Annotated in this window: 49 protein-coding genes (2 of these 49 running past the window's edge); 35 read left to right on the forward strand and 14 right to left on the reverse strand. The window is 43.2% G+C overall.

Annotated elements, in window-relative coordinates; translation table 11 throughout:
- The 4 genes from G5B43_RS06605 to G5B43_RS06620 form a co-directional block, all read right to left on the reverse strand.
- A protein-coding gene (locus tag G5B43_RS06605) for a nucleoside permease (RefSeq protein ID WP_165294088.1) crosses the window boundary here: on the reverse strand, nucleotides 1-1,099 show its 5' portion. Its footprint begins 284 nt before the window's first position; only the first 1,099 of its 1,383 coding nucleotides appear in the window; the start codon lies at nucleotides 1,097-1,099; its stop codon lies off the left edge, out of view.
- The gene (locus G5B43_RS06610; protein ID WP_165293910.1) at nucleotides 1,071-1,703 is read right to left on the reverse strand and encodes a bifunctional nuclease family protein; all 633 of its coding nucleotides are present in this window, start codon (nucleotides 1,701-1,703) and stop codon (nucleotides 1,071-1,073) included. Before G5B43_RS06610 ends, G5B43_RS06605 begins: the two co-directional genes overlap by 29 nt.
- 123 nt (nucleotides 1,704-1,826) lie before the next feature.
- On the reverse strand, nucleotides 1,827-2,801 hold the full coding sequence (locus G5B43_RS06615; RefSeq protein ID WP_165293911.1) for an electron transfer flavoprotein subunit alpha/FixB family protein: 975 nt from the start codon (nucleotides 2,799-2,801) through the stop codon (nucleotides 1,827-1,829).
- Nucleotides 2,802-2,822: 21 nt separating this feature from the next.
- Nucleotides 2,823-3,560 carry an electron transfer flavoprotein subunit beta/FixA family protein gene (locus G5B43_RS06620; protein ID WP_165293912.1) on the reverse strand — a complete coding sequence of 246 codons (738 nt, stop codon included), beginning with the start codon at nucleotides 3,558-3,560 and terminating at the stop codon, nucleotides 2,823-2,825.
- A 238-nt stretch (nucleotides 3,561-3,798) separates the two neighbouring features.
- Here G5B43_RS06620 and G5B43_RS06625 point away from each other — a divergent pair, with 238 nt between their 5' ends.
- Both G5B43_RS06625 and G5B43_RS06630 read left to right on the forward strand, forming a co-directional pair.
- Complete coding sequence (locus tag G5B43_RS06625) at nucleotides 3,799-4,059, forward strand: tetratricopeptide repeat protein (RefSeq protein ID WP_165293913.1); 261 nt, start codon at nucleotides 3,799-3,801, stop codon at nucleotides 4,057-4,059.
- 67 nt (nucleotides 4,060-4,126) lie between these two features.
- On the forward strand, nucleotides 4,127-4,543 hold the full coding sequence (locus tag G5B43_RS06630) for a copper resistance protein NlpE (protein ID WP_165293914.1): 417 nt from the start codon (nucleotides 4,127-4,129) through the stop codon (nucleotides 4,541-4,543).
- A 16-nt stretch (nucleotides 4,544-4,559) separates the two neighbouring features.
- Here the strand turns inward: G5B43_RS06630 and G5B43_RS06635 are convergent, their stop codons facing one another.
- The 4 genes from G5B43_RS06635 to rsmI form a co-directional block, all read right to left on the reverse strand.
- Nucleotides 4,560-5,690, reverse strand: coding sequence for a cysteine desulfurase family protein (locus G5B43_RS06635; RefSeq protein ID WP_165293915.1), 1,131 nt, complete (start codon nucleotides 5,688-5,690; stop codon nucleotides 4,560-4,562).
- A 434-nt stretch (nucleotides 5,691-6,124) separates the two neighbouring features.
- Complete coding sequence (gene lnt / locus G5B43_RS06640) at nucleotides 6,125-7,747, reverse strand: apolipoprotein N-acyltransferase (RefSeq protein ID WP_165293916.1); 1,623 nt, start codon at nucleotides 7,745-7,747, stop codon at nucleotides 6,125-6,127.
- Nucleotides 7,748-7,750: 3 nt separating this feature from the next.
- Nucleotides 7,751-8,413, reverse strand: coding sequence for a PH domain-containing protein (locus G5B43_RS06645; RefSeq protein WP_165293917.1), 663 nt, complete (start codon nucleotides 8,411-8,413; stop codon nucleotides 7,751-7,753).
- 32 nt (nucleotides 8,414-8,445) lie between these two features.
- A complete protein-coding gene (rsmI, locus tag G5B43_RS06650; RefSeq protein ID WP_165293918.1) occupies nucleotides 8,446-9,111 on the reverse strand; it encodes a 16S rRNA (cytidine(1402)-2'-O)-methyltransferase in 666 nt (221 codons plus the stop codon).
- A 551-nt stretch (nucleotides 9,112-9,662) separates the two neighbouring features.
- On the opposite strand from rsmI, the gene serS reads away from it, so the two are divergent.
- A complete protein-coding gene (gene serS, locus G5B43_RS06655; protein ID WP_165293919.1) occupies nucleotides 9,663-10,934 on the forward strand; it encodes a serine--tRNA ligase in 1,272 nt (423 codons plus the stop codon).
- A 225-nt stretch (nucleotides 10,935-11,159) separates the two neighbouring features.
- On the opposite strand, the gene G5B43_RS06660 is transcribed toward serS, so the two are convergent.
- The 3 genes from G5B43_RS06660 to G5B43_RS06670 all read right to left on the reverse strand — a co-directional run bounded on the left by G5B43_RS06660 (nucleotide 11,160) and on the right by G5B43_RS06670 (nucleotide 14,549).
- Nucleotides 11,160-11,864: a class I SAM-dependent methyltransferase gene (locus tag G5B43_RS06660; RefSeq protein WP_165293920.1), complete on the reverse strand. Its 705-nt coding sequence runs from the start codon at nucleotides 11,862-11,864 to the stop codon at nucleotides 11,160-11,162.
- Nucleotides 11,864-13,036 (reverse strand): nicotinate phosphoribosyltransferase, encoded by a 1,173-nt coding sequence (gene pncB, locus G5B43_RS06665; RefSeq protein WP_165293921.1) that lies wholly within the window; start codon nucleotides 13,034-13,036, stop codon nucleotides 11,864-11,866. The genes G5B43_RS06660 and pncB overlap by 1 nt, the downstream gene beginning before the upstream one ends.
- A 118-nt stretch (nucleotides 13,037-13,154) precedes the next feature.
- Nucleotides 13,155-14,549: a DUF6600 domain-containing protein gene (locus G5B43_RS06670; RefSeq protein WP_206367257.1), complete on the reverse strand. Its 1,395-nt coding sequence runs from the start codon at nucleotides 14,547-14,549 to the stop codon at nucleotides 13,155-13,157.
- Between the two features lie 146 nt (nucleotides 14,550-14,695).
- Here G5B43_RS06670 and G5B43_RS06675 point away from each other — a divergent pair, with 146 nt between their 5' ends.
- Genes G5B43_RS06675 through G5B43_RS06690 form a run of 4 tightly spaced genes read left to right on the forward strand, consistent with a single transcriptional unit; the run spans nucleotide 14,696 to nucleotide 17,976 of the window.
- Nucleotides 14,696-15,454: an MlaE family ABC transporter permease gene (locus G5B43_RS06675; protein WP_165293922.1), complete on the forward strand. Its 759-nt coding sequence runs from the start codon at nucleotides 14,696-14,698 to the stop codon at nucleotides 15,452-15,454.
- Between the two features lie 6 nt (nucleotides 15,455-15,460).
- Nucleotides 15,461-16,234, forward strand: a complete 774-nt coding sequence (locus G5B43_RS06680; protein WP_165293923.1) for an ABC transporter ATP-binding protein — start codon at nucleotides 15,461-15,463, stop codon at nucleotides 16,232-16,234.
- 6 nt (nucleotides 16,235-16,240) lie between these two features.
- Complete coding sequence (locus G5B43_RS06685) at nucleotides 16,241-17,236, forward strand: MlaD family protein (RefSeq protein WP_165293924.1); 996 nt, start codon at nucleotides 16,241-16,243, stop codon at nucleotides 17,234-17,236.
- Nucleotides 17,237-17,283: 47 nt separating this feature from the next.
- On the forward strand, nucleotides 17,284-17,976 hold the full coding sequence (locus tag G5B43_RS06690) for an RluA family pseudouridine synthase (RefSeq protein ID WP_165293925.1): 693 nt from the start codon (nucleotides 17,284-17,286) through the stop codon (nucleotides 17,974-17,976).
- Nucleotides 17,977-18,000: 24 nt separating this feature from the next.
- On the opposite strand, the gene G5B43_RS06695 is transcribed toward G5B43_RS06690, so the two are convergent.
- On the reverse strand, nucleotides 18,001-19,218 hold the full coding sequence (locus tag G5B43_RS06695; RefSeq protein WP_206367258.1) for an ATP-binding protein: 1,218 nt from the start codon (nucleotides 19,216-19,218) through the stop codon (nucleotides 18,001-18,003).
- A gap of 115 nt (nucleotides 19,219-19,333) precedes the next feature.
- On the opposite strand from G5B43_RS06695, the gene G5B43_RS06700 reads away from it, so the two are divergent.
- From G5B43_RS06700 to G5B43_RS06825, 26 genes are all read left to right on the forward strand, one after another.
- On the forward strand, nucleotides 19,334-19,738 hold the full coding sequence (locus tag G5B43_RS06700) for a RidA family protein (protein ID WP_165293926.1): 405 nt from the start codon (nucleotides 19,334-19,336) through the stop codon (nucleotides 19,736-19,738).
- Nucleotides 19,725-20,726: a 3-hydroxyacyl-CoA dehydrogenase family protein gene (locus tag G5B43_RS06705; RefSeq protein ID WP_206367259.1), complete on the forward strand. Its 1,002-nt coding sequence runs from the start codon at nucleotides 19,725-19,727 to the stop codon at nucleotides 20,724-20,726. The genes G5B43_RS06700 and G5B43_RS06705 overlap by 14 nt, the downstream gene beginning before the upstream one ends.
- On the forward strand, nucleotides 20,701-22,008 hold the full coding sequence (locus tag G5B43_RS06710; protein WP_165293927.1) for an aspartate aminotransferase family protein: 1,308 nt from the start codon (nucleotides 20,701-20,703) through the stop codon (nucleotides 22,006-22,008). Before G5B43_RS06705 ends, G5B43_RS06710 begins: the two co-directional genes overlap by 26 nt.
- A 1-nt stretch (nucleotide 22,009) precedes the next feature.
- The gene (locus tag G5B43_RS06715; protein ID WP_165293928.1) at nucleotides 22,010-22,924 is read left to right on the forward strand and encodes a 3-hydroxyacyl-CoA dehydrogenase family protein; all 915 of its coding nucleotides are present in this window, start codon (nucleotides 22,010-22,012) and stop codon (nucleotides 22,922-22,924) included.
- Entirely contained in the window at nucleotides 22,905-23,984 is a 1,080-nt protein-coding gene (locus tag G5B43_RS06720; RefSeq protein WP_165293929.1) for a dipeptidase, read from the forward strand. Before G5B43_RS06715 ends, G5B43_RS06720 begins: the two co-directional genes overlap by 20 nt.
- 36 nt (nucleotides 23,985-24,020) lie before the next feature.
- Nucleotides 24,021-25,400, forward strand: coding sequence for a neutral/alkaline non-lysosomal ceramidase N-terminal domain-containing protein (locus tag G5B43_RS06725; protein ID WP_165293930.1), 1,380 nt, complete (start codon nucleotides 24,021-24,023; stop codon nucleotides 25,398-25,400).
- Nucleotides 25,387-26,478: a D-TA family PLP-dependent enzyme gene (locus tag G5B43_RS06730; RefSeq protein WP_165293931.1), complete on the forward strand. Its 1,092-nt coding sequence runs from the start codon at nucleotides 25,387-25,389 to the stop codon at nucleotides 26,476-26,478. Before G5B43_RS06725 ends, G5B43_RS06730 begins: the two co-directional genes overlap by 14 nt.
- Nucleotides 26,479-26,597: 119 nt before the next feature.
- The gene (locus G5B43_RS06735; RefSeq protein WP_165293932.1) at nucleotides 26,598-28,040 is read left to right on the forward strand and encodes an NAD-dependent succinate-semialdehyde dehydrogenase; all 1,443 of its coding nucleotides are present in this window, start codon (nucleotides 26,598-26,600) and stop codon (nucleotides 28,038-28,040) included.
- Nucleotides 28,041-28,392: 352 nt separating this feature from the next.
- Nucleotides 28,393-31,530 (forward strand): SusC/RagA family TonB-linked outer membrane protein, encoded by a 3,138-nt coding sequence (locus G5B43_RS06740; RefSeq protein ID WP_165293933.1) that lies wholly within the window; start codon nucleotides 28,393-28,395, stop codon nucleotides 31,528-31,530.
- Between the two features lie 13 nt (nucleotides 31,531-31,543).
- Nucleotides 31,544-33,472 carry a RagB/SusD family nutrient uptake outer membrane protein gene (locus G5B43_RS06745; protein WP_165293934.1) on the forward strand — a complete coding sequence of 643 codons (1,929 nt, stop codon included), beginning with the start codon at nucleotides 31,544-31,546 and terminating at the stop codon, nucleotides 33,470-33,472.
- 35 nt (nucleotides 33,473-33,507) lie between these two features.
- On the forward strand, nucleotides 33,508-34,683 hold the full coding sequence (locus G5B43_RS06750) for a DUF5000 domain-containing lipoprotein (RefSeq protein WP_165293935.1): 1,176 nt from the start codon (nucleotides 33,508-33,510) through the stop codon (nucleotides 34,681-34,683).
- A 115-nt stretch (nucleotides 34,684-34,798) separates the two neighbouring features.
- A complete protein-coding gene (locus G5B43_RS06755; RefSeq protein WP_165293936.1) occupies nucleotides 34,799-36,172 on the forward strand; it encodes a DUF4998 domain-containing protein in 1,374 nt (457 codons plus the stop codon).
- 26 nt (nucleotides 36,173-36,198) lie between these two features.
- The gene (locus G5B43_RS06760) at nucleotides 36,199-37,854 is read left to right on the forward strand and encodes an IPT/TIG domain-containing protein (RefSeq protein WP_165293937.1); all 1,656 of its coding nucleotides are present in this window, start codon (nucleotides 36,199-36,201) and stop codon (nucleotides 37,852-37,854) included.
- A 23-nt stretch (nucleotides 37,855-37,877) separates the two neighbouring features.
- Nucleotides 37,878-39,215 carry a sialidase family protein gene (locus G5B43_RS06765; RefSeq protein ID WP_165293938.1) on the forward strand — a complete coding sequence of 446 codons (1,338 nt, stop codon included), beginning with the start codon at nucleotides 37,878-37,880 and terminating at the stop codon, nucleotides 39,213-39,215.
- Nucleotides 39,216-39,237: 22 nt separating this feature from the next.
- The gene (locus G5B43_RS06770; protein WP_165293939.1) at nucleotides 39,238-40,947 is read left to right on the forward strand and encodes a hypothetical protein; all 1,710 of its coding nucleotides are present in this window, start codon (nucleotides 39,238-39,240) and stop codon (nucleotides 40,945-40,947) included.
- Between the two features lie 129 nt (nucleotides 40,948-41,076).
- Nucleotides 41,077-44,331 carry a SusC/RagA family TonB-linked outer membrane protein gene (locus G5B43_RS06775; RefSeq protein WP_206367260.1) on the forward strand — a complete coding sequence of 1,085 codons (3,255 nt, stop codon included), beginning with the start codon at nucleotides 41,077-41,079 and terminating at the stop codon, nucleotides 44,329-44,331.
- A 26-nt stretch (nucleotides 44,332-44,357) separates the two neighbouring features.
- Complete coding sequence (locus tag G5B43_RS06780) at nucleotides 44,358-45,815, forward strand: RagB/SusD family nutrient uptake outer membrane protein (RefSeq protein WP_165293940.1); 1,458 nt, start codon at nucleotides 44,358-44,360, stop codon at nucleotides 45,813-45,815.
- A gap of 28 nt (nucleotides 45,816-45,843) precedes the next feature.
- Nucleotides 45,844-47,013: a sialidase family protein gene (locus G5B43_RS06785; protein ID WP_206367261.1), complete on the forward strand. Its 1,170-nt coding sequence runs from the start codon at nucleotides 45,844-45,846 to the stop codon at nucleotides 47,011-47,013.
- 40 nt (nucleotides 47,014-47,053) lie between these two features.
- Entirely contained in the window at nucleotides 47,054-48,175 is a 1,122-nt protein-coding gene (locus G5B43_RS06790) for a family 43 glycosylhydrolase (protein WP_240904775.1), read from the forward strand.
- 46 nt (nucleotides 48,176-48,221) lie between these two features.
- The gene (locus tag G5B43_RS06795; RefSeq protein WP_165293941.1) at nucleotides 48,222-50,048 is read left to right on the forward strand and encodes a beta-N-acetylhexosaminidase; all 1,827 of its coding nucleotides are present in this window, start codon (nucleotides 48,222-48,224) and stop codon (nucleotides 50,046-50,048) included.
- Between the two features lie 22 nt (nucleotides 50,049-50,070).
- Nucleotides 50,071-50,979: a hypothetical protein gene (locus tag G5B43_RS06800; protein ID WP_165293942.1), complete on the forward strand. Its 909-nt coding sequence runs from the start codon at nucleotides 50,071-50,073 to the stop codon at nucleotides 50,977-50,979.
- Nucleotides 50,969-52,195, forward strand: a complete 1,227-nt coding sequence (locus tag G5B43_RS06805; protein WP_165293943.1) for an MFS transporter — start codon at nucleotides 50,969-50,971, stop codon at nucleotides 52,193-52,195. Before G5B43_RS06800 ends, G5B43_RS06805 begins: the two co-directional genes overlap by 11 nt.
- A gap of 17 nt (nucleotides 52,196-52,212) precedes the next feature.
- Nucleotides 52,213-53,010 carry an HpcH/HpaI aldolase family protein gene (locus tag G5B43_RS06810; RefSeq protein ID WP_165293944.1) on the forward strand — a complete coding sequence of 266 codons (798 nt, stop codon included), beginning with the start codon at nucleotides 52,213-52,215 and terminating at the stop codon, nucleotides 53,008-53,010.
- Nucleotides 53,010-53,954: an aldo/keto reductase gene (locus tag G5B43_RS06815; protein WP_165293945.1), complete on the forward strand. Its 945-nt coding sequence runs from the start codon at nucleotides 53,010-53,012 to the stop codon at nucleotides 53,952-53,954. The genes G5B43_RS06810 and G5B43_RS06815 overlap by 1 nt, the downstream gene beginning before the upstream one ends.
- On the forward strand, nucleotides 53,951-54,868 hold the full coding sequence (locus tag G5B43_RS06820) for a Gfo/Idh/MocA family oxidoreductase (RefSeq protein ID WP_165293946.1): 918 nt from the start codon (nucleotides 53,951-53,953) through the stop codon (nucleotides 54,866-54,868). Before G5B43_RS06815 ends, G5B43_RS06820 begins: the two co-directional genes overlap by 4 nt.
- Nucleotides 54,869-54,924: 56 nt before the next feature.
- Nucleotides 54,925-55,704: an SDR family oxidoreductase gene (locus G5B43_RS06825; protein WP_165293947.1), complete on the forward strand. Its 780-nt coding sequence runs from the start codon at nucleotides 54,925-54,927 to the stop codon at nucleotides 55,702-55,704.
- Here the strand turns inward: G5B43_RS06825 and G5B43_RS06830 are convergent.
- Nucleotides 55,701-56,582 (reverse strand): AraC family transcriptional regulator, encoded by an 882-nt coding sequence (locus G5B43_RS06830; protein WP_165293948.1) that lies wholly within the window; start codon nucleotides 56,580-56,582, stop codon nucleotides 55,701-55,703. The genes G5B43_RS06825 and G5B43_RS06830 overlap by 4 nt on opposite strands.
- Before the next feature lie 183 nt (nucleotides 56,583-56,765).
- Here G5B43_RS06830 and G5B43_RS06835 point away from each other — a divergent pair, with 183 nt between their 5' ends.
- Nucleotides 56,766-57,041, forward strand: coding sequence for a hypothetical protein (locus tag G5B43_RS06835; RefSeq protein ID WP_240904776.1), 276 nt, complete (start codon nucleotides 56,766-56,768; stop codon nucleotides 57,039-57,041).
- 4 nt (nucleotides 57,042-57,045) lie between these two features.
- On the forward strand, nucleotides 57,046-57,447 hold the full coding sequence (locus G5B43_RS06840) for a DUF983 domain-containing protein (protein ID WP_165293949.1): 402 nt from the start codon (nucleotides 57,046-57,048) through the stop codon (nucleotides 57,445-57,447).
- A 14-nt stretch (nucleotides 57,448-57,461) separates the two neighbouring features.
- Here the strand turns inward: G5B43_RS06840 and G5B43_RS06845 are convergent, their stop codons facing one another.
- On the reverse strand, nucleotides 57,462-57,671 hold the 3' portion of the coding sequence (locus G5B43_RS06845) for a DUF4286 family protein (protein WP_165293950.1). The gene runs 81 nt beyond the window's last position; only the last 210 of its 291 coding nucleotides appear in the window; the start codon falls outside the window, past its right edge; it ends in the stop codon at nucleotides 57,462-57,464.

The raw sequence follows: 57,671 nt of genomic DNA on the forward strand, positions 1-57,671 counted from the left end.
ATATGGCGCCAAAGCCGTTGGTCATCATCATAAAGAGACCTTGCGCAGCACTGCGGATGTGCGCTGCGGTAGATTTTTCGACAAATAAAGATCCTGATATATTGAAGAAATCAAATGCCATCCCATATACAACGCACGAAAGGATGATCATCCATAAACCCGTTTGCGGGTCGCCGAATGCGAATAACCCAAATCGAGCTACCCAGGCCCACATCGCGATGAGCATCACCTTTTTAATACCAAACCTTTTCAAGAAAAACGGGATAGCCAAAATAAAGAGTGTTTCCGAAATCTGTGAAATGGACATAATGAGCGTAGAGTACTTAATAGCGAAAGAGTCGGTGTACTTTGGATAAAACTTGAATTCATCCAGAAATACGTCGCCGTAAGCATTAGTTAGTTGTAATGCCCCTCCCAGAAACATGCAGAAGATAAAAAAAACAGCCATCTTGTAGTTTGCAAACAACTTAAATGAATCTAGTCCGAATGTTTTTGTCCACGATTGCTTTTCTTGATGCTTTCTGTTTTTTGGTGGGCATATAGGGAGCGTAAGCGCGTAGAGTCCTAAACCCATTGCGGCAGCTCCCGCGATATAAAACTGATATGCTGTCGCCTTATTGCCTGTCAGATTAACTACCCACATGGCTGTAATAAAACCGATCGTGCCCCATACCCGTATAGGCGGAAAAACCTTGACCACATCATATCCCTTCGCGACCAGTGTCGTGTAAGAAATGGAGTTTGATAATGCCAACGTAGGCATATAGAAACCCATCGCCAACAACATAATATAAAAAAATGTCTGTGGATTATCTACTTGTGGCAGGTAAAATAGGGTTAGGGAATATAACAAATGTAGAATACTATATAATTTTTCTGCATTTATCCATCGGTCGGCAATGATACCCATGATGGTTGGCATAAAGATTGCCGCAATGCCCATGGTGGAAAAAATCGCACCAAATTGAGTGCCATCCCATTGTTTTGTGCCAAACCAATAGTTGGCGATTGTAATGAGCCAAGCTCCCCAAACAAAAAATTGAAAGAAGCTTACAATGGTTAGTCGTAATTTAACCCTTTTTTCTCCTGTCGATTTCATCACGTATTTTAGCCGCAGTCTCGTATTGCTCCGCTTCGATTGCTTTTTTGAGATTAATCTCCAGTTGATCGTCGCTCATATTAAAATAAGGTGATTTGGGCGCGTGCTCTTTTTCCGCGGGTGTGGGAGTTGCAGTCGTCATCGTGTTTTCTTTTGGAAGACCTTCCAGGTTTTCCAAAAAAGCAAAATCGTTGCTTTCAATAACGATACCCGCCGCATCCATAATGAAGTCGTATACATATATAGGTGCTCCGAAACGTACCGCTAACGCAACTGCGTCAGAAGTTCGAGAGTCGATGTCGAAAGTTTTATCGCCATTAGAGCAGACCAATTTCGCGAAGAAGATGCCATCTATCAAATTGTAGATCAGCACTTCCTGAATGTTGATTTGGAAGTTGTCGGCAAAAGTCTTGAAAAGATCGTGTGTTAATGGGCGGCTTGGTTGCATTTTTTCGATTTCTACCGCAATGGCCTGTGCCTCAAAACCTCCAATGATAATGGGTAACCGACGATTACCTCCCATCTCCCCCAAAACCAGTGCATAAGCACCAGATTGTGTTTGACTGTACGATAACCCCACTATATCTAATTTGATTTTCTTCATCCTTAATGCCTAAACTATAATACAAATATGTAAATATTCGGGACAAAATAAAAACCTTCAAAAAAAATGATCGGGTGTAACCGATTACAACCCGACCATTTTTACTTTGTTTCAATTGTTTGTTTAGTGATTCTTATATACTTTGAACGCATCAATTAGTCTAGGGACGATATCAAAAGCATCCCCCACGATGCCGTAATCAGCTACTTTAAAGAATGGCGCTTCGGGATCATTGTTGATCACGACTATGGTTTTCGAAGAGTTTACGCCCGCAAGATGCTGGATTGCGCCCGAAATGCCGATAGCAATATACAGATTTGGACTTACCGCTAATCCCGTTTGTCCGACGTGTTCCTCGTGCGGACGCCAGCCCGCATCCGATACCGGTTTGGAACAAGCCGTAGCAGCACCCAATACATCAGCCAATTCCTCTATCATACTCCAGTTTTCGGGGCCTTTTAACCCGCGTCCGGCAGACACAACAATATTCGCTTCGGGTAATGGTATTTTGTCTGTTGCCTGTACGATATCCTTAACAACCGCAGATAAATCTGTTGCGGCAACTTGCGGTTGGAAACTTTCGATTTCGACCATTGTGGGCGCTTCTACCGCTTCGAAGGTGTTCGGCGTCAAGGCGATTACCTTGACAGGAGCAGCGATCTCCTGAGTTGCGATGGCCTTGCCCGAGAAAGCAGATTTTTTTATTTCCCAGACCTCTCCCTTGATGATGGGTAATGTAATTGCCCCGTCAGCAAGTGCAGCGTCCAATTTGGCTGCAATACGTGGAGCCAGCCCTTTTCCGCTAAAGGAATTAGATAGTACGACAGTCGTGGCTTGTATGCTCTTCGCCACCTCTGCGATAACAGCCGCATATGCTTGATTGACGAAGTGGTGCAGCTGTTCAGTATTCACTTCTATTACTTTCTTTACGCCGTAGCGACCAATACTCTCTAGAGATGCAGCCCCTACTTTTCCGATACTGAGTGCAGAGACAGGCTGACCGATAGCGTCTCCGATAGCTTTCGCGTAGGATACCGCCTCGTATCCGGATTTTTTAAATGCTCCCGCGATATTTTCGATATATACTAAAATTGCCATAATAAGCGCTTTGATGAAGATTTATATAACTTTTGCTTCGCTATGTAACAACTCAACCAGTTGAGCGACGTTGTCTTTGTCGATAAGCTTAACGTTGCCTCGAGGAGGTGGCGTGTCAAAACGCGTGATATGGGATAATGCAGGTACATCAAGGGCCTCTTTAACTTCGAGCGGTTTTGAGCGCGCACCCATAATCCCGCGCATGTTCGGTATTTTAGGTTCTGCCACTCCCTCTGCTGTTCCGATAACCGCCGGCAGTGGAATTTGTACCACTTCTTTACCGCCCTCAATTTCCCGTTCTACTGTAGCGCTTGTGCCGTCGATATCCAGCTTTTTAGCAATCGAGACAGATGGTATACCCAAAAGTTCTGCAATATACCCCTGTACCAAGCTACCATTATAATCAATCGATTCGCGCCCGGTCAAGATAAGGGCGAAGCCCTGTGTCTTGGCATAAGAAGCGATTTGATTCGCCACAAACCAAGCGTCACGTGGACGGGCATCTATGCGGACAGCGTTATCTGCACCGATGGCCAGAGCTTTCCTAATCGTGGGATCCGAAGCAGCTTCGCCCACATGGATAACCGTTATCGTACCTTGACCATTGCCCGCAAGTTCAACAGCCTTGGCTAGTGCAATTTCATCGTACGGATTAATGATGTATTGGATGCCGGCCGTATTGAACGCCGTATTATTATCCGTAAAAGTGATTTTGGATGTCGTGTCGGGCACATTGCTTATACATACAAGTATCTTCATGGGAGTATATTTTTTTTAGCCTTCACACAAACCTATTAATTTCAAAAACCAAAAACAAGAAACGATGTTTTGTAAGCCGTCAGCAAATTGTCATTTTTCTATGCATGCATAGTATTTTGTAATCGTGAACCATAAACAATTTTATTAATTTTGCTTTACCATGGGTAACAGACTAAAAGAATTACAGCAGTTTTTAAAAGAAAGCCCGAATGACCCTTTTTTAAAATACGCTATAACGATGGAGTATAAAAAAAAGGGCGATAATGAAAACGCGCTTGCCGGTTTTCAAGATTTGCGGACAAACCATTCGGACTACATTGGAACGTATTACCATTTTGCTAAATTTTTAGAAGAGCAGGGGAGGAGGGAAGAAGCGTTGGAAATTTATAAAGTGGGGATGGAGATTGCCCAGCGACTACGAAATCGCCATGCCTATGGAGAACTGTTGAGTGCCTATAATATGGCCATGGGAATGGATGAAGATGAATGGGACGATTAAAAACGTTAAATAAGACATAACGGAGGCGTTGTGGTACTTTTTTTGTTATCAATAACAAAAATCTGGTATGATGCGTCTCGTGATATATATAAATGGATTGTTGTTAGGACTCTTAGTCGCCGTTGGTTGTGTGAATACCCGAACGAATGCCAATATTGAAAATAACAAGTTTGGAAAAGTAAGCGAGGGTCGGTTGGTCGGAACATACAGAGGTAATCTCCCCTGTACGGATTGCGATGCTATCGCCACCTCGTTAACGTTGGCAAACGACAAGGCTTACACTTTAGAGTATATATATGTCGGCAAAAGTGTAGAACCCTTTTCTAAAACAGGCACGTGGGAACTACGGGACGGAGAACTTAATTTGGAGGGGTTAGATTACAAATATAAAGTGGAACCCGACCAATTAAGACAATTAGATCTGTCTGGAAAAGAGATTCGCGGTGAACTGGCGGAGCGCTACGTACTCCATTATGCTAATTAAAAGCCTTTATCTTTCTTCAAGCTGAACAGATATCTTTCAGTTTTTCCACCACAAAATCAATTTCCTCCATTGTATTGTATTTGCTAAAGGAAAAACGGACAGCAGGTTTATCTTGGTCGCCACCCAATGCTTGAAGTACATGGCTACCCAACTGAGAACCGGAACTGCATGCACTTCCTCCCGAGGCAGAGATGCCGGCAATATCCAAACTAAACAGTAACATGTCTGCAATTTCTGTGCAAGGAAGTGATACATTTAAGACGGTGTAAAGTGAATCCTCGGCATTTATATTTCCGTTAAATGTAACCTGAGGAATGTTATTTTGCAGTTCAGCACGCATATAATCTTTCAGCCCTTGAATATAATTCCGGTGAGTCTCCATGTTTTGATAACACAATTCCAGTGCTTTGGCTAGACCCACGATGCCGTAGACGTTCTCTGTTCCCCCACGCATGTTACGTTCCTGCGCACCTCCATAAATGAGCGGTCGGATTTTGTTTTTACCGTTGATATAGATAAAACCTACTCCTTTTGGCCCGTGGAATTTATGAGCAGCACCTGTCAGGAAATCGATATGCAACGTGGAGAGATCGTGCCCGTAATGGCCCATGGTCTGCACGGTATCTGAATGGAAAACCGCATTAAATTCCTGGCATATTTCAGAAATTTTATAGATGTCGGTTAATGTACCAATTTCATTGTTAGCATGCATCAGCGATACGAAGGTGCGCGGGTTGTGAGATAACAGGTCTCGTAAATGATCCAAATCAACGTTGCCACGTTCATCAACTGCGACAAAATCCAATTGTATAATGTCCCTTTTTGCTAAATCTTCCAATGTATGCAAAACGGCGTGATGTTCCAAGGGAGAAGTAATAGCATGTGTAATTCCTAGATCGATCATCGACCTGACAATAGCCATATTATCTGCTTCGGTACCGCCGGAGGTAAAGAATATTTCGGACGGGGAAGCTTTTAATAAATTTGCTACGGTTTTTCTAGCCTTTTCAATGATAGTTCTTGCCTGACGACCGTGTGCATGGATAGATGAGGGGTTTCCAAAATGCTCCTGCATGGTGTCTGTCATGACTTTTATCACTTCGAGATCTAATGGAGTAGTAGCGGCATTATCGAAATATACTTGCATGGGGCAAAATTAAGGAATTTTTATGTTCTTTTTTTCCTCAAAAAAGAACCAAAAAAATCGTCGCTTCAGATATTTGAGACAGTGGATAATGCTAAGAATGGATTTGTACAGACCTCAAATATCTGGATGCGACAGTCAAAGTTAAGGGAGGAGTAGTGCAATGCGTAGTAGAACGCAACCCATTATGAATAGCAATTATGCAGAGTAAAATGGCCTTATATCGTTCTGCGTCCATTTTTCTGCATGCTATTCCGTTAAGAACAAAATTTGTTTGAAGCGGAGCGAGTTTATTTTGTTTAGGAATAGAAAAAGAAAAATAGCAGAACTATATTCAGTCTTGACTTTTTGTTTCTTTTTCGTCAAGGAAAAAGAAATGCAAGAAAGATTTTTATCAAGAAAAGAGAGGTAGAGAATTTGTCGAAAGAAATGGTTCTTTATTTCGATATTTCTCTTCGTTTCTTGAAAAGAAAAAAGATAGAAAATACCCCCCCTAATAAAGCCAAGTATAAAATCAAATCACCATTTTTGGTGTAAAAAGTCAATTCCTCATTCAGGTTAATTTCTTGTGTTAAGGCGTCGGGTGTCCACCAGGATGTCTTTTGGACAATATCGCCGCGTTGGTTGATGAAACCGGAAATACCTGTATTGGCGGATCGTGCTACCCAACGACGGTTTTCTATTGCCCGTAGTTTGGCGTAGAGTAGGTGCTGGTCTTTTCCGGAAGTATTGCCCCACCATCCGTCGTTGGTTACGATGGCAATAAACTGTGCGCCTTTCCGAATATAGTCGCCTACATAATCGCCCCAAATGGATTCATAACAAATAACCGGGGCGGCTCCAATACCACTTTGGGAGTAAAATACCGATGGTTCTGCCTGGCTGCCATACCCTCCTGTGGAGCCACCGAAATGCGCAAAAAGAGGCTTCATAAAGCTCAGTATCTCCCCAAAAGGAAGCTGTTCTACCCCGGGAACTAACTTGGATTTATGATAGAATTGAAGTTTGCTCGATTGATCGATCAACACAGCTGCGTTAAAAGGATCACGGAAAGTGCCATTTCCGAAATCTCTGGCAGTTGCGGTTTTTGGATAGTTGTAAATCTGATAACTTTCTATACCCGACAGTACATTGCCATTTTTGTATTTATCAAGGAACTCGATAACCCGTTCATAAGCCGGATAGCTTCTAAATTGTTCCTCATCAATACCCCATCCCTCTGCCGAGATTGCTGTTTCCGGCCATAAGAAAAACTCGGTGTTCGGTTTGGCAACGCGTTCCGATAGCTCCAATAGTGTCGATAATTGCTCTGAAGGAGGAATAAAGCCAAATTTACCGTAAGGGTCGATATTCGGCTGAACCACGACCACTTCCGACGGGTTGATATGCTCGGTGTACGTATTATACTGGATAAGGGAAATAGTGATGGGCGAGATCAAAACGGCCGTAATAGCAATAGATAGCTTTTTGGTGCTATAGGCCTCTATCTTTTCACGTTTTTGCCAGATCAAAAGAAACGCTAAAAAGTTGACAATCCAAATCCATACGGTACCGCCAAAGACACCTGTAAAGCTATACCATTGGATCAGTTGATGGAAATTAGCAAAACCATTTCCCAATGTCATCCAAGGAAAAGATAAATCCCACCATTGGTGAAGAAACTCGTAGCCCACCCAAAACGAAACCAACCCAATAAAACTATAGATTATAGCTGTTTTTTTACGCAACTCGTAGTAAAGCCGAAAAACGACAGCCATTAGTAGCGGAGCCAATCCAAAAGGAATAAGAGAAATCAGGAGTGATACGTATGATGGCAAATATGCATTCATCGCATTATATACCCAATAGATAGACGCAGTATTCCACACGAAGCCTGTGAGAAAACTTAACCAGAAAATCTTTTTTCCTTTGTTAGTATAATTTCCTCTGATGACCCTTTCGATAGCAACCAGTAATGGTACGAAGCCAACAAACAACAAAGGGCTACTATAAGGAACGGGAGGCCAACCCAACCATAAAATTATGGCGCTTAGAAGTGCTAAAAGGTAATTTTTTTTCACGAATTAGAGTTGTGATAAGAGTTCTGATTTTTTGTTCTCATATTCAGACTGTGTGATCAACTGCCGGTCATAAAGTGTTTTTAGCTTCTTTAGTTTTTGTGTCAGCTCATCATCCTCCGAAACGGATATGCCAGTCTGTTCTATTATTTCATCCTCTTTGTTTTCCGCTGTTACCGGTCGCGTAGCTGGTTCGTCAACGACAGGTTGTACCGGTAATGTGAACTGCTCAGGTGGTTTTTGCTCGAGAACAGTCGGCGTAGGCTCTTCACTTTTGTGGCCTGACGGATTTTCCAATGCTGTTTTGATCAGTTGGTACAATTTGCGTGCCTGCACCTTTGGAATATAATCGATAGTCAGGTTCTCACCTGTAAAAGGTATGACCGTAACCTTCGATCCGAAGATTTCCTCTTTAAAAGCGATGTCCTTGATGTCGTTCCACGAAAAAATTTCAAAGTTGGTTGCTAGTCCCAGCTTGGTAAACTCGCAAAGGAAAATACGCCTGTTGCTGATCGTGATGCTATCCGGTAATAACGTCACCGCAGGTTTCTTTTGCAGCGAGATATATTGTATATACTCACCCGCCGTTAGCATATCTACTATCTTCGTATGGATTCTTTCCACCACTTTGGCGTCCTGTCCATCCTGAATAAATTTATCTACACTCATTTTTCAAATTTAAAGCTTTCACTCTTCATATTTCACGTTTTCCCGCCTACACAAAATACAAATTCCCCCTTAATAGGATGTTGTTCAAAATGTAATTTTAGCGTTGCAAGCGTTCCTCTAACCGTTTCCTCGTACAATTTACTAAGTTCCCTTGAAATAGAAGCTTCCCGATCTTCGCCAAAATATGCTATAAACTCTTCTATCGTTTTGAGGATGCGGTGGGGAGATTCATAAAAAATCATCGTACGCTTCTCCTCGGTAAGTTGTTTTAAACGTGTTTGGCGTCCTTTTTTAACCGGGAGAAATCCTTCAAAACAGAATCTATCATTAGGTAATCCGGAGTTGACCAATGCGGGTACAAAAGCGGTGGCGCCTGGAAGGCATTGTACTTCCAAACCCTCCTTGATTGCCTCTCTAACTAATAAAAAACCCGGGTCGGAGATGGCTGGTGTTCCGGCATCGGAGATTAATGCTATATGTTGTCCCTCTTTCAGAAACCGGATAATTTCGGTTACGGCCTTATGTTCGTTATGTTGGTGATGTGCAAATACTTTCTTCTCAATACCAAAATGTTTGAGAAGCGGAGCACTGGTACGGGTATCCTCAGCCAAGATGATATCAACCTCTTTCAAAATACGTATAGCCCGAAAGGTCATATCTTCCAGATTACCAATAGGCGTAGGCACTAGATATAGCATGATCAAAGGTAAGAAATAGTTATGAGTGATAGGTTATTAAAAAAATATCCCCCTCGGGGTGAGGGGGATTAGTCTTCAAAATCTGTGAAGTCATCGCCATCGTACGCGAACTCCTGTAAGTCCGGGTAGATGTCCTGTTCGAAAATTTCTAAATCTTTTAACATCTTTATTATTTTTTAAATTACACTACAAACTTAATATTGTTGTATAAACTAATAATAACGCGTATATCAAATAATTGTTAATATGATTGTTATTGGTTCTAAATTATACAATATTTTTAATAATTTAAAATATTATATGTTATAATTTCAGTATTATGATTGTTTTATTGGTATTCTCTTTAAAAATGGAGGTCCGGATTGTATTATCCCCTTTTTAACAAGGGACGTCACATCCGGATGTTTGAGGTCTGTATAAATTCATCCTTAGTACTATCCATTATCTCAAATATCCGAAGTGACGAGCTTTTTTGTTTCTTTTTTTGCGGAAAAAAAAGAAAGACCAGTCTACACTTCTTATCTTTGTGCTTCTAAACTACTTATTCATTTATGTTACAGTTAAATTATATCCGTGAAAACAGGGATGCAGTAATCGAACGGCTAGCGGTAAAGAATTTTAAAGATGTGCAATTGGTTGATGAAGTCATCCAACTGGACGAATCGCGTCGCAAAATTCAGAACGAATCGGATGCAATTGCTGCAGAGGCCAACGCTGCTGCCAAGCAGATTGGTGACTTGATGCGCCAAGGAAAGAAAGAAGAAGCCGAAGCGGTGAAGTCAAAGTCGTCCGGATATAAAGAACAAGTAAAAGAGTTAACAGAAAAGCTGTCGGAGGTCGAGCAAACATTGCACGATAAAATTGTGCAGTTACCTAATTTGCCGCATACGTCTGTCCCAATAGGCGTTGCTGCCGAAGACAACGAGGTCGTTTTGGAACACGGTGTGGTCCCCACATTAGCGGACGGAGCGCTATCGCACTGGGAATTGTTGAGCAAATACGACATCGTGGATTTGGAATTGGGCGTGAAAGTAACAGGGGCTGGTTTTCCGGTATATAAAGGAAAAGGTGCACGTTTGCAACGCGCACTGATTAATTTCTTTTTAGACCAAGCGGTCGCGGCTGGCTATACTGAGGTGCAAGTACCGATTCTTGTGAATGAAGATTCTGCTTTTGCAACGGGGCAGCTGCCGGATAAAGAAGGGCAGATGTATCATGTTGGTGGTGACGATTTTTATCTAATTCCGACAGCGGAAGTGCCTGTAACGAACTTATATCGCGATACGATTGTGAAGGAAGAGCAGTTTCCCATTAAACATTGTGCATATACCCCTTGTTTTCGTCGTGAAGCAGGTTCCTATGGCGCGCATGTGCGTGGTTTGAATAGATTGCACCAGTTCGATAAAGTAGAAACCGTGCAGCTAGTTCACCCGGATAAATCCTACGAAGTATTGGAAGAGATGAATGCGTATATCCAGGGGTTGTTGCAGCAATTGGAATTGCCGTATCGTGTATTGCGCTTGTGTGGAGGGGATATGAGTTTCACATCCGCGCTCACTTATGATATGGAGGTGTTTAGTGCCGCTCAGCAACGTTGGTTGGAAGTCTCATCCGTATCCAACTTTGAAACCTTTCAAGCTAATCGCCTGAAAGTGCGTTTCAAAAATGAAAATGGCAAAATGCAATTCGCTCATACCTTAAATGGTTCGGCATTGGCATTGCCGAGGATCGTAGCGTCTATCCTAGAAAACAACCAAACCGAAAAAGGTATACGTATTCCTAACGTTTTGGTTCCGTATACGGGTTTTGAATGGATTGATTGATTATTAACAATAACAAGCTGTTATGATATAATGCCCCGTAAAGTTAGCAGCTTTATGGGGCATTTGTTATGTGTCACTTAACTAAAATTTTCTAATAACAAGGATCTAATAGGGACTTCATACGGACCTTGTTCGGACCTCATTCGGATAGAAGCGTATCAAATCCGTTTGATTACCCTGCAATTTCTGTTTAATGTGAATAGCAGGAATTAATTTGTTATAAAGTTATCCTTTTCTTGGTTCCATGCGCACCAGATATTGATCATTATCATCTTCAAAAAGAATCTGAACAACCCAACCCTCTTCGTGTGCGATTTTAATCAACTTCTGCTGGTCAATATACAACCATTGAAAAGGCTTTCCAAGATTTCCTTTGTACTCGTATTGGAAACGAATTTCACCAAAGTAATGTTCCGGTTTGGGGATGCGGTATTCCTCGTACAGATAGGAGATGTTCGACGAGTCAAAGAGCAGTTGTCCTTTTTCCGAGAGCAATTTTTTGCTATGACGGAGTAGTTCCCGTAGACCCGCGATCGTACCCGCAAGTCCGACTCCGTTCATCAAGAAAAGAAGCGTGTCATAACTCCCTGTTTTCAACGAAAAAAAATCCTCTCGGATGATGTGCTGCACGCCGCGTTGCTTCATGATACTACATGCGGCTTCCGATATTTCCAGTGCATCCACTTTAAAGCCTTTATCTTGTAGGTACAATGCGTGGCTACCGACGCCCGCTCCGACATCCAATACGTGGCCATCACACAGCGCAAGAGCAATATGTTCCAGTTCGGGAAAATCGGTCTCGTCCCGAAAAAAAACTTCAATGGGCATTTCTTCTATATCGCCATAGCTACTATGCAGCAACAAAGGATTCTTTAAGTCGCCGAGCACGTGAAAATCATACAAGGCTTCTCCATATACGTCGCGCTCCATCAGTCTTCTATTTTCAATATTTGTTTGGCAATAGCAATTTCGTCTGGACTTCCTGTATGTTTGCCCGGCTCATCAGAAAGTTTAATGACTGCTGTCCAGTCGCCGTCTTCGGGTTTTGCCTCCACCATTTTCAACACGATATTCATGCGCGGTAGGCCGACATCGTTCGTGAAGTCTGTCCCTATTCCGAAGGAGTGCCCGATTTTCCCCTCGCAAAAACCGACGATATTTTCGACTTTGTTGTAATCCAGTCCGTCGGAGAAAATGATGGTCTTCGACTGGGGATCTATTCCCTGTTTTTTATAATGTTCGATGGTCATTTCGGCAAAGGTAATGGGATCACCGCTATCGTGGCGCACACCATCGAACAGTTTGGATAATTTTTTATCAAATTGCTTGAAAAATACCGCTGTCGTATAGGTGTCCGAAAGCGCGATACCTAAGTCTCCTCGATACACATCCGACCAGTGTTCAAGCCCGAGCAGATTCGCCATCTTGTACCCATATTTAGCAGCATGAAACATAAACCACTCATGGGCATGGGTGCCAATGGGCGTTGTCTCATATTTCATGGCGAAGTGTACGTTGGATGTGCCAATAAAGGTTTGGGATGGGTGGTTTTTAAGCGTACGCATGACCAGGTCATGTACTCCATATGAATGGCGACGTCTGGTCCCGAAATCGGCAATGGTAATGTTTAATCTGTCGTATTTCTCCATCTTATCTTCTACCACCTGACAAACCTTATCGTTGGGGATACGCGATTCGCCGCTTACTTCATAATATAATTCGCAGATTAACGACATGATCGGTACTTCCCATAGAATAGTTCGGTACCAATAGCCGTTTATCGTGACCGATAGATCACCTCCTGTTTGTGTAATATGGACCTCATCGGGATCGTAACGATAGCCTTCCAGAAAATCCAAATAGGTCGGCTCGATGTAAGGGCATTTGGTGCGTAGAAACTCTTTTTCCGTCTTCGTCAGCTTTAACTGAGCCATCTCGCCTATAGCTTCTTTTAGCAGCTTATCAAAACCCGTAGGAAAGCTGTGCTGTCCCCGGTTAATGAACTGGTATCTGGCCTGTGCTTTTGGAAACAATTTACTTGCGGCAAATTGCATCGTGAACTTGTAGAAGTCGTTATCGAGAATGGAAGTGAGTGTCGCCATGTTAGCCTTTAATGTAAAAATAGGTAAAGGTAAGGAATTAATTAATTACATAAAAAGAAGCCTCCCATCTGCATTGGCAAAATAGGAGGCTATCGCATCAATATAAAATAGAAAACTTTTATCTGCTTCCACGGGCTGACGAAGAGCGGCTGTTGTTGCTGCTTCTGCTACTTGACGTTGCTGATCCTCGCGAAGAAGAACTCCGGCGTTGTACGCTGGATCTATTCGAAGAGCTGCTGCGGGAACGGTTCACTTGCGCTGGTGAGCTACTGCGTTGGCTCGCCTGATACACACTGCTGGTGGAAGAGCTGCGTTGTTGGCGCTGCTGTTGCTTAGGTGCTGTGCGTCCCTGCTGGTTCCGATTAGGTGCAGCGCGGCGCCCGACGTTGCTTCGGCTGTTATTTTGTCGCGACTGTGTTGCCGTCGGACGGTTTCCTTCACTACGCTGTTGTGTAGCACGGGAATTGCTTGACCTAGGGCTTCGTTGTTGCGTCACGTTTTGATTCCGTTGTGTTGAACTGCGGTTAACACTTGACCGTTGCTCATTCGAACCTGCGCGGCGCTGTGTTGTCGTACCTTCGCGGCTTTTCCCATTCGGCGTACGGCCCACGTTGCGACCTTGCGTACGTCCGGAAGTGGCATTGTCGCGCGTTACACGTTGATTGCTATTATTGAGATTCGGGTTGTTACCGATATAACGTTCCTGCCTGCCGCTGTTCGATTGCGTTGCGCGGGTGTTACGATTTGATCCCGTTGCACGCACCGTATTCCGGTTACTCCGCGTGTTGGCAGCTCTATCCGGACGGTAAATGGATACCGAACGATTATCTACCCGTGCGCGACCCGGACGGTCTGTTGTGCGTACGTTTCGAACAGCTACGCGGCGACCGATATGACGTTCAATATCACGACGTGCTGGACCGCCATAATAACGGTTATTGTTCACGATATAGGTGTTGTTGATAATCGTTGTGCGGTTGTAAATGTTACGACGTCCATAAGCCCAGTGACGATGTATATGCCGGTCGTAAATACGTCTTGTGGGAAGAAACACCCATAAATTGATCGGTAAACCAACAGAAACGGTAACGCCCACAGACGGAGCCATAGGAGCCCAGCCATAGTAACCCCCGCCGCTTCGCCAGTCTACCCAAGCAGGTCCCCACTCATAACCCGGAATCCAGCCCCAACCACGGTAGTTGGTATGAACCCAACGGCCATAATGGAATGGAGCCCATCCCCAGTCGTAGTCGGATACCCAAGTGTTACCATATTCGGTCATCGTCCAGTAACCGTTTGTACCGTACGGACGAAAATTAGCCTCTGCTCTTGGAAACCAAATATCACCATAGGCAGGATCGCGATCCCAATGTCCATATGGAGATAATTCATTGTAAAATAAATCAAATGAAACTGAACCGTGAGGTTGAGCAGACACTTGTTTATGGGAGAAGACACTAAATGCAAATGCAATTAATGCAATCAGTAAGGTGGGTGTTTTTATGCTTCTCATGATCTTCGTCTTTAAATAGTAAAACTTTCGTCAATCTTATTACTATGACTGCATAGCAATAGCGAAGGTTTAATTAGCCGATCGTGTTGATGTTCACAAAAGTTTTTATCTTTGCCGAGTACTTCTTTGGAAAACCTCATACATAAATGGGACGTAAAATAGAAAAACTACTTATTGAGTTCGCCAGAATCCATCGTTTTATGATGAGTTTCCTACGGGAAGCGGTATCTCCTCCTTACGAATTTAAAGAGATTGTCCGTCAGTGTTACGAGATCGGATGGAAATCGTTTCCATTGATCAGTTTGACGGGATTTATCGTAGGCTTTGTCTTTACTAAACAATCGCGACCTTCTCTCGAAGATTTTGGCGCCACGTCCTGGCTTCCGAATCTAATATCCATTGCAATTGTTCGGGCATTAGCTCCTTTGGTTACGGCATTGATTGCTTCGGGCAAAGTCGGTTCCCAGATTGGAGCAGAGCTGAGTTCGATGAATGTGACCGAGCAGATTGATGCTATGGAAGTTTCAGGTACCAACCCGACAAAATTCTTAATATCTACGCGCATCATTGCAACGACAACGATGATTCCGGTGCTGTGTTTTTATGTAGCAGGTATTGGTTTATTGGGCGGATATTTGAGTATAGCTACCAAAGATGATTTAAGTATTTTAGCCTTTTTTACCCAAGTTTTCGAATCGATTGCAGCCAAAGATGTTTTCGCGATGGTATTACGGGCGGTAGTCTTTGGATTCACCATTGGATTTGCAAGCACTTATGTTGGTTATTATTCATCCAAAGGAACAGAAGGTGTTGGTAAGGCGGCCAATGCTGCGGTAGTATCGTCCATGTTCCTCGTGTTTATCGAAGAATTGCTTATCGTTCAATTACTTTCCTTGATTGGCTAATAAAGTATGGAGAAGAAGAAAGTAAATATCAATCAGGACGACGTGGTAATCCACGTCGATAACGTCAGTAAATCGTTTGGTGACCTGCATGTATTACGTCATGTTGATCTCCAATTATTTAATGGCGAGAATTTAGTTGTTTTAGGACGCTCTGGCACAGGTAAATCTGTACTGATCAAGCTTATATCGGGATTGCTAAAACCAGACGAAGGTGACATCCATGTGTTGGGGGAAATAGTTAACCGATTAGATGAAAGGGAATTGCGTGCCTTGCGCCAACGTATTGGTTTTTCTTTTCAGAATAGCGCGTTATATGATAGTATGACCGTGCGGGAGAACCTGGAATTTCCGTTGGTCAGAAATAAGCGTAATTTGACGAGAGCAGAAATTGATAAAGAGGTAGAGGAAGTGCTGGAAGGTGTAGGACTTTCACAAGCGATCAATCAAATGCCTTCAGAATTGTCCGGTGGACAACGTAAGCGTATCGGGATTGCCCGTACATTGATATTGCGCCCGGATATTATGTTGTATGATGAGCCTACTGCCGGCCTTGATCCATTGACTTGTCTGGATATAAACTCATTAATAAACCAGGTGCAGGAACAATATAGAACTTCATCCATTATTATTACCCATGATTTGTCCTGCGCAAAAATGGTGGGGGATAGAATGGTGATGCTGTTGGATGGTAAATTTGAAAGACAGGGGACGTTCGAGGAGATTTTTGATACGGATGATGAACGTGTGAAACCCTTTTATGATTATAATTTTATTGATTAAAGATATATGAGTACAAACGAAAGGAAGCGTTCGCTTACAGTTGGATTATTCGTCCTGATTGGTTTAATTATTTTGGTAGCGGGTATTCTGGTATTGGGAACGCAACAAAACAAATTCAGCAAGAATTTGGTTGTGACGACCTATTTCCATGACGTAAAAGGATTGAAGGTGGGAAACAATGTCTGGTTTTCGGGCGTGAAAGTGGGGATTGTCAAAGAAATAAAGTTCCAAAGTATCGACGATGTGAAAGTCGTTATGCACATTGAAGAGAAATCCAGTCAGTTTATTCGGGAAGATGTCGTCGCCAAGCTAGGTTCCGATGGATTGATCGGAAATGCTATCGTTAACCTGGTGGGAGGATCGGATGAGGTTCCACCGATAAGAGACGGCGATGTTATTAAATCGGTGGGTGGTACGGACACGGACGCCATGTTTGCAACATTACAAACCAATAATGAAAATTTAGTGGAGATAACCAAGAATTTTGCCATACTTTCCAAACAAATGGTGGAAGGAAAAGGTACGGTGGGAGCTTTAATGACAGATTCCACCATTGCACTGTCATTAAAGAGTACGGTACAAGGGCTAGACAAAACGATGGCTGATGTCAATAAAGCTTCTGCTAACCTGGTTGTTTTGATGAACAAATTAAACAGTAATCAAGGACTAATCCATGATTTGACAACGGATACGGCGGTTTTCGCAAGCTTAAGGGAATCAGCAGCGCAACTTCAAGGCGTAACAGAAACAGCATCAACGTTAATGGAAAATCTGAATGCTACTTCTGCGCGTCTCAACGATAAGAATAACGCCATCGGTGTATTGACAAATGATCCAGAAGCTGCGGAAGAGATTAGGCAGATACTTCGCAACCTGAACGGTAGTACCGATAAGCTCGACGAAAATATGAAAGCGTTGCAGAGCAACTTTCTGTTTAGGGGGTATTTCCGGAAACAACAAAAAGAACAGGAAAAGGCTACTAAAGATTCTTTAAAGATGTAAGGACATAAATGTAAAGGTGTAATGAACAACTTTGCAGAAGTCATCTCATGAAAATAACGGATAAAGATGTTATCTATGAGGACAATCACTACATAGCGATCAATAAGCGAGCTGGTGATATTGTGCAAGTAGATGATACGGGAGATAAATCATTGGAAGATATGGTCAATGCCTATCTTACCGCCAAATACCAAAAGCCAAACGGCGCTTTTGTAGGTGTTATCCATCGATTGGATAGACCTGTCAGTGGTATGATTCTTTTTGCAAAAACGAGTAAAGGTCTGGATCGCATGAACCGTTTGTTTCACGACCGGAAAGTATCAAAAACCTATTTAGCCGTCGTACGTAATCGTCCACCCAAAGATACGGATACATTAAAAAACTGGCTACTGCGGGATCGTAAAAAAATGATCACTAAAGCCTACGACCGAGAAGTAAAGGGAGGGAGCTTTGCGCAATTGGATTACGAGGTTTTAGGTGTTCTTGATGGTTATTATCTATTGAAAGTAGAACCTGTGACCGGACGTACACACCAGATTCGTGCCCAATTGGCATATATGGGTTGCCCTATCGTAGGGGACAACAAATATGGATACCCACGTGGAAGCCTTCGTCGTACAATTTGTCTACATTCCTGTTCTTTGGAATTTATTCACCCTATAAAAAATGAGAAGCTAACGCTTACCGCAAAGTTACCTGTAGACGGTTTTTGGGAACGGTTTAATATTTTGTTGAAGTAGAAATTTGACAGCTGTAAAAATAAATTACGACATAAAATTTTCCAAGGTCAAGTCACGCCAGCTGCTCACCTGTATTCCACTGCTTCGGGATTGATTTTGGTCGCCTCCGTATAGGATAAAGCCGTTTTTTGTATCACTAAGTTTCATCCAGTAGAGAAGGTTCTTGAAGAAATCAGTATGGACGGTCTTCCCGGATTTAATTTCTACAGGAGTTAGGTGGTCGACATTATCAATCACGAGATCTACTTCACGGCCTGTTTTGTCACGCCAGTAATAGAGGTTGATTTCCCTCCCGTTATTTGTCCTCTTTTTGATTAAATCTGAAACTACGCAAGTTTCGAATATATTTCCTCTAAGCGGGTGTGTTTCCAACTGTTTTTCTTGTGTTATTCCCAGCAGCGAACATACCAAGCCCGTGTCATAGAAATAGATTTTCGGTCTTTTGACAATGGTCTTGTTGAAATTTTTAAAATGTGGGCGGAGTAGGAATATGATGAAACTACTTTCAAGGATACCTATCCACGATTGTATTGTTTTGATATCTACCCCAACTTCTACCGCTAATGGCGTGATGTTTAGCTCCTGTCCGGATCGGCCAGCGAGTAAACGGACGAATCGCTCGAAAACAATCAGGTCCGTAACATTTTTGATTTGCCGTACGTCCCGTTCGATATAGGTGCGTAAGTAGTTAGGGAACCAGTCCATTGGTGGAATACCGTGGTCGTATAGCGGCGGATAACCTCCCTGTAGCAACACCGTATCCTGCTTCATTAATTCGGGAGCATCCCGGTTATATAATTCCTGTAATGAAAAAGGCAATAACTGTAGATAAGCCACCCTGCCGGCTAGGCTTTGCGTAATATTCTGTTGTAGTAAAAAGTTGTTTGAACCCGTTAATATAAATTCGCCCATTCTGTTGCGCTGATCGAGGATGCCCTGTAAATAGGAGAATAAATCGGGTGTACGTTGTACCTCATCCAAAATAGCTCCATCGGGATAGTTCCCTAAAAAACCGCGAGGATCCGCCAATGCGTATTGCCGGGTATCGGGATCTTCTAATGAAACATAAGGCTTGTCCTTAAACAAGGAGCGCACTAAAGTGGTTTTGCCCGATTGCCTTGGACCGATTACGGCAACCGCTCTGAATAGAGATGCTAATTGTAACAGTTTTTCTGTTGCTGCGCGAGGAATCATATTGCTAATATAAGTATATTGATGGAAAAATATGGAATCTAATTCCATATTTTTCCGATTGAAAAATAGTACTACAATTAGGCACAAATGTAATAGACCTGAGCATGCCGTAAATGTACTTTTGCTATACAGTATACACATAAATTAAACCAAAACATTGTATATGAGTAAGCAGAAAATTGTACACCCCGATAGAGACGCGGCTTTCGTTACCGGAGCATATTCTGATGGTGTTATTGCGGGCGGGTTTCTTTTTATCAGCGGCCAGGCCTCGGTGGATTTCAAAACCTCTACTTTTATCCTAGGGAGCATAGAAGAAGAAACAAACCGCACGATGGAAAATATAAAATCCATTGTTCAAGCTGCGGGTGCCACGATGGATGATGTGATCAAAAGTACCGTTCATTTATCTAATATCGACGATTTTAGTCGATTTAATAATGTATACGCACGCTTTTTTGGAGACGTAAAACCTGCGAGAACAACGGTACAGTCCGTGCTGGGAGAGGGAATTTGTGTAGAGATAGATTGTATTGTAAAGCTTCCCGATACCCATGAAAATGAATGATCGTTTAAATAGGCAAATTGCGGTTGTAGGGCTTGGGTTAATGGGAAGTAGTATCGTGGTTTCTTTGCTAGCATCTGGTTACCGTGTCGTGGCTTTAGCTCCCATACCGGGAGAAAAAAATCCTGCTATCCAACATATCGTGACGTTGCTGCGGCATGCAGACAAAGCTAATCTACTACCTAAAGGTTTGGATTACTGCGTACATAACCTAACGGTGACCGAAGATTACCGAGAGATAAGGGATTGCACCTTTGTGCAGGAATGTGTAATTGAAGATATGGAAATCAAAAATAAGGTTTATCACCAGATTACGAACCATGTATCTCAAGAAACTGTTATAGCCTCCAATACTTCAGCAATACCCATCAGCGATCTGCAACAGTTCGTGTCCAATCCCAGTCGATTTATCGGTGTGCATTGGGCAGAACCTGCTTATATGACGCGCTTTTTGGAAGTGACATGTGGAATGAAGACAGATTTAGATATAGCCAAGCGGGTGATGGATTTAGGAAAAAGTTGGGGTAAAGAGCCTACACTTTTGAGAAAGGATATACGGGGTTTTATTACCAACAGGCTGATGTATGCTGTTTATCGTGAAGCATTGACGTTAATTGAAAATGGTGATGCCACGATGGAAGATGCCGATAAGGTTTTTCGCTATGATGTGGGCTCATGGATAACCTTAATGGGGATTTTCAGACGAATGGACTTTATGGGATTTGCCGATTATATCGATTCTTTTGAGAGCATCCTTCCAAAATTAAGCAATCGTACAGATGTGCCAGATCTTATGCGGCCTTTGGTGGTAGAACGTGCGAGAGGTATACACAGTGGTAAAGGCTTTTATGATTATAATGAGAAACAAGCTAAAGCTTGGGAAGAAGCGTTCGCGCAATTCAATAAGGAAATTTATCATTTAGCGACACGATATACAGAGAAATATATAAGGGAAAAGACATATAATGAACAGAAGCTATCAAAAATCTAAGGATCTATTGGATAGAGCCAGTCAGGTCTTAGCAGGGGGAGTGTCTTCCGAATTCAGAAAATACAACCATCCTCATGCGATCTTTTATACACATGGTGAAGGGACACATATATATGATGTAGATGGTAACGACTACTTGGACTTCACATTAAGCCAAGGGCCGTTAATTGTTGGGCATTCCCATCCGAAAGTGTTGGAGGCGATAGAGAAATATTCCCGAGAAGGGCAATTGTTTGCTGGCCAACATATCAAAGAAATTGAATTAGCGGAGAAATTAAACCAATTGATTCCTTCGGCAGAGCTGATGCGTTTTTGCTTAGATGGTTCCGAAGCGGTTCAAACGGCATTCCGTGTTGCCAGGTCGAAGATGGGGAAGAATAAGTTCTTGCGTTTCGAAGGGCATTATCATGGTTGGTTGGATAATGTCGCCTGGGGTATCAGTACCGGATCTATTGAGGCGTTGGGCGATGAAGATAATCCAAATGTGTTTCCGTGGTCGGCGGGGCTATCGCCAAACAGTAAAAATGATTTTATTGTGCTTCCGTGGAATGATTTGGCTTTAGTAGAACGTGTCGTAGCAGAAAAGCATAACGAATTGGCTGCAATTATTACAGAGCCGATCATGTGTAATAACGGATGCATTGTGCCTAATGAAGGGTTTTTGCAAGGGTTACGGACAATCTGTGATCGCTATGGAATAGCGTTGATTTTTGATGAAGTCATTACCGGCTTTCGATTGGGGCTGGGAGGGGCACAGCAATATTACGGTGTTACACCGGATCTGTCCATTTTTGCTAAAGCCATTGCCAGCGGGTATCCGATTAGTGCTATTGTTGGCAAAAAAGAGTGGATGGATGAAATTGTGTCAGCAAGGGTCATCCATGCCGGTACGATGAATACCAGTAATCCAACGGTGGCAGCGGCTTTGGCGACCATCGCTGTGCTGGAGCAGGATCCGGATACCCATAACCGTATGTTCCGTTTGGGAAATAGTTTGATGGCAGGTTTGCGAGAAGCTGCAAAACAAGCAGGGCAGGACTTGCAAGTACAAGGCGTGGGGCCGATGTTCAATACGGCTTTTACGTCATTACCTGAAGTGAAGAATTATAGAGATACACTTCAAGCGGATAAAGCAAAACTGGGACGTTTCGTCGCTCGATTGCATGATCGTGGTATCCGTGTTATCGGTCGTGGACTTTGGTATATCTCGGCGGTACATACCGAGGATGATATCGATCAGGCTATTGAAATAAGTGAGACGGTTTTAAAAGAGTTGAAATGATATGGCTGTGAAGAATGGAATGACGTTTCCGATCATGGTCATCGGTCAAGATAAACTCGTTTATAGCATTGTAACTGATCTGTTGCTTTTAGGATATCCGGCGCTCCTACTAACCAATGATCAGCAAACTGCGGCAGCTGCCATGGAGGAGTATGTGTCAAATAAGAAAAACCTACAAATTATAACCGACTGGCCGGAGACTATATATAGTAGATTGGTGATATTAATTACGGATGACCAATTAACGGAGAAACAGAAGGTTATTAGAAAAGTAGAGGAAAGATGCGACGACGATACCATTATAACGGTAAACTTGGAGGCACTTTGTTTGGATGAGATACAAACGCAGATGCGTAATAGGACGAGACTATTGGGGTTGAATTGGACATATCCTGTACACCGGACGTTCTTTGCAGAAATCGTCGTTAATCAATACACGCGTCCTGCTGACCTCGAAGATCTAAAAAAATGGCTGAAAGCATATTGGAAAAAAGACCCGTACGTTGTACAGCATGGGTTTAGTATACGCGCGCGAATGATGGCCGCTATGCTGCGTGAAGGAATCTATTTGGTGGAGAATGATTTTGCATCCGTCGAAAGTGTGGATAGAGCCTGTCGGAATGATGCCGGATTTTATCTGCCATTTGTTGGAAATTTCAGATACATGGATTTGATGGGAACGTACGCCTACGGCATGGTGATGCAAGATTTGAACAGGGAATTATCAAACATGATGGCACTGCCCGAAATTTTGCAGGAAAAGAGAGATAAGGAAGAGACGGGAATGGATAACGGTAAAGGATTTTATAGCTATGATCCAAAAGAAAAGGAACATTGGCAGAAAATTTTCAAGGAGTTTAGCGAAGAAATACAGCAATTAATTATAAAATACCCTCATGAGCCGCTTGATCGTTGATGCCCATTTAGACCTGGCTATGAACGCCTTGGAATGGAACCGTGACCTGACTATGCCTTTAGAACATATCCGTTTGAAAGAAATGAATATGAAAGACAAGCCGGATCGAGGTAAGGGTACTGTTTGTCTGCCGGAGTTAAGGAAGGGTAAAGTGGGTTTTATCGTGGCCACACAACTGGCTCGTGTCAACCCGTTCAACAGTGCATTGACGGGGTGGAATTCACCTGCACAGGCTTGGGCAATGACACAAGCACAATTGACTTGGTACAAGGAAATGGAGAAGCAGGGGGAGATGGTGCAGATTGTCGATAAAAAAGGTTTGGATGCTCATATCAAGCTTTGGAATGACGTAACGATTGCAGATGAAACCAAACCGGTAGGCTTTTTATTGAGCTTAGAGGGTGCGGATTCGCTGGTTACGCCAGACTATTTGCATGAGGCTTATAGGTATGGTTTGCGGGCTGTAGGATTGTCTCATTTTGGGCTAGGGCGGTATGCGGACGGCACAAAGACAGCAGGACGAATCCATCCGGAAGGGTTGGAAGTAATGAAGATTATGGGTGAGCTGCACATGATATTGGACGTGACACACTTAACGGACGAAGGCTTTACACAAGCTATGGAACAATATACAGGACCAATCTGGGCCAGCCATCATAATGTACGTAAAATCGTTCCCAATCAAAGGCAATTGAGCGATACGCAAATTAAGCAATTGATCGAGCGGGATGCCGTTATCGGCGGTATGCTGGATTGTTGGGCGATGGATATTCGATTTATCGATACGATTTCCGATCCCTGGCAATTGGATATCCGATTGGAAATGCTCATCGACCATTGGGATCACATCTGCCAAATAGCTGGAAATTCGTTGCATATCGGCATCGGAAGTGATCTGGATGGCATCTTTGGTACGGAGCAGTCTCCATGGGACATGGACTCCATCGCGGATTTACAAAAATATACGTATCTTTTGTCCAAACGAGGCTATACCGAGCAGGATATAGACAATATATTTCACGGAAATTGGTTGCGTTTTTTGAGAAATGCTTTGAAATAAGGTGAACTACATTTGCCGAATGTAATATTGAAAAAAATGGCTAACAATTCATTTCAAGCTGCGGCTTTACAAAAAGACATTACGCCACCGTTAGGCACATTGATCAACGGAGAGTTCCAAACGAGATATGTCAATAAAATACACGATCGATTGTATGCAAAATCTGTCGTGCTAAAGCAACGTGATACGATATTGGTGTTTGTCGTAGTGGATATCTGCGCTATGCAACAGGATTTTTTAGATGAAGTAAAGGCCGATATCCATAAGGCAACGGGAATACCCAAATCCCACGTACTAATTTCCAGTACGCATACCCATTCAGCAGGTGCTATTGTAGATTTGTTGATGGGGCATGCTGATCTCACTTATAGGAGCAATCTTCATAGGATGTTGGTCGATCTTGTTATAGAAACATTACCTAATCTTCGTAAAGCGAAAATAGCTTTTGGCACTGTAGATGCACCAGAGCATGTGTTGTGTAGAAGATACAAGATGGCTCCCCAATATAAAGCATTTAATCCTGTGATAGGCGGTTATGATTTGGTGAAGACCAATCCGTTTGGAGATGAAGAGCACATTGTAGAAAGAAATTCTATCCCCGATACGCAATTAGCTTATCTGGGTGTTAAAGGACTGGATGATAGATGGATAGCAATCTTAGCCAATTATTCATTACATTATGTAGGTGATACCGACCGGGGAACCATCAGTGCGGATTATTTCGGTTGTTTTGCGAAACGACTTGAAGAGGTTCTGTCGGAAGGCGATGATAGTTTTGTGGCGATGATGAGTAACGGTACCAGTGGTGAAATAAATATCTGGGATTTTATGGAGGCGGATCGTTATCCAAAGGAGCAGCATCGTAAAAGTGAATACATCGGTTGGGATTTAGCAGATAAAGTGTTGCAGAACTTACAGAACCTCCAATGGGAAGAATGTCCGACTTTGGAAGCATTGTACGATGAACTGCCTGTGGGTATCAGAAAGCTGCCTGAACAAGAATTGGAGAATGCAAAGCAAATGGTTATGGATACGGACTATGAGTATATTACGCTAAATGAGGACGGTTATCGACGTATTTATGCCCGCGAGCAGGTTTTATTAGCAGAGTTTCCCGAACAAAGGGAGTTTTACATCCAATCTTTTCGCATAGGTACAGGCATAATAGGTGCTTTAGGAGGAGAGTTTTTTGCGGAGACCGGGTTGGCATTGAAAGCGTCGGCACCGCAAGGGAGATATTTTACCGTTTGTTTAGCCAATGACTATGTAGGATACGTACCTCCACAACATGAAATTGCTTTGGGAGGTTATGAGACTTGGCGCTGTCGAACAAGTTTTCTAGAGGAATCAGCAGAAGCTAAAATTAGGAATGTACTGTTGAAACAAATTGAGCAACATAAAAATGAACTGGTATAATCTTCATGCAGAAAATCAGGTAGATACACCGGCACTATTGGTTTATCCAAATCGTGTCCAACATAATATCGAAGCGCTTAAAAGCATGATTGATGACATCAATAGATTGCGGCCTCATGCCAAGACGCACAAAACGAAAGAAATTACCCAATTGCAGCTAGATTCAGGTATTCGTAAGTTTAAATGCGCAACGATTGCCGAAGCCAAGATGTTAGGGGAGTGCGGCGCGCCGGACGTGTTGTTGGCTTATCCGCTACATGGCGCGAAATTACAGCGGTTTGCGACACTGGTTCAGCATTTTCCCCAGACGCGTTTTTCAGCTATTGTGGATCATACGGATGCGGTAAAGAAACTTTCGGCTATCGCTGTTCAAAACGAGACACAGATAGATGTATTCATCGACCTTAATATTGGTATGGGTCGTACAGGTATATTACCGGATGATGCTTTCGAACTATACCGATTAAGTAGCGAGATCGCTGGGTTAAATGTGCAGGGGTTTCACGCGTATGATGGTCATGTTCGCGAAATAGATATAGCAGAGCGTAAAAATATTTGTGATCGGAATTATGAGCCTATTGCTAGGTTAATAGAGCGATTGTTGGATGAAGGTTTTACGAAACCCCGCGTGGTTATCGGCGGTTCACCTTCATTTCCGATTTATGCACAATATCCGGAGGTTGAATGCAGTCCAGGTACGTTCGTGTTATGGGATAAAGGGTATGCAGATACGCTGCCGGAGCAAAATTTTCTTCCGGCAGCTGTACTGATGACACGTGTCGTTTCTTTACCGTCCGAAAATACGATTTGTGTTGATTTGGGCTATAAAGCCATAGCATCCGAAAATTCATTGGAGAATAGGGTATTTTTTCTAAATGTTCCTCATTTAAAACCGGTAAGCCATAGCGAAGAACATCTCGTACTAGAAGCTGGTGTAAATCATCGCTTTCAAGTAGGCGATGTATTATATGCTCTGCCCATCCATATTTGCCCGACAGTGGCACTCTATGATAAATTGTTGGTAGTTGTGGAAGGAAAAGTTGTGGATGAATGGGAAGTTGTGGCGAGGAGAAGATAGCGTTGATTTATTTCAATAGACGATAAAAACAAATTATCGAAGCCCATAGTTTTATAAGAAATGTACCTTTACTTTTTTAAGATGAAGTAAAGGTATTGAATATAGATAAAATTTGTACAATGGGATTAAATGAATTAATGCAAAATAAAGCCTTTGTCGATGGACAATGGATAGCAGGAACAGATACATTCGACGTTATAAACCCAGCTACGGGTACCGTTATTGAAAAAGTAACGAATCTAACGGTGTCCAACGTACATGATGCAGTAGACGTAGCCTATAAAGCTTGGTGCTCTTTTAAGCTGAGTGATGTCGGACAACGTGCTGCTATGTTAGAAGAGTGGTATCGATTGATCATGGAACATAAACAGGAACTGGCGGAGATTATCACATTGGAATCCGGAAAATCCTTGATTGACAGCTTGGGCGAGGTTGATTATGGCGCTTCTTTTGTGCAGTGGTTTGCGGAGGAAAGTAAGCGTTGTTACGGAGAGACCACGCCTGCGCCGAAAATGTCGAACAGAATACTAACGATTAAACAGGGCGTGGGGGTTGTTGCTGCCATCACACCATGGAATTTCCCGTTAGCGATGGTCACGAGAAAAATCGCCCCGGCGATTGCAGCAGGCTGCACAGTGGTACACCGTCCGGCGTCACAGACACCATTGACCGCCTTAGCGCTCGCTATGCTTGCTGAAAAAGCCGGCTGGCCTACCGGCGTACTAAATGTGGTGACCGGTACCGATTCTTCGGGTATAGGTTATGAACTCAGCACGAATCCGTTGATCAGAAAGCTATCTTTTACCGGATCGACTGCTGTGGGTAAAACATTGATGAAACAGGCGTCGGAAAATGTGAAAAAGATTTCTTTGGAGCTCGGAGGCAATGCGCCGTTTATTGTATTTGACGATGCAGATATCGAGGCTGCTGTTGAAGGTGCTATGTTTGCGAAGTTTCGCAATGCCGGACAGACCTGTGTGGCCGTTAATCGCTTTTTGGTGCAAGATTCCATTTTTGATAAATTTTCAGAGCGATTAACGGAGGCTGTAAAAGCGTTGAAAGTGGGTAATGGTTTGGATCATGACGTACAAATTGGTCCTTTGATCAATAAAAAAGGATTGGATAAAGTACAGGAACATGTAACCGATGCTGTTGACAAAGGTGCTCGTATACTGACGGGAGGGAAGGTTATCAAAGAATTGTTTTACGAACCTACGGTACTTGCAGATGTCCCATTAAACGCTTTAATTGCCAAAGAGGAAACATTTGGACCCGTAGCATCCCTGTTTAGATTCTCGACCGAAGAGGAAGCTATCCAAATGGCGAACGATACGGAATTCGGGCTTGCTGCTTATTTCTATAGCAATGATGTGCATCGCTGCTGGCGTGTTGCTGAAGCGCTTGAAGCAGGTATGGTGGGTGTGAACGAGGGGAAAATTTCTTTTGCCGGAGCACCGTTTGGCGGGATCAAAGAATCTGGCGTCGGTCGAGAGGGATCACGATACGGACTGGATGAATATATGGAAGTGAAATATATCAATTTTGGTGTTTCGACTCAATAAGTATAATCTATTTTTCTGCCATGAGGACAAAGTCAATGTAGCTGCATTGACTTTTTTCTTTTTCAAAATCGCTACTAAAATGATATGTAACCAATTAAATAACACTTTCCTTGGCTTGTCAAGTAGCATAGCCTAATATATTGATCTAAGTTTTGCTATTCCACAGGAGAGAAACCGAGATTTTATAGCAGAGATTAAAATATAATATCATATAAGAGAATAATAATAGTAGTCCTGTGGAAGACACGATTCTATCTTTGTATAGTATAAGGGGTCGTTAGAAGACAAACCTGAATCGACTAACGAGCTATATAAATTAAACTTAAATACAGAACTACTAATAATTCAACCAATGCTACCATTAAAAAAAGCAACATTTATTTTAGCATATCTTAGGACGCTGCTAAATATCCTTGTTTTGCTAGGGGTTTCTACATTGCTGTCCGCGCAGCAAACAGAACATCTGGTGAGAGGACAGATTTTGAATGAGAAAGAAGAGCCCATACAGGGAGCTACAGTGACCGTGCAAGGCAGCACGCGTGGTGTACTGGCTGATGAGCAAGGGAAGTATGAGATTATGGTGGGCAGGGATGCACAGCTTGTCTTTAGTTATGTAGGCTATACAACGCAGGTGATTCCCATAGCGAGTCGAACAGAAATTAACGTGAGGTTACAGCCTGTCACGGATGAACTGGACGAAGTAACAGTAGTCGCATTTGGGCAGCAGAAGAAGGAAAGTGTAGTAGGAGCCATAACAACGGTAAAGCCTAGTGAGTTGAAAGTGCCATCGAGTAACTTGACAACTGCCTTAGCGGGTCGTGTTGCCGGTTTGATCGCTTTCCAGCAAAGTGGAGAGCCGGGCGCTGATAACGCAGACTTTTTTATTCGTGGAGTAACCAGTTTTGGGTATTCCAATCGTCCCCTGATCTTGGTGGATGGGGTAGAAGTGCCGGCCAGTGAGTTGGCACGCTTGCAAGTCGATGATTTGGCGAGTTTTTCGATTATGAAAGATGCTACAGCCACGTCTTTGTATGGTGCTAGAGGGGCTAATGGTGTGATTTTAATTACCACCAAAGAAGGCCGTGAGGGAAAAGCAAGCATTTCCTTACGTTATGAAACATCGGCTTCACAACCTACGCGAAATATTGAATTAGCCGATCCGATTACGTATATGAATCTGGCAAATGAGTCGAGTTTAACGAGGGGAAGAACACGACAGTATCAATGGGAAAAAATAGAACGGACGATGGCTGGTGAAGATCCGATGATTTATCCGGCAACAGATTGGCAATCTTTATTGTTAAAAGACCGGACCTTTAATAATCGACTCAACTTAAATGTGAATGGTGGTGGAAAGGTCGCACGTTATTATGTAGCTGCGACTTACAATAAGGATAACGGTATGCTCAAAGTAGATAACCGAAACAACTTTAACAACGGTATTGATCTGAAAACGTATGGACTACGTTCCAATGTGAATATCAACCTGACCAAAACGACCGAAGCGATTGTTCGTCTTAATTCGACCTGGACAGACTATACAGGCCCCTTAGGTACAGGCGCAGACTTTTATAGACAGATTATCCGTACGGATCCGGTATTATTTCCCGCCTATTATGAGCCGGATGCTAAGAATCTCACGACCGAGCATATCTTGTTTGGAAATGCTGGCGCAGGGGAGTATTTAAATCCTTATGCAAATCTCATGCGGGGATATCGCGATTATACCAATGCCATGTTTTTAGCGCAATTTGAAGTCAAACAGGATCTGGATTTCATCTTACCCGGATTGAAAGCCAGTGGAATGTACAATACCACACGGTACAATTATTATCAGGTATCCCGTACGTACACGCCGTTTTATTATATTTTATCGGCTTATGACAAGCAAACAGGGGAGTACACCTTGACTAACCTGAACCCCACATCTGGACACGAGTACCTGACCTATACCGAAGATTCCAAACAGATCACTTCCGAAGATTATTTTCAGGGTATTTTGAGCTATAGCACAGATATTGGGACAGACCATTCGGTCAGTGGTATGTTGGTCTATAATATGCAGAATAAAATTTCTGCGAATGCCGGTAGCTTACAAAATTCACTAGCCAGAAGAAACCTAGGATTAGCTGGGCGTTTTACGTATGCCTTTCAAGACAAATACTTTTTGGAAGGGAATTTTGGGTATAATGGTTCCGAACGTTTTGCTAAAGAGCATCGTTTTGGCTTCTTCCCATCCGTGGGGGGTGCTTGGTATGTGTCGAGAGAACCTTTTTGGAATGGCAATATACAGCGGATCATATCTAATCTGAAGTTGCGTGGAACCTATGGCCTGGTGGGGAATGATGCCATCGGTAGTCTGGAAGACAGGTTTTTCTATTTGTCGGAAATCAATCCAAATGTATCGTCGGCGGGGTATACCTTTGGGTCTGAATTTGGAAATAGGATAAATGGCGTGACGGAAGGACGTCTGGAGAACCGGGATATTACCTGGGAGACATCACGGAAATTAAACCTCAGTGCGGAGATAGGACTTTTCAATATGGCTAATCTTGTGGTTGACCTGTACAAAGAGCATCGATACAATATCTTAATGACACGGGCACATACGCCGAATACAATGGGTGTGGCTGTTTTGCCGCAAGCGAATGTGGGCGAAGCAGAGAGTAAAGGGATCGACATTTCCTTGGAGGCGAATAAGAACTTTGCCAATGGTTGGTTTGTCTCAGGCCGGGGGAATTTTACCTATGCGGAAGGTAAATATATCAAATATGAAGAACCCAATTACAGCGCATTTCCGTGGCGCTCCCGTGTGGGCATACCCCTCGGACAACAGTTTGGTTTTGTTGCCGAACGCTTGTTTATCGATGATGAGGAGGCCTATAATTCGCCGCAGCAGTTTGGCGAGGTATTAGGCGGCGACATCAAGTATAAGGATATTGATCAGGATGGCGTAATCACGAATCTGGATATGGTGCCTATCGGTTATCCTACCATTCCTCGGATGACGTATGGTTTTGGATTCTCATTGGGTTACAAAGGTGTAGATTTCTCTTCTTTCTTTCAAGGGTCTGCCAAATCTTCCTTTTGGATAGATGCAGATGCAACAGCTCCTTTTGTTTCATTAGCTACCGGACAAAAAAATCAGCTGCTCCAAGCCTATGTGGATGATCATTGGTCTGAAGATAATAGAAATTTGAAAGCACTTTGGCCACGATTGAGCGATATCGCCAGTACAAATAACACCAAAGTGAGTACTTGGTTTATGCGTAACGGATCGTTTTTGCGTATCAAACAGGTTGAATTGGGGTATACTTTCAAAGAAACCTTGACCAAAAGAATTGGAATAGAGAAGATAAGAATGTATATAAACGGAACCAATTTATATAATTTTTCCAAGTTCAAGCTTTGGGATGTGGAAATGGGAGGTAACGGTTTAGGGTATCCCCTGCAACAGGTGTACAATTTTGGAATTCAGTGTTCACTATAATTACGTGTCAGTTATGAGATCATTAATAAAAATAGTTTTAACCATTATAGTAAGCATTTCGTTGTATGGTTGCCAAAAATATCTGGATGTTGTTCCGGATAATATAGCCACAATGGACGATGCTTATAAGGACAGGGTGAGTGCCCAAAGGGCATTAGCGACTTGTTATAATCAAATTCCAAGAAATGGAACACGTTATGACCCCGGCTTTGCCGCAGGTGACGATCTTTGGATTCACCAATTTATTGATGGTGGTTCCCAAGAACGTTGGAGACAATATTACCGGGAGTTGGCTATTAATGGAAATAATGTGACGAGACCGTTGTATAGTTATTGGCATAATATTGAAGGTGGGTCTGCGCTATGGAAAGCTATTCGGGATTGTAATACCTTTATTGCTAATGTACACAAGGCAAGGGATTTGGATAGCTATGAGCGGGAAAAATGGATTGCTGAGGTAAAGACCTTGAAAGCCTACTATCATTTCTATCTTATGCAACTATATGGACCCATTCCTATTGCTAGGGAAAATATACCGGCCACTGCTCCTTCAGAAGAATTAATGGTCTATAGGGAGCCCATAGATGAGGTCGTGGCATACATCGTACAACTATTGGACGAAGCCATACCAAATTTGGATTTGCAAGTGGATAATACGGTATCTGATGCGGGGCGTATCACTAAACCGGTTGCGGCAGCGATTAAGACCAAAGTATTGGTTACGGCAGCGAGTCCGTTTTTCAACGGTAATCAGGATTATGCCAATATGATCGATAAGCGTGGAATAGTGCTGTTTAATCCGGTCGAAGATCCTAATAAATGGACATTAGCGGCTGAGGCGGCCCAAGAAGCTATTGATATTGCACATGAGGCCGGGATTAGATTATATCATCATCAGACGACTTTTAATGTCAGTAATGAGACGCTCGGCGTCATACAGGTGGGACAGATCATAGCCGATAAGTTCAATGAGGAGCGGATCTGGAGTTTATCTGATTTTAATAGCAGCAGTCCAAATCTCCAAGATCTTGGATTGGAATTACGCACGATACCCCGACTGCACGCTGATCATCAAAATATAGTGTATCAGTGGTTTATACCCACGCTGAAGATGGCCGAATTGTTTTATTCGAACAATGGGGTGCCGATTGAAGAGGATGTGGATTATGCCTATGACGATCGTATGACCTTAACGTTTGTTCCGGCAGATCAGGAAGCATATATGCAACCGGGCTACCGTACTATCGGTTTGCACTTGAACCGTGAACCTCGGTTTTATGGTTCCTTGGGTGTCGATGGCGGTTGGTGGTTTGGTTTAGGAAGAACAGATGAGAATGCACAATGGCCTTTGAATCTCAGAGCCAAATCCATGACCGGAGGGATGATCGGTAACCAGCGTTATTCGACCACAGGTTATTATATCAAAAAGCTGTCGAATTATCGGTCGGCCTATACAGGTAAGGATGCGTATGTCGGTATGCGTTTCGATTTCCCATTGTTTCGTCTGGCAGATTTGTATTTACTCCATGCAGAGGCACTCAACGAAAGTTTGTCGTCACCTGATGCAAATGTATACCACTATATCGATCTTATTCGGCAACGGGCCGGTCTAAGTGGTGTTGTAGACTCTTGGACGCAGCACTCGAAGTTTCCGCAAAAGCCAACTACAAAAGAAGGAATGAGGGAGATTATCCATCAGGAACGGAATATTGAACTAGCCTTTGAAGGGCAACGCTTTTGGGATCTGCGAAGGTGGAAGAAATCAATCCAGTATATGAACCAACCTGTTCGGGGGTGGAATATAGCAGGTGAAACACCGCAGGAATTTTATCAGGTAATTACACACAACCGCAGTCAGTACACCTTACGGGATATATTGTGGCCAATCATGCAAGATGAGATGCTACGGAATACAAACCTGCTGCAGAATCCAGGATGGTAAATAGGAAAATAGAAATCATATAATACTATATAACGATGAAAAAAAATATATTATATCTGATCTTACTGCTCCTGATTTGGGGATGTGGAGAAGATTATATCGGCCAGTATGCGATGGACGATGTCCCACCGGGACCGGTGTCGGGAACTTCAGTGGAGAATATCCCGGGCGGTAGTGTCATCCACTATACTATACCGACTGATGAAGATTTTTCCTACGTCAAAGCGGTGTATACCGTCAATGGACAAACGAAAGAGCAAAAATCATCCGTCTTTAATCGGAAAATAACATTGGATGGCTTCGGAAAATCTCAAGCCCAGCAAATTGAACTCATAGCGTATGACAAGAGCGATAATGCCTCTACGCCTGTAACAGTCGATATCCAACCTTTAGACGCACCGGTCTTTGACCTCATCGAAGGAGTGACCGTCATTGATGATTTTGGAGGTATACACATCGAATGGAAGAATCCGCACGAATCGGAGGTGGTGTTGACGGTGCTGACGACTACGAATGAGTATGGCGTAGAAGAGTGGTCGGAAGCGGATCGATTTTACTCGGGGGCCGTAGAGGGAAGTGCCAATGTAAGGGGATTCAGTCCTGAAGAGCGCATTTTTGGTTTATATTTTAGGGATCGCTGGGATAATTTGTCCGATACGCTGTATGTAAGTGCGACGCCGATGTTTGAAGAACAGTTGGACAAATCGAAGTTTACCCGCTGGAATCCACCCGGAATACCCTACAATGCTTATCAGGCCGGCGAGTGGGCGATAGAAAACCTGTGGAACGGTACCATTGCACCCGGATCAGGAGGATATGCCAGCTATACACACGACAATACCTTCAATATGGGGCAAGTGGCCAAGCTCAGTCGTTTCAAAATTAACAACAGGCTAGAACCTAATTTGCTCTATAACTTTGCACATCCTAAGAAGTTTCAAATATGGGGATCAATTTCTCCGAACGTAAATGAGAATTTTGGTACATGGATATTGTTGGGCGAGTTTGATTCGTTTAAACCCTCAGGCGAACCTTTAGGTGTCTTAACGGATGATGATCGAAATTATGGACATTACAATGGAGAAGAATGGAACTTTCCGCGAGGTCTTCCACCTGTACAATATATACGTTGGTATGTGCTCGATACCTGGGGCGGATCCCAAAATACACAAGTGATGGAGATGACCTTTTGGGGAGAAGTTCAGGACTAAAATATAACAAGATATGAACCCGACAGGATTGAAATAATCATTAAACACACAGAGAAATGATTATTTCAATCATCAAAGGCTCCATCTGACAGATAAAAAACAAAAAAATAAACAGATGAAAAATACTATTAAATATATTTTCAGGATTTCATTGATCCTCCCGTTGTTTTTTTCTTGTGACAACATGAATGACCTCCATGACGAATACCTGCAAAGAGGAGAAACAACCTACTTGTCCAGAATAAATGAAGTCAAGGTCTATCCGGGCAATAAAAGGGCAGAACTCGTATTTGTGAATAATGATTCAAAGGCCAAGGCGATGACGGTGTATTGGCGATCAAGAACAGACTCTGTCGTATATACCATTCCGGAAAATACTGTCGGGCAGGAACTCAAAATACAATTGCCTGATCTTCCTGAAGACTTCCTGACATTTGAGCTGGTAACCACCACCGCAGACGGTAAGAACAAATCACTGTCTACGGAACTCTCGAGTAGGATATACGGGGATAATTATCGGGAGAGTCTAAATAATAGATTGATTGATGTAGCTACATATATCGAATCTTCCAATCAGCTTGATATAACCTGGAAAAGTGTTTTTGAGGGAGCGATTAAGATTGAGCTTGAATATGATGGGGCAGATGGTGATACCCGCGTGATAGAAGTCCCCATAGAAGAAAGATCTATAGTCTATCTCAACAGGTTCGACGGGAATCTAAAGTATAGAACAGGGTATGTTCCGGTTCAGAATGCGCTGGATACATTTTATACGGCGTACAGCGATTTGGAATTCTCTGAAGTCATAGAAGGATTGGTGTTTAACGGTACTAGCAGTCAATATATGCTTATTCCTCATCATCCTGACTTTGACATCGCTGCCGGAGAGGCCATGACGGTGACCTGTTGGGCACGGACGCCCACTATTGCCGCGACGCAGCGGATTTTCGCAAAACGTTATACCTCTGGTTATGGAGACTATGGCAATACGGGTTATGGATTAGCATTTTTAGGAAACACGGGAAATATTTATCCAGATTTGGTCTACAATGGCGGCACTCAGGCCATAAATGTGCCCGCTGTCTCTACAAATACATGGGTGCATATTGCTGCAGTTTATGATATAGCAAACAAACAAATGCTTGTATATAAGGATGGCGTGCTTTTGGGTTCAAGAACACTTCCTGCTACGGTGTTGTCAACTACGAATATCGCTGATCTAGCTGTCGGGGGGCATAAAGCATCGCCGACAGGTAGTAGTGCTGGACAGTCTTTCAATGGTGAGATAGCGCGATTGCGTTTCTACAAAAAGACGCTCAGCCCGGAAGAGATCTTAGGGGATATGTTGTCCGTTCGGGTTACCGCGGAAACACCCGGGTTAGTAGCCGCCTATGATTTGAAAAAGGTACTGGGTAGTGGTACTAATCTGACGATTGAGGATATAAAAGGCAATCATCCGGCGGTATTGCATGGCTTTAGCAGACCGTAGAATAAATTGAAAAACACAAATTACAGATGAAAACTATTTTATTGAACTTGTTATGTATGTTCGTCCTTTTGGATGTGACATCATGCGCGAAGAAAACAGATGAGCCAGATACAAATGGTGAAGGGAATGCGCTATCGGTTAATTTGATATTACCGAATGTGGCGGCATCGGGGGCGACTGTAAAAATACAGGGAAATGGGTTTGGCAGCAGTCCTGAAGGTGTACAGGTAAAATTTGGAGAGGTCATGGGCGAAGTATTGGATCTATCTGATGGTGTTATTTCGGTGAAAGTTCCGGAGTTGGCTGAGGGGGCAAAGATCAATGTATCTGTCTTAGTAGGGGGGCATACCTCTAACATAAAGTCATTCCGTGTGCGAAAAATAGGAGAGCTTGTCGTAGCAGAAAAAGATACCTTAGAATGGACAGAAAATAAAAGTCCCAATATAGCGGCTATTAGAGCCGGTATACCTGCTTACAACGAACAGGTGGTGAAATATATCCGTAACGGGCACCAATTGTTAGAAGTAGAATTGAGTGAACCGGTTATTGTCGCTGTGGCAGATCGGGAATTGCCGTGGGGGTTTTTCAATTTTCCCAGTATACGACGCGCAGTGTCGGGTCAAATGTCTATCAGCTGGAGCATGAGTCACGACAATGCAGAGAGTTATGGACAGGCGACGACTGGTAATAATGCGGTATCCAGCGACGAAGGAGCAACATGGACACGTACGGAAAGAGCTCCTGCCGGCGGAGGGATAGTATTAAGTAACGGCGATCGTATTACGATAACAACCCCTACAGCCATTCCCTTAGCAGACCTTGAGCTTCCTGCTCCTTTGGCCACTTTACAGGATGGGTCGAACTATGACCGCATTTTTCGAATTTACAACTACGATGAATTGCCTTTGCAGTTGCAAGGTACATACCAAGCCCGAATCAAGAAAGGGCAGACTTCCTGGGTTGCTGAACGGGGCACGTTGGTACATCCAAATTTAGCACGCTACGCGGATGGCAATCTTTTTCCAGTAGTATGGTGGGGTGATATGGAAGAATTGTCTGATGGAATATACAGAGGGACATACCCGACTTTCGAAACGAAACCAGGTGGAGGGATAGATGCATCCGGTGTAACGTTTTATAAATCGACAGATTTTGGCTTAACATGGACTAAGCAAGGGAACATTCCATACCAACCTGACCTGATGTTAGACCCTAACGGCAATAAGCGTAATGCATTTGGATGGACCGAGCCTGCATTTATCGCACTGCAGAATGGTACGTTTTTGTCGGTATTACGTACGCAAGATGGTTTTGGTGAAAGCCCGATGTATGTAAGCACCTCCACGAACAGGGGAATAAACTGGTCAAAACCGAAGGTATTTACAGGTGCGGGTGTATTGCCAAGACTTTTGGAACTGGATAATGGTATTGTCGCATTAGCCTCTGGCAGGCCGGGTGTACAGTTGCGTTTTATGCTGAATAATAATACCGACGACTGGTCTGAACCTTTCGAGATGCTACCATGGGTACCCAATGAAGTGTTTTCGTGTGGATACACGCAGTTTCTGAAAGTAGATGACAATAGCTTTTTGGTCGTGTATTCGGATTTCTGGCACCGGACGCCTGAAGGTGAAAGACGTAAAGCAATCAAAGTAAGGAAGGTGACGGTGAAGAGGTTGTAGGTATAGCAGAAAAACATTAAAACATGAGGATGAAATTTATATACGGGTTGTTCTTTTTATTGGTGGGGTGTAGTACGCAGCAAGCTGTTGTCAACATACAGGATCATCGGATGGATTTCGAAGGGGCCGCATTGAGGGAAGGTATTCCGGCGTACGGTAAGACAGAATATGTTTATCAGAAAGATGGAAAGAATCGTTTCAAAATAGATTTTGGAGAACCTATCGTGGTCGCTGTTGCGGATAAACCCTACAAATGGGGCTTCTTTCAGTTCCCCGGATTATATATGTCAGATCAAGGAGAAATTGTTGCGCGATGGAATATGGCACATGATGATGCCGAAAGCTATGGAAAAGGAGGGCATGGATACGCCGTTTCAAAAGACAACGGCAAAACCTGGACGCAGACGGATAAACCGCCAATAGGAGGGGGACTGGCGTTAAAGAATGGTGAATATATCAATATTCATACCCCACCGGCTATGCCTAGGAAAGACCTGCATCTACCCGAGCCTATCGCTACGGTTAAGGAAGCTTACGGACGTACATTTAGATTTTGGAAAACGGAAGATCTACCTAAGGAACTGCAGGGGGTATATATACAGAGGCGAACAAAGGACCGTAGTGAATGGATAGTGGAGCATAATGATATCCACGAACCGAATATGGTTAGGTATGCTGACAACGATTTACTGCCGATCGTGTGGTGGGGGGATATGAAGCTGGAGAAAGATGGTGCTATCGTCGCCGGCGTATATCCCGGCTTTACCATTGTCAACGGAGCGGTACCGCCTTCGGACGTTGCTTTTTATCGCTCGCAGGATGGCGGGAGAAGTTGGTCATTCATTGGGCGGATCCCTTATCGCTATGATCCGATAAAAGATCCCAAAGGAGGACAACGACATGCACTGGGGTGGACGGAACCGGCTTTTGAGATTTTGCAGGATGGTTCGTACCTGACCGTGATACGGACAACCGACGGTTTGGGAAATAGCCCGATGTATTACAGTCGATCGACTGATCAAGGAAAAAGTTGGAATAAACCTACAGCCTTTACCAAAGCCGGAGTCTTACCCAAATTAAAGCAATTGGATAATGGGGCTTTGGTGTTAGCCTCTGGCAGGCCGGGTTTACAGATACGGGTCGCTTTGGATGAAGAAGGAGAGGAATGGTCTGATCCCTTCGAAATGTTGCCTTGGCTGGAAGGAGTAGATGGAAATACGCTAACCTGTGGCTATCCGGAGCTAGTGCAGACAGGAAAAGATAAGTTTTTGCTGATTTATTCGGATTTTCAATTTAAAACATCTACGGGCGAGATCCGGAAAGCGATTAAAACCCGTGAGATTATAGTAAAAAAGATGTAAACCTTTAGCACGCTCCACCGTTATGTATAAAATTTTTGCGAGTATACTTTTAGTCAGTTTGAATCTACAGGGGCTTTTTGCACAGCAGGCCGGAATCATCAATTATAATGATGACAAGGATGTAAAGCTTCTTTTCGACTATTACCATCATAATTTGCCCTCGACCAAAGTGGGTAATCATATTGTTACCGGAAGCTGGTTAGATTCGGATGGACGGTATGGTTGGAATGATTTCGTGCATACCAATACACTTGACCATGCTTATACTATCCTTTCCAAAGAGTATTCGATTTCCATGGGCCGGTCTCCATATAGTGAGCAGCTTTTGAAAGGTTTTGATGGCGTGGTAATTTTTGCGGCAGATAACCCGGAGTTAATAGCTGGCGCTAAAGTGATCAGCGATCAAGAAATTTCTGTGTTAGAAAAGTTCGTGGAGGAGGGAGGAAGTTTGATGCTGATGTTGAATGCGATGGTAGAGGATCGTTTTAGTGAATCTTTTGAAACCAACCAGGTTAAAAAGTTGCTACGAAAGTTTGGTTTAGCATGGAACAATGACGACACCCATTATTCAGACAATGTCATACCGACAGGACATCCCTATTTCTATGATGTTCCGGTATTTCATTATGGCGCAGGATGTACCCTTAACATATTGCCGGAAGCTAAAAATCCAGAAGTTTTATTGGATGTCTACTCGGACAGCACGTACACGGATCGTTCTGTATCTGGGCCTGGTATCGTGTTGGTTCGCCCGGGTAAAGGAAAGGTAATACTGGTTGGTGATGCAGGATCTTGGACGGGAAATATATCCCGGCCGTGGGCAGACAACGGAAAGATATTGCAGCAATTGTTTCGATATATGAAGCCGGACAGGGGAATCCGTCCAGCTGTCTATGAACGAGATAGACCTCTTTATTATGAAGTTACCGTGACGGGGCTACAAGCTGTCCCGGGCGGAAATTCGCTGTCCAAAATATCCCATCCAAAGTACCGGATGTTTTCGCCAAGACCGACCACCGACATGCCCTATTTCGAAGCTTCTGCGGATTTGAAAGTGACCGCAGAGAGAGATACCGTTTTAAATGCTTTTTATACCAATATCGACGTGCAGGATTTCAAATGGTTTGATCAATCGGTATCGGATAGAAAAAAGCAATCTGTTTCTATGGTGATTAGTAGACAAGGTAAAGTTTCTAATGTCCATTCGGAAGGTTGGTATGCGCAATGGCTGTCAGCGGATTTACCGATCATTTCTGCGTTGTCGCCTGTTGATGGTTTGCGACCCGCTGATAGCTGGCAATCGGAAGAAAGTCTCCGTGTGCCAGCTTTGCGTGCAACCGATTTGCCGAGTATGAAAACGGTAGATGTCGATATCCTTTATGCAAAAGATACCGTGTATTTAGGGCAGTCGTGTCGTTATCTGGTTTCTTCGGGTGAGGCGTGGCTTTCGGATTGGGATATCAAAATAGAAGACCTGCTTCCAAAGGAAGAGATTCAGCGCGTTGGGGGATCTAATTATCATTATTTAAATAAAAGAGGTGGCAAAATATTGTTCAAAAGGGAGCAGTTTGTAGATGGTATAACGGGTCATGTTGTGGAAGCACGCTTGCAAACAAGAATCATATCCTGGATACAGGACAAACGAAAGCCCATCGCTAAAAGTAATCTTGATAAGGACAATGAAACCATCATTTCTTTGGCTACGATCACGACATTTAAACTGAAGCAATAAAAATAAGATATCGAGCTTTTTTAATTGAAATATTGTATCGGTAATCTACATAAAAGTAGTAGAATTGAGGAGCGGTTTAGGCCTAAATTTGGTAATGTAATAATACTTATAATCAGCTCCCTTACAATTATGATTAGAAATATACAATTGAAATTAAGCAAATCATCGTCCAATAAAGAGGATACCATAAGTTGTAGTATGTATCTAAATCGGATAGCATTACTATTATTTTTTGTGTGTTCCAGTTTCCTGTCGTATGCACAAACAACGGTTACGGGGAAGGTAGTAGATCAGGATAAAAACCCGCTATCAAGTGTTACGATTACAGAGAAAGGAACCCAAAACGGAACATCTACCGGAGAAGATGGAACCTTTAGCTTAGCAGTAAACTCGAACCAAAGTATGTTGGTCATTAGCGCTATAGGAAAGAAAGCCATCGAAGTGCCTGCATCTAGTGCTACACTTGCAGCTATTTCCCTTGAAAATGATGATACCAATATTGAGGAGGTATTGGTAGTCGGTTATGGTACGCAATCCAGAGAAACTTTAACAACAGCTATTTCCAAAATGGATGAAAAGGTGTTGGAGAATGTTTCTTTTGCCAATCCGGCATCAGCTTTACAAGGAACGGTATCGGGGGTTCGGGTTCAAAGCACCTCAGGACAACCGGGTGCTGCACCACGGGTAATTATTCGCGGTGGTACATCCATTAACAATCCGAACGGTGCTAGTCCTTTGTATATCATCGATGGTGTTATCCGTTCCAACATGAACGATATCAATGCGGATGATATTGCTTCCATGCAAGTATTAAAAGATGCCGCCTCTACGTCTATTTATGGAGCTAGAGGATCAAACGGGGTTGTCATCATTACCACCAAATCTGGTGATGCTAACCGGACTAAAATTGAATATTCCTATAATTTATCATCTTCTAACGTAGGCAAATTGTATGATATGGCTTCTGCGCGAGATTATATCTATTATGCTCGTGTTGGTGCGCAGGTTGCCGAGCGTAAAGTACCCGGTTCCATCAATGTTTTAACACAGCCGATTGGGTTTGGTACCGGTAATGACCTGACCAATAATACCGGTTTTACAACACAATATTTAACGGATGCGAATAAGCATAAATTGAATGAGGGATGGCAATCGATGACGGATCCGATCGATCCCAGTAAAACGATTATCTTCCAAGAAACCAACTGGCAAGATATCTTATTTCAAAATAGTATATCCCATGATCACCACCTGGCAGTATCTGGCGGTACAGATCGTGCTACCGTAAATGCAAGCATTGGTTATATGAAGAGCGATGGTATCGCCATTACAACGTTCTATGACCGTATTTCAGCAAACTTGAATTCGGACTTAAAGGTTAATGATAAATTGACCGTGAATGGCAAGATGATGTACAGTTATTCGACCAATAATACTGTTTATAGCGATGAATCATTGTTTTTCAGAGCAGCTGGCTTAGCGCCAACCGCTAAGTATACCTTTGAAGACGGCACGTTAGCTCCTGGACAAAGTAGGAATACAGGAAATCCGGTTTATCATTTGAATAAAAGAGATAATAAATCGGGTACGGAGAATTTAACCTTAGCACTTTCTGCTGATTGGAAACCAATCGAAGGCTTAACCATTTCTCCGCAGGTTTCTCTCTACAAAGTAACGGGTGATAATTACGTCTTTACCCATGCGTACATGAATGGGGTTGGTAATGTCAATACGACCCGACCGGCATCTTCTGCCTACAATAAAAACATGCAGACCCAGGCGGACCTAATTGCTAATTATACAAAAAGCTATGGCAACCATACTTTCGAGGCTATGGGAGGTTTCTCCTATTTCAGAAGATATATATTTGGTCTTACTGCATCTGGTCAAGGAGCAGCAACGGATTTGATCCCTACCTTGAATGCATCTTCTACCCCTGTTTCCGTAGGTGGAAATGAAACCTTATTTGCTATGGTAGGATATTTCTCCCGCTTGAACTATAATTATGCACAGAAGTATTTGCTTTCCTTAACGGCAAGATATGATGGGGCGTCTAACCTAGGTGCCAACTACCGTTGGGGTTTCTTCCCCGGTGTTTCAGTGGGATGGAATATGCATAAGGAAGATTTCTTTGCGAATGCACAACCTTACTTATCAACTTTAAAATTACGAGCTAGTTATGGGGTGAACGGTAATATTTCAGGATTGTCAGATTTCCATGCGCAGGGATCTTATGCGGTAGGGAGTCGATATCTGGACGAATCTGCGGTGCAGAATACCGTTTTGGCTAACCCTAACTTGAAGTGGGAACAATCCAAAACGTTAGATTTTGGGGTAGATTTAGGCTTTATGGACAATCGGTTCAACATCTTATTCGATTACTACAATAGAAGAACGGATGACCTGATCACAAACTTGACGTTACCTCCATCAACAGGATTCTCGAGTATTTCAACCAATCTGGGGAGCCTTCAAAATAAGGGTATTGAATTGGAATTGAATGCAGATGTCTTACCAAGAACCTCCGCATTAGGCTGGAATGTTGGTTTCAATATCTCCACGACCAAGACCAAGATATTGAAACTACCTGACAATGGGGTATTGAATAATCGTGTGGGTGGTGTGTATGTTTGGGATAATGCTTCAAACGGTTATGCTTGGATGGGTGGATTGCAAGAGGGTGGCCGTATAGGGGACTTCTATGGTTGGCAACAAGATGGTATCTATCGTACCGATGCTGAAGCTGCAAATGCACCAGTGGATTTAACCATGCCTTTTGCTGACAAGACCAAGTATGGAGGCGATGTAAACTACGCGGATTTAGATCGTAATGATACCCTGGATACACGTGATTTAACGTATCTGGGAAATCCTTATCCAACGGTTACGGGTGGTTTTTCTACTTCTGTAAACTATAAAGGTTTCTCTTTTTATGCCCGTATGGATTACACGAAAGGACATACGATCTATAACTATGCGAAAATCTTCTTAAGCGGCCATTGGGCTTCAGACTTAAATATACCTCAAGAAATGATTGATAGGGGATGGAAGCAAGATGGAGATATAGCTGATCGTCCGCAATATATACCGGGAACAGCCAATTACAGTTACTGGAGAGGGAGTGCTTATCACTTATCTTCCACCAACTCTGCGTTCTACGAGAAAGGTGATTTTCTGACCCTGCGTGAAGTGACCATAGCTTATCAGTTTCCTTCCGCGTGGACCGAACGTATTAAACTAAAAAACGTACGTGTGAATGTGACGGGTAGCAATCTCTACTATTTCACAAACTACACTGGGATGAATCCGGAGGATGGAGGTACCGATCGAGGGCGTTATCCTGTTCCTCGTAATTTCGCTGTTGGACTGAAAGCAGCATTTTAATTCGTACACGTAAATTAAACAAGGTTATGAAAAAATCAATCATAAAATTAGGGTTATTAGCGGCTGTACTTTCTTTTCAGACAGGCTGTAATACATCTTTAGAATTAGATCCAACGAGCGTGATCACCAATGAATCTTTCTGGAAGACGGAAGATGATGCAAGAGGTGGATTAACAAGTTTATATGTCAAACAACGTAGTCTGGCAAGTTTAAATTTATTCATCTGGGGGGAGGCTCGTAGTGAGGTGATGGAATGGGGGAAAGTGAGTGGAACGCTGGATTACGATCGTTATTACCTGAATACATTGAACAGTGTTTCTGCAGGTCCTTCCTGGCAAGCTGTTTACTCGGCTATCAATGATGCAAATTTGATTTTAAAGTACGTTCCGGATATTTCGTTTGCGAACGAGACGAACAAAAATGATCTTTTAGCACAAGCGTATGTTTCCCGCGCATTCCTTTACTTTGTGCTGGTAAAAACATGGGGAGAAGTACCTATCCGTACGGAACCGGTGGAGGGTGCAGAACCGGACGTAATCCAAAAGGTAAGATCATCTCAAGAAGATGTTTTCACGCTTATCAAAGATGATTTGGAAAAAGCAAATGCACTGTTTTCCAGCTATGGTTTTATCAAAAGTAGAAACTACTGGTCTAAGGCTGGTGTCCAGGCACTGAAAGCGGATGTTTATTTATGGACTGCCAAGCGGTTAAATGGTGGAAATGCGGACTTCCAAACGGCGCTTACCGCTTGCGATGAAGTCGCTAAAGCAGATGTTTCTTTATTACCTAACTATGCTGATCTATTCGAATACGAAAATAAGAACAACAAAGAAGTGATTATGGCTATTGGGAATAAGGAATTCGAGGTGGGGAATAATTACTTCTTTAATCTTTACTCTGCTCGTTTGCCAAATGAGATAGATCCGACGACCAATGAGATCATTGGCCAGACTGCAGGTGGTATGGTTTGGACGGTAACAGATTTGGCTAAGAATCAATTCCAAGATGGAGATTTAAGAAAAGCAGCTTCGGTATTGGATATGCCAGCGCCGGGATTCTATCCGACCTTAATCTTAAAAGGCAGGGGAACAGTAATTTCTGGTGTGCGTTATTTCACCAGTGATTTTGTGATCTACCGTTATGCGGATGTACTGCTGATGAAAGCAGAAGCGAAAAATGGATTAGGTCAAGACCCTTCCATTGAAATGAACCTCGTGAGACAAAGAGCCTACGGGGCTGCTTATGAAGCCCATAAATTTGTAAATGGCAGTACCGTACAGAACGATCAAGCTATACTACAGGAACGATTATTGGAATTGATGTTTGAGGGTAAACGTTGGTGGGATTTGGTTCGTTTCCATAAAGCATTTGAACTCGTGCCTACCTTAGAAGGAAAGGCTGACCAGAAACACCTGGAATATTTCCCGATCTCGGAACAAGTATTAAGTTTGGAACCGTTGGTTGAACAAACTGATGGGTATTAATATCTATGGAATAGCATAACTATTGAACATGATGAAAAAAAATAAAATAGTCGGATTAGCCTTAGCCATCTTGCTGTCTTCGCAAGTAGGTTTTGGACAATCGCACAGCATAAAGAAAGTGAAGGATATCATTGTCTATCAAGATACATTGTTTTATAATGCTTTTCCTTCTGTGATAAAAAAGAAAGATGGTGAATTCCTTGTCGCGTTCCGGCAGGCTCCCAATCGTCGTATATTCGGTACCGAGAAGATTTCGCATGTGGATCATAATAGCTATCTGGTGACCTTAAAATCCAAAGACGGCGAGCAGTGGTCTACATCCCCAGAGTTACTCTACGCCCATGCATTTGGTGGGTCGCAAGATCCCTGTATGATTCAGCTGAAAGACGGTACATTGCTTTGTGCCAGCTATGGTTGGACAACTGTTGATAAAAGTTTAGAAGTTCCAGAAAAGCCATTGTTTAATTCAGGTGGTTTTACTTTTCTGGGTGGGTACGTCATGCGATCAACCGATAAAGGGAAGAGCTGGCAAGGTCCTCATTATCCAGTCAACGTTCCGGATGAGAGACATTATGACCCCTTCGGACAGCCCATGTCGGCCTATAATCGCGGAGCGTTGTACGAAACAAAAGATGGCCGTGTGTTGTGGGTAGTGGCGGCACATGATCGCCCAGGCAAAACATCCAATTACCTATTGATCTCTCATGATAAGGGATTAACTTGGACGTATTCGGGCGTGGTGGCAAAGGATGACAAGATCTCGTTCAACGAAACTTCGGTTTATGAAACACCAAAAGGGGATATCGTGGCATTTATGCGCACGGCGAGGTATGATGATCAAGCTTGTATCGCACGTTCTACTGATGGCGGAAAAACCTTCAAATGGGAAAGCATGGGATTTAAAGGGCATCCTTTACAGGCGATGCGATTACCGGACGATAGGGTTTTCGTAGTTTATGGATATCGACACCAACCCTTCGGCATTCGTGCCCGGATTTTAAATGCAGAGTGTACCGATTTTGCGACGGCGGAGGAATTTGTAATCCGGGAGGACGGTGGCAGTTGGGATATCGGTTATCCTTGGTCTGTACAGTTGGACAAGAACAGGGTTTTGGTCGTTTATTATTATAATCAAAACGATGGCCCACGATACATTGCAGGTAGTATTTTGGAAGTGGAACCTCAAAAAGGTAAGTAAACGCATTCCAGAAGTGTTAGACTAAATTTTAATAAATACCATGAGAAATAGACATTTGAAATATGGCATGTTGCTTGCCATAACGGCCTGCTTTATAGGATGCGGAAAAGGCAGCAGTCCGGATAACAAGGACGAAACGCTCCCGGAGCCGAAAGAGGAACCAAAGGAAGAGGTTCCGGGCAATTATACGAATCCGGTTTTTGAGCCGATATTAGCTGATCCGACGGTTACCCGGGATCCCAGTACTGGCATTTTTTATGCCATTGGTACGTCAGACGATTGGGGTGACGGCAAAGGCCACCGGCTGATGCCGGTACTGAAGTCAACGGATCTGGTGAACTGGACGATCGTGGGCGATGCCTTTTTGTCCAAACCAACGTGGAAAGCGGAAAGGGCTGCGGAAAGCTCGCTTTGGGCGGGAGACCTCGTCAAAGTCAATGGCATGTATCATCTTTATTATTCCTATTCCGCATGGGCAGACGCCAATCCCGCAATAGGTCTGGCCACGTCCCCCAGTCCGGCTGCGCCATTTGCGGATCAGGGTAAACTATTTTTCACCAGTGAGATCGGTGTGCCCAATTCCATCGATCCGCTATATTGGGAAGATGGAGAAAAGAAATATCTGTTTTGGGGAAGCTATAGTAATGCATCCAATCAAGGGACGTATGGCGTAGAACTGTCGGCAGACGGCAAATCGGTTCCTGACCTGAGCAAAAAGTTTAAGATCGCTGCCGGAGATTTCGAAGCGGTGGTGCTGCATAAACGGGACGGATATTACTATTTCTTTGGATCAAGAGGACATTGCTGTGACGGAGCAGCCAGTACATACCATGTCCGGATTGCCCGGTCCACGACGCTCGCCGGACCCTATCTGGACAAAAACGGAAAGGATATCCGGGAACGTGGAAATGGGACCTTATTTCTGCAAGGTAACGACGTTTATGCCGGTCCCGGTCACAATGCGCGTTTGATCGCCGATGATGAGGGTACCGACTGGTTTATATACCATGCAATAGATAAAGAAAAGGCAAAAGTTTCTAGCGGAGCCACCCGAAGGGTGCTGATGCTGGATAAGATAACTTGGACGGATGGATGGCCGGTGATTGAAGGGAGTTCACCCAGTGTGACTGAAAAACCGGCACCGGTGTTTAAGAAGAAATAAATAAATTCACAAGGATACGGTAGGCGTTGTAAGATAAATAGCAGATATGACAAAGATTTTTTATTTCATCGTATTTATTTCTTTCTGTTTTAAAGCAGATGCACAAGAATCCGATCAGCAACTATCACTGATTCCGCAGCCCTTGCACGTGGAGGAGCGCGACGGGGATTTCAAACTGGACGGGAACGTCACTGTCAAGGTGGATGAAAAGGACGAGGAATTACGGAAACTGGCAGATCTTTTCGTGCAGGGGGTATATGATCGTACCGGGCTGACGCTCAAAAGAGGCAAGCCTGATGAAAAAGGAAAATCCATCCTTTTAGAAATTGCGTCCGATACGTTGGGCGATGAAGGTTATAGACTTTCTGTTACCGATAAAGATATCGTTGTCCAAGCTTCTCAGGCTAACGGGATATTTTATGGTATCCAGACGATCTACCAACTTCTCCCCACGGAGGTGAGCGGTTCCTGGGTCTCCCTTCCGGCGGTGCGCATTATCGACCAGCCTCGTTTTGGCTGGCGAGGGTTGATGTTGGATGTGGGGAGGTATTTCTATTCGGTGGAATATGTCAAGAAATTTATCGACTACCTCTCCATGCACAAGCTGAATGTGTTCCACTGGCATCTGACCGAAGACCATGGATGGCGGATAGCGATAAAGAAATACCCTCGATTGACCGAGGTGGGCGCCTGGCGGTCGGGAACAAACTTCCAGCCGGGAAACAATATCGATCACAATCCCCACGGTGGTTTTTATACGCAGGAAGAGATCCGAGAGGTGGTCGCCTATGCTAAAGATCGCTATGTAACTGTCGTTCCTGAAATTGAGCTTCCCGGTCATTCGCTTGCAGCCTTGGCGGCTTATCCGGATCTGTCGTGCACGGGCGGTCCCTTTCAGATACCGGAAAAATGGGGGATACAGGAAGATATCTATTGTGCGGGAAAAGAAGAAGTGTTTGTTTTTCTAGAAAACGTACTCGCAGAAGTCGTGGAATTATTTCCAAGTGAAATTATTCACATTGGTGGAGACGAGGCTCCTAAGAAACGCTGGTCGGCCTGTCCACATTGTCAAAAACGCATAAAGGAAGAAGGTCTTAAGGACGAACACGAACTGCAGAGTTACTTTATAACCCGAGTGGAGAGATTCTTGAATAGCAAGGGAAGAAGAATTATTGGTTGGGACGAAATACTGGAGGGTGGACTCGCGCCTAATGCAGCGGTGATGTCGTGGCGTGGTACGAAAGGTGGGATAGCCGCAGCGAAGATGGGGCATCCGGTGGTGATGACACCGACGTCACACATGTATTTTGATTATTTTCAGGGTGAGCCCTATCTGGAGCCCTTTGCCATCTGGGGGCATGTACCACTGCGGAAAGTATATGGCTATGAACCTGTACCGGAAGAGCTTACAACCGAGGAGCAAAAGTATGTATTGGGCGTGCAGGGAAATCTGTGGAGCGAATTCATTCATTCATCAGACAAAAATGAGTATATGACCTATCCCAGAGGTGCAGCATTGGCCGAGATCGCATGGAGTAACCCAGAAAGTAAGAATTGGGAAGACTTTAAAAGACGCATGGAGGAACAATATAGACGCTATGCGGAGAAAGGGATCAACTACTCCCGCAGTGCATACCAGGTTTATTTCGAGGTTACAGACGAGGTGAACCATAACAAGTCAACCGTCAACCTGTTAACAGATAGCTATCAACCGGAAATATACTATACACTGGATGGCAGCGAACCTACAACGCAATCAAATCGGTTCGAAGGCCCGTTTGAGGTACCTGTACAAAAAACAGTTCGTGCAGCCACGTTTAAAGACGGTCAACGAATCAGTCCGGTAAGTAGCAGGGCGATCATACATTTTTAGAGAAATAGACTTTTTAAAGGATATGAAAGGATTCCAAATGGGTTTACTCTTACTGATTGGTATTCCATTATGCAGCATAGGACAAAGCAAAGAAATGGCGTTAGCAGACTTAAAATCACTTTTATATTCCGAAAAGGAATGGGTAAAGGTTCATGTAGCTGAATTTCTATTATGGGAGAATTGTTATGTGGATGAAGTGCGGACTGAGTTTTTAAAAGACGAGGAACAGTTTGGCCATGTTCCCAAGTATCGCGTAGGTATTTGGCGCGTATTGGTTCAAGCAACGACAGATGAAAAAAACAAACAATATTGGATAGATAAGATTATAGCGGCTTACCACGATAAAGAAGGCGAGGATAGACTCCATGCCATCGAGACACTTGCCAAGCTCCGGGTCGGTGTGGTTCAGGTTCTGCCCACAGGATTGGAAAGTTCCTTTCGGTTGTATTCGCTTTGGAACTATGCGTTGGGATCAGCGGAAAAAAAGCAAACCGTAAAGCATATGCTTATCCGAGATTTGGTAAGTAACAAGCTAACAGAACTGGAAATGCAGGTGACGTCCTATATCCTCCGATATATTGGTCCATTAGCAGAAAATGAATATGTTCAGGTGAAGACTTGGATGCAGACAAAGGATCTAAAAACTGCTTTACGGAGTAATCTGTTAGCGACGTTGTTGATTGCATATCCAGAAAATCAACCTGTTAACGAACAAAGCGAGTTAAAAAAGGAATTGTTTGCCATGTCTCGGGATGCCGAGGCTATTCCTCACGTGACAATGGCGTTAGCACAGAAATCGGATGACAACGACCAGCAGATTGTATCGGATATGTATGAAGCGATGCGTAACATTAAAAGCGGGAATTATAACAGCGACTTTCACGCTATGACGGCGTATATGGTATTGAAAAGGAGAGAAGATGACGAATAGAAAATATTACCCCTGGTTACTTGTTGCTTTGCTATGTATCATTGGCTGTCTCAATTATCTGGACCGGATGATGATTGTCACGATGCGCAGCAGCATTATTGAAGAGATACCGATGACAGATGCACAGTTTGGACTGCTGACTTCCGTTTTTTTATGGGTATATGGTTTTACAAGCCCTGTAGCAGGTTATATTGCCGATCGTTTTAATCGAAGCATTGTCATTATCGGTAGTTTATTCGTTTGGTCGTTGGTGACGTGGTTGACCTCCTTAGCGACTTCATTTGAGTATTTGCTAGCAGCAAGAGCATTGATGGGTATTAGCGAAGCTTTTTATATACCGGCGGCAATGGCGCTGATTATGGATTGGCATTCGGACAGGACAAAATCTACCGCAGTTGGATTGCATGTAGGTGGAGTGATGATCGGACAAAGTTTAGGCTTTATCGGTGGTTGGATTGCCGAAACACATACTTGGCATTATGCTTTTCACATTTTTGGAGTTATTGGCGTAATCTACGCGGTGTGTTTGATTTTCTTATTGAAAGACCGTAAGGAAGTACCGGTTAAAACAGATGTTGTTACGGATGAAGTAACGGAAAAAATAGATTTTAAACTGGCTATACAGAACCTATTCCGTAATCGAGCGTTTGTGGCAGTTGTCGTGATATGGGGACTGGCGGGTGCTATCAGTTGGATGATAAATGGCTGGCTGCCGACTTATTATAAAGAGCAGTTCAATCTGTCACAAACAGAAGCGGGGTTGTATTCTACAGCCTATTTCTTTCCGGTTATGCTTGTTGGTGTGATTTTAGGTGGAGCGATTGCGGATTGGTGGTCAAAAACGAATGACAGCGCCCGCATATGGTTGCCAGCTATCGGTATGCTGATTGCTGTTCCTGCTATATTTATTGCAAGTTATACGACGATCTTGTGGGCAACGGTCGCTGGTTTTTTGGTATATGCGTTGACACGCCCATTCATTGATGCGAATATGATGCCTATCTTAGGAATAATTGCCGATAAGCGGTATCTTGCTACAGGCTATGGGTTTCTAAATCTCTGCAGCTGTATCGTTGGCGGTGTAGGTATATACGTGGCAGGCGCATTACGGGATGGACAGGTTAACCTCAATATTATCTTTCAAGTAGCAGCGCTAAGTATGATTATTTGTGCGTTTCTGTTGTTCCGCTTGAAATCGAAGACCGAAGGTGATTAATTGAAATAAATAAAATAATGAGAAGAAGCAAGATTTTGCAAAAATTACGTGCTGGAGAGACAGCAAGTTGTTTTAAGATTAATCTAAAAGATACACAATCTGTAGAAATAGCGGCAATCAGTGGATTTGATTGTATATGGGTGGATTTGGAACATATTGGGCAGGATTGGTCGACTATTGCTTCCCATGTTTGGGCGACAAAAGCGCATGATACAGACTTGATGGTAAGAGTCCCTAGAGGGGCTTACAGCGATTATATTAAACCGTTGGAATTGGATGCTACGGGTATCATGGTTCCCCATGTTATGGGCGTGGAAGACGCGAAAAAAGTAATCCATACGGTACGGTTTCATCCGCAAGGAAAGCGACCTATTGATGGTGGAAACGCAGATGGTGCGTATACGGCGATGGATTTCAATACCTATCTGGAAACGGCGAATCGAGAGCGTTTTGTTGTGTTGCAGATCGAAGATCCCGAGCCTTTGGCTGAATTGGAAGAAATTGCGCAACTCGAAGGTTTTGATATGCTTTTTTTCGGGCCTGGTGATTTCAGTCAAGGCATAGGTGCACCTGGACAATGGGATCATCCGTTGTTGATAGAAACACGCAAGCGTGTGGCGAAGGTAGCACGAAAAAATGGAAAATTTGCAGGAACGGTAGGTTCGCCCGCGAATTTGCAGGAGCTTTTGGATATGGGATATGATTTTGTCAGTGTAGGTGCCGATGTAGTTGGATTAACCAACTATTGCCGAGATATAATGGGAGCATTTGGTGGATCTAAAGGGGATAAAGGTAAGTCTTATTTAGAGCAATAATGAAGAAAAGAATATTAGGACGAACGGGGTTGTCGGTTTCGGAAATTGCTTTTGGTGGTGTGGAAATAGGCATGCCCTATGGTTTAGGAGCACACGAGATGCCGGAGGAGGCATCTGCTATCCGACTTTTGCAGAAGGCTGTGGAATTAGGTATCAATTTCTTTGACACAGCAAGACATTATGGTGAAAGTGAACGACTGATGGGGTTGGCATTTGAAGGTATTCGTGATCAAGTTGTTTTGGCGACTAAATGTGTGCATTTTAAAAATGAAGAAGGGAATATTCCTTCCTATGGGGAACTCAAGACTATTGTTCATGAATCGTTGGAAGTTAGTTTGAAGAATTTGAAAACGGACTACGTGGATTTGTTCATGGTGCATTATGCGGATATGGATATCCTTCAAAATGACGATGTGATTCGTGTATTTTCAGAAATACGGCAAGAAGGTCATGTTAAAAATATCGGAGTTTCGGTTTACAAAGTAGAAGAGACAGCTAAAGCCATACAGTCAGGTATTTGGGATACTATCCAGCTACCGTTTAACCTCATGGATCAGTCGCACGGCGATTGTTTTCAAGATGCTAGCGAGAAAGGCGTAGGTATTATTGTTCGCTCTGTGTTGATGCGTGGTATGCTGACAGAACGTAAGTTTAAGATGCATGAAGCACTGAAAGAGGTAGAGAATTATCTAGAAGCTTATCGTACTATTGCGGAAACACATTTTCGCAATTTTCCGGAATATGCTACCAAGTTCGCTTTAAAACACCCGCAAGTATCTAGTGTATTAGTCGGGATTGATAAAGAGGAGTATTTGCAAGCTAGTATCCGTAATCTTGAAGGGGATGAACTTTCAACCGAAATTTTTGTACAATCAAAGCATATGCAATATCCCGATCCTTCATTTTTAAATCTTGCCGAATGGGATAGAAAGGGTTGGTTATGATAAAGTTGGGGATAATGGGTATGAGTGAGGGGAATGCCCATCCTTATTCATGGTCCTCCATTATCAATGGACAGTTTGATGGGGATGAAATTAGTAGGATAGGGTATCCGGCGGTCGCCTCCTATTTAGAGGCAAATAAAGATACATTAGGTATTTCTGATGTGATGGTCACGCATGTGTGGTGTCAGGAAAGGAAGATTTCGGAAAGTATAGCGCATTCATCCGGCATTACATATGTTGTCGATAATATAATGGATATGATAGGGGAGGTGGATGCGGTTATTTTAGGACGTGACGATCCGGAAAATCATGTAGCCATGGCAACGCCGTTTGTGGAAGCAGGCGTTCCGATTTTTATAGACAAACCATTGGCTTATTCAAAGGATGATTTGGATTGGTTTGCTGCACAAGTGGAACAAGGGAACTTTATCATGTCTTGTTCATCTATGCGCTATGCAAATGAATGTCGTATTGCAAAACAGGAATTGCGAGCGTTGGGTAAAATCGAACTCGTAACGGCTGTAGGAAAGAAGGACTGGAAGAAGTATGGCATTCATATGTTGGAAGCTGTTTTTAGTGTGCTGGACGATCCGCGTCCCATCAGTGTACAACATATCGGCAAACCAGATAAAGAAATTGTACATGTCCGGTTGGAAGATGAAACGGATGTGATGTTACATCTGTATCAACATATTTCCGGAACTTTTCAAGTGACATTTTTCGGGCAACAGGGATGGAAGTTAGTGGATATTCGCAATTCCTATTCCATGTTTCGGGACAATATAATCGAGTTTGTGCGTTCGGTTCAGGAGGGAAAACCTCGGTTGGATTTTAAAAAGACACAGCAATTGATGACGGTACTGATTTGCGCGAAGGAGAGCTACGACCAAGGAGGAAGAGTTGTTTTATTATAATGTAAAGTGATTGTGCACCAGCGGAGTGGCGGGATAAACTATTTTATTGTAAAAAGATGAACGTAAAAGAACTATTTAGCTTAAAGGACAAGGTTATTGTGGTTACCGGTGGATCGGGCAACTATGGGAAGTGCATTGTCGAAGGTCTCGCGGAAGCGGACGCTACCGTTATTACCACCTCCCGTAATTTGCAGCGGGCAGAGGCTACGGCGGCAGGGTTCAGAGAGCGTGGCTTGGAGGTTCATGCTGTAGCAGTGGATCAGGACGATTACGAATCGATGTTGGCATTAAAGAGCACTATTTTGGTGCGTTACGGCAGATTGGATGGTTTCGTTAACAATGCGGTTTCCCGCCCTGTTAACGGATACTATGCACCTATCGAACAGTTTGAAGCGTCTATGCGCTCTAATGCAACGGGTATGTTTTTTTTGCTACGTGAATTAAGCGATTTGATTATGCAATCAGGCGGAGGAAGTGTGGTAAGTATCGCATCCATGATGGGGATGAAGGGACCCGACTTGAGCAATTATGAAGGAACAGTGGGCATGGGGGACCTGCCTGCCGACTACTTCTTTCACAATGCTGGATTGATTAACCTATCGCGTTATATGACCAAAATGTTGGCGGGTAAAAATATACGGTTTAATTGTATTAGTCCGGGTGGATTATTCAATGACCAGCCGGAACAGTTTGTGACGAACTATTGTAAAAAAGTGCCGTTAGGGAGAATGGCCAATGCCGATGATATTAAAGGATTGGCTGTCTTATTGATGTCAAAGGCTGGCGAATATATCAACGGTGAAAATATACTGTTGGATGGTGGTTTGAATGCTTAAGCAATCATCGGCTCCGCTTCCAACGCCTTCCTATATTCTTTTGGCGTCATATCTTTAAGCCTTTTAAACTGCCGGTTGAAATTCGCTAAGTTGTTGAAACCACATTCATAGGCTACCGATATAATCGTTTTATCCCGATCCGCCAAAAGCTTGCACACATGACCAATACGTATCGCGTTCAGGTATTCTACAAAGGTCATCCTAAAGTGTTCTTTGAAGAAATTGCAGAAGGTTGTAGTCGCCATATTGGCTTGGTCAGCGACTTCTTTGAGGGTGATATCCCGATGGAAGTTACGTAGGATATATTCCGTTATTTTACTGAACCTATCGGAATACATATCTCTGGTGTTTTCCATGTAGGACGGACTGGCAAGAGGTTCATATTCCGAACTATTGGCAAGAATATCAAATATTTCGAAAAGAGAAGAAAGTCGTTTCAATCCATTTTGAAGAGGCATGTCATTCATAATTTTTGTAATCCGATAACGCGTGTGTCCTAAGATAACCAGTCCTCTGTTGGAAAGATTAAGTATTTTTTTTAAAGATTCTGCCTCCGGTAGGTTGAAAAAGTTTTCGCCTAGGAAATCTTCCAGAAAGTGTACGACTACAGCATCAGCAGTTTCCGTATTTTCTTTTTCGAAATATTTCTGATCGTTTACCCATACATGTGGAAGAGAAGGTCCCATGAGTACTAGATCCCCTTCTAAGAATGTACCGATATGATCGCCAACCATACGACGGCCACTACTTTTGTTAACCAGGACAAACTCATATTCCGGATGATAATGCCAAGGACAAGGAAAGTACAGACCTTGCTCCTTGAATACGATGAATGATTTGTCAAACTCTTTTGGTAATCTATATTCTACGGCTTTCATAATGTTTGTTTATGTGGTGTGTGATACTAATTTACATCTTTTGCGCCGATAAAACAACAATCAAAAGTTGCTTTTGAAAAATAAGATCATACATATAAAAAAATCTATCATAATTCATTCGGCGGTGCATCATTTTAAAATGTTCAGATTGTACGAAACCATAAAATTTTGGTATTTTTGTATATGATTTCAAAATGGACACCCTTTTTGGTTATAGTGACTGTGGTCATGTTGGGGGTTTTATGCTGCACCGAGGTATCTGCCCAATGTGCTATGTGTTCCTTAAACGCGGAAAACAGTGCAGCTAACGGTAACACACAAGGCAAAGGTCTGAATGACGGCATCCTCTTCTTATTGGCTATTCCCTATTTGATTGCGATAGGAATCGGTATATTATGGTATAAAAAATATCGTAAAAACAATTCGAAAAAAGTTTCACCGTTCGGAGAACAAATCTAATTACATGGCGACATCTAGGTTTACAGCGATGGTGCAATCTAAATGCCCGAAGTGTAGGATTGGGAAGGTATTTGAGGGTCCCGTATATGGCTTTAAAAAGCAGAAGATGCCTGAACATTGCCCCCATTGCGGATTAAAGTTTGAGGTAGAACCAGGTTACTTTTATGCCGCTATGTACGTGAGCTATGCTTTTTCTGTTGGAGAGGTGGTTACGTTGGGTTTAGCAACTGCTATGTTGACGAAAAGTGAATCGCCTTGGGTATATGTTTCTGTTCTTTTTGCGGCCATATTGATCTTTGCACCTTTTAACCTTCGATATTCTCGCTTGGTGTTATTGCATTACCTTTCGCCCAAAATCGTATACAACCCATTTTACCAAGAGGCATTAGATAAAGGAATGGATTAACTCTTGTTAATCCGTTACTCCAACGACAGATATTGCATTTTGCTTTCAAAAATAAAAGCTTTCTCCGCGTGATGAGCAATCAGGTACGCTTGCAATTCGGCCACTACATCCTCTTGAAACTTGACGATCGCGATGTCATCTGTAGCGAGAAGCTGTATACAATATGTATTGCCTTCATGTGGAGAATCCAACATTTTCAAAAACTTTATTTCGTAAGAACTTGT

This window comes from Sphingobacterium sp. SGR-19, assembly GCF_011043555.1.
Classification (GTDB): domain Bacteria; phylum Bacteroidota; class Bacteroidia; order Sphingobacteriales; family Sphingobacteriaceae; genus Sphingobacterium.

Coding starts and splice junctions, on each gene's coding strand:
- G5B43_RS06610 (WP_165293910.1), bottom strand. CDS start 1,703: ATGAAGAAAATCAAATTAGATATAGTGGGGTTATCGTACAGTCAAACA.
- G5B43_RS06615 (WP_165293911.1), bottom strand. CDS start 2,801: ATGGCAATTTTAGTATATATCGAAAATATCGCGGGAGCATTTAAAAAA.
- G5B43_RS06620 (WP_165293912.1), bottom strand. CDS start 3,560: ATGAAGATACTTGTATGTATAAGCAATGTGCCCGACACGACATCCAAA.
- G5B43_RS06625 (WP_165293913.1), top strand. CDS start 3,799: ATGGAGTATAAAAAAAAGGGCGATAATGAAAACGCGCTTGCCGGTTTT.
- G5B43_RS06630 (WP_165293914.1), top strand. CDS start 4,127: ATGATGCGTCTCGTGATATATATAAATGGATTGTTGTTAGGACTCTTA.
- G5B43_RS06635 (WP_165293915.1), bottom strand. CDS start 5,690: ATGCAAGTATATTTCGATAATGCCGCTACTACTCCATTAGATCTCGAA.
- G5B43_RS06645 (WP_165293917.1), bottom strand. CDS start 8,413: ATGAGTGTAGATAAATTTATTCAGGATGGACAGGACGCCAAAGTGGTG.
- rsmI (WP_165293918.1), bottom strand. CDS start 9,111: ATGCTATATCTAGTGCCTACGCCTATTGGTAATCTGGAAGATATGACC.
- serS (WP_165293919.1), top strand. CDS start 9,663: ATGTTACAGTTAAATTATATCCGTGAAAACAGGGATGCAGTAATCGAA.
- G5B43_RS06660 (WP_165293920.1), bottom strand. CDS start 11,864: ATGGAGCGCGACGTATATGGAGAAGCCTTGTATGATTTTCACGTGCTC.
- pncB (WP_165293921.1), bottom strand. CDS start 13,036: ATGGCGACACTCACTTCCATTCTCGATAACGACTTCTACAAGTTCACG.
- G5B43_RS06670 (WP_206367257.1), bottom strand. CDS start 14,549: ATGAGAAGCATAAAAACACCCACCTTACTGATTGCATTAATTGCATTT.
- G5B43_RS06675 (WP_165293922.1), top strand. CDS start 14,696: ATGGGACGTAAAATAGAAAAACTACTTATTGAGTTCGCCAGAATCCAT.
- G5B43_RS06680 (WP_165293923.1), top strand. CDS start 15,461: ATGGAGAAGAAGAAAGTAAATATCAATCAGGACGACGTGGTAATCCAC.
- G5B43_RS06685 (WP_165293924.1), top strand. CDS start 16,241: ATGAGTACAAACGAAAGGAAGCGTTCGCTTACAGTTGGATTATTCGTC.
- G5B43_RS06690 (WP_165293925.1), top strand. CDS start 17,284: ATGAAAATAACGGATAAAGATGTTATCTATGAGGACAATCACTACATA.
- G5B43_RS06695 (WP_206367258.1), bottom strand. CDS start 19,218: ATGGAATTAGATTCCATATTTTTCCATCAATATACTTATATTAGCAAT.
- G5B43_RS06700 (WP_165293926.1), top strand. CDS start 19,334: ATGAGTAAGCAGAAAATTGTACACCCCGATAGAGACGCGGCTTTCGTT.
- G5B43_RS06705 (WP_206367259.1), top strand. CDS start 19,725: ATGAAAATGAATGATCGTTTAAATAGGCAAATTGCGGTTGTAGGGCTT.
- G5B43_RS06710 (WP_165293927.1), top strand. CDS start 20,701: ATGAACAGAAGCTATCAAAAATCTAAGGATCTATTGGATAGAGCCAGT.
- G5B43_RS06715 (WP_165293928.1), top strand. CDS start 22,010: ATGGCTGTGAAGAATGGAATGACGTTTCCGATCATGGTCATCGGTCAA.
- G5B43_RS06720 (WP_165293929.1), top strand. CDS start 22,905: ATGAGCCGCTTGATCGTTGATGCCCATTTAGACCTGGCTATGAACGCC.
- G5B43_RS06725 (WP_165293930.1), top strand. CDS start 24,021: ATGGCTAACAATTCATTTCAAGCTGCGGCTTTACAAAAAGACATTACG.
- G5B43_RS06730 (WP_165293931.1), top strand. CDS start 25,387: ATGAACTGGTATAATCTTCATGCAGAAAATCAGGTAGATACACCGGCA.
- G5B43_RS06735 (WP_165293932.1), top strand. CDS start 26,598: ATGGGATTAAATGAATTAATGCAAAATAAAGCCTTTGTCGATGGACAA.
- G5B43_RS06740 (WP_165293933.1), top strand. CDS start 28,393: ATGCTACCATTAAAAAAAGCAACATTTATTTTAGCATATCTTAGGACG.
- G5B43_RS06745 (WP_165293934.1), top strand. CDS start 31,544: ATGAGATCATTAATAAAAATAGTTTTAACCATTATAGTAAGCATTTCG.
- G5B43_RS06750 (WP_165293935.1), top strand. CDS start 33,508: ATGAAAAAAAATATATTATATCTGATCTTACTGCTCCTGATTTGGGGA.
- G5B43_RS06755 (WP_165293936.1), top strand. CDS start 34,799: ATGAAAAATACTATTAAATATATTTTCAGGATTTCATTGATCCTCCCG.
- G5B43_RS06760 (WP_165293937.1), top strand. CDS start 36,199: ATGAAAACTATTTTATTGAACTTGTTATGTATGTTCGTCCTTTTGGAT.
- G5B43_RS06765 (WP_165293938.1), top strand. CDS start 37,878: ATGAGGATGAAATTTATATACGGGTTGTTCTTTTTATTGGTGGGGTGT.
- G5B43_RS06770 (WP_165293939.1), top strand. CDS start 39,238: ATGTATAAAATTTTTGCGAGTATACTTTTAGTCAGTTTGAATCTACAG.
- G5B43_RS06775 (WP_206367260.1), top strand. CDS start 41,077: ATGATTAGAAATATACAATTGAAATTAAGCAAATCATCGTCCAATAAA.
- G5B43_RS06780 (WP_165293940.1), top strand. CDS start 44,358: ATGAAAAAATCAATCATAAAATTAGGGTTATTAGCGGCTGTACTTTCT.
- G5B43_RS06785 (WP_206367261.1), top strand. CDS start 45,844: ATGATGAAAAAAAATAAAATAGTCGGATTAGCCTTAGCCATCTTGCTG.
- G5B43_RS06790 (WP_240904775.1), top strand. CDS start 47,054: ATGAGAAATAGACATTTGAAATATGGCATGTTGCTTGCCATAACGGCC.
- G5B43_RS06795 (WP_165293941.1), top strand. CDS start 48,222: ATGACAAAGATTTTTTATTTCATCGTATTTATTTCTTTCTGTTTTAAA.
- G5B43_RS06800 (WP_165293942.1), top strand. CDS start 50,071: ATGAAAGGATTCCAAATGGGTTTACTCTTACTGATTGGTATTCCATTA.
- G5B43_RS06805 (WP_165293943.1), top strand. CDS start 50,969: ATGACGAATAGAAAATATTACCCCTGGTTACTTGTTGCTTTGCTATGT.
- G5B43_RS06810 (WP_165293944.1), top strand. CDS start 52,213: ATGAGAAGAAGCAAGATTTTGCAAAAATTACGTGCTGGAGAGACAGCA.
- G5B43_RS06815 (WP_165293945.1), top strand. CDS start 53,010: ATGAAGAAAAGAATATTAGGACGAACGGGGTTGTCGGTTTCGGAAATT.
- G5B43_RS06820 (WP_165293946.1), top strand. CDS start 53,951: ATGATAAAGTTGGGGATAATGGGTATGAGTGAGGGGAATGCCCATCCT.
- G5B43_RS06825 (WP_165293947.1), top strand. CDS start 54,925: ATGAACGTAAAAGAACTATTTAGCTTAAAGGACAAGGTTATTGTGGTT.
- G5B43_RS06830 (WP_165293948.1), bottom strand. CDS start 56,582: ATGAAAGCCGTAGAATATAGATTACCAAAAGAGTTTGACAAATCATTC.
- G5B43_RS06835 (WP_240904776.1), top strand. CDS start 56,766: ATGATTTCAAAATGGACACCCTTTTTGGTTATAGTGACTGTGGTCATG.
- G5B43_RS06840 (WP_165293949.1), top strand. CDS start 57,046: ATGGCGACATCTAGGTTTACAGCGATGGTGCAATCTAAATGCCCGAAG.